General features: G+C 33.2%; 49 protein-coding genes and 1 tRNA gene (1 of these 50 running past the window's edge). 17 read left to right on the top strand and 33 right to left on the bottom strand.

What is annotated here, in order from left to right:
- Positions 1 to 212: 212 nt before the first annotated feature.
- The 3 genes from EJA19_RS08880 (at position 213) to EJA19_RS08870 (ending at position 2323) form a co-directional block, all read left to right on the top strand.
- The gene (locus EJA19_RS08880) at positions 213 to 854 is read left to right on the top strand and encodes a hypothetical protein (RefSeq protein ID WP_125468009.1); all 642 of its coding nucleotides are present in this window, start codon (positions 213 to 215) and stop codon (positions 852 to 854) included.
- 164 nt (positions 855 to 1018) lie between these two features.
- Complete coding sequence (locus EJA19_RS08875) at positions 1019 to 1510, top strand: hypothetical protein (protein ID WP_125468008.1); 492 nt, start codon at positions 1019 to 1021, stop codon at positions 1508 to 1510.
- Between the two features lie 147 nt (positions 1511 to 1657).
- Complete coding sequence (locus EJA19_RS08870) at positions 1658 to 2323, top strand: hypothetical protein (RefSeq protein ID WP_125468007.1); 666 nt, start codon at positions 1658 to 1660, stop codon at positions 2321 to 2323.
- A 39-nt stretch (positions 2324 to 2362) separates the two neighbouring features.
- Here EJA19_RS08870 and EJA19_RS08865 read toward each other — a convergent pair whose 3' ends face one another.
- The 5 genes from EJA19_RS08865 to EJA19_RS08845 form a co-directional block, all read right to left on the bottom strand.
- The gene (locus EJA19_RS08865; protein ID WP_125468006.1) at positions 2363 to 3328 is read right to left on the bottom strand and encodes an IS110 family RNA-guided transposase; all 966 of its coding nucleotides are present in this window, start codon (positions 3326 to 3328) and stop codon (positions 2363 to 2365) included.
- Positions 3329 to 4234: 906 nt separating this feature from the next.
- On the bottom strand, positions 4235 to 5092 hold the full coding sequence (locus tag EJA19_RS08860; protein WP_125468005.1) for a nucleotidyl transferase AbiEii/AbiGii toxin family protein: 858 nt from the start codon (positions 5090 to 5092) through the stop codon (positions 4235 to 4237).
- Entirely contained in the window at positions 5089 to 5727 is a 639-nt protein-coding gene (locus EJA19_RS08855) for a type IV toxin-antitoxin system AbiEi family antitoxin domain-containing protein (RefSeq protein ID WP_125468004.1), read from the bottom strand. Before EJA19_RS08855 ends, EJA19_RS08860 begins: the two co-directional genes overlap by 4 nt.
- Positions 5728 to 6095: 368 nt before the next feature.
- Entirely contained in the window at positions 6096 to 6287 is a 192-nt protein-coding gene (locus EJA19_RS12805) for a T9SS type A sorting domain-containing protein (protein WP_125468003.1), read from the bottom strand.
- A 207-nt stretch (positions 6288 to 6494) separates the two neighbouring features.
- A complete protein-coding gene (locus EJA19_RS08845; RefSeq protein WP_125468002.1) occupies positions 6495 to 7889 on the bottom strand; it encodes an RtcB family protein in 1395 nt (464 codons plus the stop codon).
- A gap of 170 nt (positions 7890 to 8059) precedes the next feature.
- On the opposite strand from EJA19_RS08845, the gene EJA19_RS08840 reads away from it, so the two are divergent.
- Positions 8060 to 9076, top strand: coding sequence for a helix-turn-helix transcriptional regulator (locus EJA19_RS08840; RefSeq protein WP_125468001.1), 1017 nt, complete (start codon positions 8060 to 8062; stop codon positions 9074 to 9076).
- A 145-nt stretch (positions 9077 to 9221) separates the two neighbouring features.
- Here the strand turns inward: EJA19_RS08840 and EJA19_RS08835 are convergent, their stop codons facing one another.
- From EJA19_RS08835 to EJA19_RS08795, 9 genes are all read right to left on the bottom strand, one after another.
- Positions 9222 to 10028, bottom strand: a complete 807-nt coding sequence (locus EJA19_RS08835) for a hypothetical protein (protein ID WP_125468000.1) — start codon at positions 10026 to 10028, stop codon at positions 9222 to 9224.
- Between the two features lie 64 nt (positions 10029 to 10092).
- Positions 10093 to 10257, bottom strand: coding sequence for a DUF1737 domain-containing protein (locus EJA19_RS08830; RefSeq protein ID WP_125467999.1), 165 nt, complete (start codon positions 10255 to 10257; stop codon positions 10093 to 10095).
- Positions 10258 to 10400: 143 nt separating this feature from the next.
- Positions 10401 to 11645 carry an McrC family protein gene (locus EJA19_RS08825; RefSeq protein WP_125467998.1) on the bottom strand — a complete coding sequence of 415 codons (1245 nt, stop codon included), beginning with the start codon at positions 11643 to 11645 and terminating at the stop codon, positions 10401 to 10403.
- A 2-nt stretch (positions 11646 to 11647) separates the two neighbouring features.
- Positions 11648 to 14122 (bottom strand): McrB family protein, encoded by a 2475-nt coding sequence (locus EJA19_RS08820; RefSeq protein ID WP_125467997.1) that lies wholly within the window; start codon positions 14120 to 14122, stop codon positions 11648 to 11650.
- A gap of 19 nt (positions 14123 to 14141) precedes the next feature.
- Positions 14142 to 15296: a restriction endonuclease subunit S gene (locus EJA19_RS12710; RefSeq protein ID WP_158611372.1), complete on the bottom strand. Its 1155-nt coding sequence runs from the start codon at positions 15294 to 15296 to the stop codon at positions 14142 to 14144.
- Positions 15289 to 16788: a class I SAM-dependent DNA methyltransferase gene (locus EJA19_RS08810; protein WP_125467996.1), complete on the bottom strand. Its 1500-nt coding sequence runs from the start codon at positions 16786 to 16788 to the stop codon at positions 15289 to 15291. Before EJA19_RS08810 ends, EJA19_RS12710 begins: the two co-directional genes overlap by 8 nt.
- Positions 16788 to 18533: an AAA family ATPase gene (locus EJA19_RS08805; protein ID WP_125467995.1), complete on the bottom strand. Its 1746-nt coding sequence runs from the start codon at positions 18531 to 18533 to the stop codon at positions 16788 to 16790. The genes EJA19_RS08810 and EJA19_RS08805 overlap by 1 nt, the downstream gene beginning before the upstream one ends.
- A 1-nt stretch (position 18534) precedes the next feature.
- Positions 18535 to 20841 carry an EcoAI/FtnUII family type I restriction enzme subunit R gene (gene hsdR / locus EJA19_RS08800; RefSeq protein WP_125467994.1) on the bottom strand — a complete coding sequence of 769 codons (2307 nt, stop codon included), beginning with the start codon at positions 20839 to 20841 and terminating at the stop codon, positions 18535 to 18537.
- 192 nt (positions 20842 to 21033) lie between these two features.
- On the bottom strand, positions 21034 to 21660 hold the full coding sequence (locus tag EJA19_RS08795) for a thermonuclease family protein (RefSeq protein ID WP_125467993.1): 627 nt from the start codon (positions 21658 to 21660) through the stop codon (positions 21034 to 21036).
- Between the two features lie 211 nt (positions 21661 to 21871).
- Here EJA19_RS08795 and EJA19_RS08790 point away from each other — a divergent pair, with 211 nt between their 5' ends.
- The gene (locus EJA19_RS08790) at positions 21872 to 22459 is read left to right on the top strand and encodes a hypothetical protein (RefSeq protein ID WP_125467992.1); all 588 of its coding nucleotides are present in this window, start codon (positions 21872 to 21874) and stop codon (positions 22457 to 22459) included.
- A gap of 47 nt (positions 22460 to 22506) precedes the next feature.
- Here EJA19_RS08790 and EJA19_RS08785 read toward each other — a convergent pair whose 3' ends face one another.
- From EJA19_RS08785 to abc-f, 7 genes are all read right to left on the bottom strand, one after another.
- Positions 22507 to 22956 (bottom strand): hypothetical protein, encoded by a 450-nt coding sequence (locus tag EJA19_RS08785; protein ID WP_125467991.1) that lies wholly within the window; start codon positions 22954 to 22956, stop codon positions 22507 to 22509.
- A 33-nt stretch (positions 22957 to 22989) separates the two neighbouring features.
- Positions 22990 to 23736 carry a hypothetical protein gene (locus EJA19_RS08780; RefSeq protein ID WP_125467990.1) on the bottom strand — a complete coding sequence of 249 codons (747 nt, stop codon included), beginning with the start codon at positions 23734 to 23736 and terminating at the stop codon, positions 22990 to 22992.
- Positions 23737 to 25158 carry a tyrosine-type recombinase/integrase gene (locus tag EJA19_RS08775; RefSeq protein ID WP_158611370.1) on the bottom strand — a complete coding sequence of 474 codons (1422 nt, stop codon included), beginning with the start codon at positions 25156 to 25158 and terminating at the stop codon, positions 23737 to 23739. It lies immediately after the preceding gene.
- A 53-nt stretch (positions 25159 to 25211) separates the two neighbouring features.
- Positions 25212 to 25284, bottom strand: a tRNA-Met gene (locus EJA19_RS08770).
- Positions 25285 to 25412: 128 nt separating this feature from the next.
- Positions 25413 to 26240 carry a leucine-rich repeat domain-containing protein gene (locus tag EJA19_RS08765; protein WP_125467988.1) on the bottom strand — a complete coding sequence of 276 codons (828 nt, stop codon included), beginning with the start codon at positions 26238 to 26240 and terminating at the stop codon, positions 25413 to 25415.
- Positions 26241 to 26423: 183 nt separating this feature from the next.
- Positions 26424 to 27251 carry a Two component regulator three Y domain protein gene (locus EJA19_RS08760; protein WP_125467987.1) on the bottom strand — a complete coding sequence of 276 codons (828 nt, stop codon included), beginning with the start codon at positions 27249 to 27251 and terminating at the stop codon, positions 26424 to 26426.
- Positions 27252 to 27352: 101 nt separating this feature from the next.
- Positions 27353 to 29257 carry a ribosomal protection-like ABC-F family protein gene (gene abc-f, locus EJA19_RS08755; RefSeq protein ID WP_125467986.1) on the bottom strand — a complete coding sequence of 635 codons (1905 nt, stop codon included), beginning with the start codon at positions 29255 to 29257 and terminating at the stop codon, positions 27353 to 27355.
- A gap of 82 nt (positions 29258 to 29339) precedes the next feature.
- On the opposite strand from abc-f, the gene EJA19_RS08750 reads away from it, so the two are divergent.
- Positions 29340 to 29732, top strand: a complete 393-nt coding sequence (locus EJA19_RS08750; protein ID WP_125467985.1) for a DUF983 domain-containing protein — start codon at positions 29340 to 29342, stop codon at positions 29730 to 29732.
- On the opposite strand, the gene EJA19_RS08745 is transcribed toward EJA19_RS08750, so the two are convergent.
- The 7 genes from EJA19_RS08745 to topA form a co-directional block, all read right to left on the bottom strand.
- The gene (locus EJA19_RS08745) at positions 29713 to 30750 is read right to left on the bottom strand and encodes an NAD(P)/FAD-dependent oxidoreductase (protein ID WP_125467984.1); all 1038 of its coding nucleotides are present in this window, start codon (positions 30748 to 30750) and stop codon (positions 29713 to 29715) included. The two genes, EJA19_RS08750 and EJA19_RS08745, sit on opposite strands and share 20 nt — an antisense overlap.
- Positions 30751 to 30825: 75 nt before the next feature.
- Positions 30826 to 31725, bottom strand: a complete 900-nt coding sequence (gene porN / locus EJA19_RS08740; RefSeq protein ID WP_125467983.1) for a type IX secretion system ring subunit PorN/GldN — start codon at positions 31723 to 31725, stop codon at positions 30826 to 30828.
- 46 nt (positions 31726 to 31771) lie between these two features.
- Positions 31772 to 33346 (bottom strand): type IX secretion system motor protein PorM/GldM, encoded by a 1575-nt coding sequence (porM, locus tag EJA19_RS08735; RefSeq protein ID WP_125467982.1) that lies wholly within the window; start codon positions 33344 to 33346, stop codon positions 31772 to 31774.
- Positions 33347 to 33400: 54 nt separating this feature from the next.
- Positions 33401 to 34039 (bottom strand): type IX secretion system motor protein PorL/GldL, encoded by a 639-nt coding sequence (gene porL, locus EJA19_RS08730; RefSeq protein ID WP_125467981.1) that lies wholly within the window; start codon positions 34037 to 34039, stop codon positions 33401 to 33403.
- A gap of 87 nt (positions 34040 to 34126) precedes the next feature.
- A complete protein-coding gene (porK, locus tag EJA19_RS08725) occupies positions 34127 to 35494 on the bottom strand; it encodes a T9SS ring complex lipoprotein PorK/GldK (RefSeq protein WP_394342051.1) in 1368 nt (455 codons plus the stop codon).
- Positions 35495 to 35656: 162 nt separating this feature from the next.
- Positions 35657 to 36823, bottom strand: a complete 1167-nt coding sequence (locus EJA19_RS08720; protein WP_125467979.1) for a formimidoylglutamase — start codon at positions 36821 to 36823, stop codon at positions 35657 to 35659.
- Between the two features lie 6 nt (positions 36824 to 36829).
- Entirely contained in the window at positions 36830 to 39325 is a 2496-nt protein-coding gene (gene topA / locus EJA19_RS08715) for a type I DNA topoisomerase (protein WP_125467978.1), read from the bottom strand.
- Between the two features lie 204 nt (positions 39326 to 39529).
- Here topA and miaB point away from each other — a divergent pair, with 204 nt between their 5' ends.
- The 8 genes from miaB (at position 39530) to EJA19_RS08675 (ending at position 48734) form a co-directional block, all read left to right on the top strand.
- Positions 39530 to 40978, top strand: coding sequence for a tRNA (N6-isopentenyl adenosine(37)-C2)-methylthiotransferase MiaB (miaB, locus tag EJA19_RS08710; protein WP_125467977.1), 1449 nt, complete (start codon positions 39530 to 39532; stop codon positions 40976 to 40978).
- Between the two features lie 57 nt (positions 40979 to 41035).
- Entirely contained in the window at positions 41036 to 42292 is a 1257-nt protein-coding gene (locus EJA19_RS08705; RefSeq protein ID WP_125467976.1) for a sigma-54 interaction domain-containing protein, read from the top strand.
- Positions 42293 to 42802 (top strand): LptE family protein, encoded by a 510-nt coding sequence (locus EJA19_RS08700; protein WP_125467975.1) that lies wholly within the window; start codon positions 42293 to 42295, stop codon positions 42800 to 42802. It abuts the gene before it with no gap.
- Positions 42803 to 42804: 2 nt separating this feature from the next.
- Entirely contained in the window at positions 42805 to 43731 is a 927-nt protein-coding gene (locus EJA19_RS08695) for a hypothetical protein (RefSeq protein WP_125467974.1), read from the top strand.
- A gap of 6 nt (positions 43732 to 43737) precedes the next feature.
- Positions 43738 to 44100 (top strand): preprotein translocase subunit SecG, encoded by a 363-nt coding sequence (gene secG, locus EJA19_RS08690; RefSeq protein ID WP_125467973.1) that lies wholly within the window; start codon positions 43738 to 43740, stop codon positions 44098 to 44100.
- A 197-nt stretch (positions 44101 to 44297) separates the two neighbouring features.
- Complete coding sequence (groES, locus tag EJA19_RS08685) at positions 44298 to 44573, top strand: co-chaperone GroES (protein WP_125467972.1); 276 nt, start codon at positions 44298 to 44300, stop codon at positions 44571 to 44573.
- Positions 44574 to 44660: 87 nt separating this feature from the next.
- Positions 44661 to 46295, top strand: a complete 1635-nt coding sequence (gene groL, locus EJA19_RS08680; protein ID WP_125467971.1) for a chaperonin GroEL — start codon at positions 44661 to 44663, stop codon at positions 46293 to 46295.
- Positions 46296 to 46391: 96 nt separating this feature from the next.
- Positions 46392 to 48734: an RNA polymerase beta'' subunit family protein gene (locus EJA19_RS08675; protein WP_125467970.1), complete on the top strand. Its 2343-nt coding sequence runs from the start codon at positions 46392 to 46394 to the stop codon at positions 48732 to 48734.
- A gap of 46 nt (positions 48735 to 48780) precedes the next feature.
- Here the strand turns inward: EJA19_RS08675 and EJA19_RS08670 are convergent, their stop codons facing one another.
- The 5 genes from EJA19_RS08670 to xrtF form a co-directional block, all read right to left on the bottom strand.
- Positions 48781 to 49131, bottom strand: a complete 351-nt coding sequence (locus EJA19_RS08670) for a heavy-metal-associated domain-containing protein (RefSeq protein ID WP_125467969.1) — start codon at positions 49129 to 49131, stop codon at positions 48781 to 48783.
- A gap of 21 nt (positions 49132 to 49152) precedes the next feature.
- Positions 49153 to 51450, bottom strand: a complete 2298-nt coding sequence (locus EJA19_RS08665; RefSeq protein WP_125467968.1) for a TonB-dependent receptor — start codon at positions 51448 to 51450, stop codon at positions 49153 to 49155.
- 69 nt (positions 51451 to 51519) lie between these two features.
- A complete protein-coding gene (locus EJA19_RS08660) occupies positions 51520 to 51930 on the bottom strand; it encodes an HYC_CC_PP family protein (protein ID WP_125467967.1) in 411 nt (136 codons plus the stop codon).
- Positions 51931 to 51975: 45 nt separating this feature from the next.
- Complete coding sequence (locus tag EJA19_RS08655) at positions 51976 to 52422, bottom strand: exosortase F system-associated membrane protein (protein WP_125467966.1); 447 nt, start codon at positions 52420 to 52422, stop codon at positions 51976 to 51978.
- On the bottom strand, positions 52406 to 52963 hold the full coding sequence (xrtF, locus tag EJA19_RS08650; RefSeq protein ID WP_125467965.1) for an exosortase family protein XrtF: 558 nt from the start codon (positions 52961 to 52963) through the stop codon (positions 52406 to 52408). Before xrtF ends, EJA19_RS08655 begins: the two co-directional genes overlap by 17 nt.
- 85 nt (positions 52964 to 53048) lie before the next feature.
- On the opposite strand from xrtF, the gene EJA19_RS08645 reads away from it, so the two are divergent.
- The 3 genes from EJA19_RS08645 to EJA19_RS08635 form a co-directional block, all read left to right on the top strand.
- The gene (locus EJA19_RS08645) at positions 53049 to 53504 is read left to right on the top strand and encodes a GAF domain-containing protein (protein WP_125467964.1); all 456 of its coding nucleotides are present in this window, start codon (positions 53049 to 53051) and stop codon (positions 53502 to 53504) included.
- Positions 53505 to 53616: 112 nt separating this feature from the next.
- Positions 53617 to 55149 carry a bifunctional phosphoribosylaminoimidazolecarboxamide formyltransferase/IMP cyclohydrolase gene (gene purH / locus EJA19_RS08640; RefSeq protein ID WP_125467963.1) on the top strand — a complete coding sequence of 511 codons (1533 nt, stop codon included), beginning with the start codon at positions 53617 to 53619 and terminating at the stop codon, positions 55147 to 55149.
- A 55-nt stretch (positions 55150 to 55204) separates the two neighbouring features.
- A protein-coding gene (locus EJA19_RS08635) for a rod shape-determining protein (protein ID WP_125467962.1) crosses the window boundary here: on the top strand, positions 55205 to 55438 show its start. It continues 795 nt past the right edge of the window; 234 of the gene's 1029 nt are visible here — the first part of the coding sequence; its start codon is at positions 55205 to 55207; its stop codon lies off the right edge, out of view.

Raw genomic sequence — 55438 nt, 5'->3', positions numbered from 1 at the left:
AAAAAGCTAATGAGGAACGAATAAAAATGAAAATGCATTTATCTGAATAAAAAGTACGTATGCCAACACCGTGTATAGCTCATTGCGGCTGAATTCCTAATCGGAATTCATTGCAATTTGCTATCTTCGTTTTACAGCGGAAAGAATCCTGCGGATTTTTCCGCAACGAAATCATAGCCAATACCGTTGGCACACATTTGACAAAAAACCGAATGAGAGATATTTACGACTATATTCACGAGTATTTTAATAATCAAAAAAGATATTCTTTTCCATATGATAGAAAAACATTAAAAGAATTGACAGATTCAAATGGACTTTACGTCCTCTTTGAAAATGGAGAAAAGTATAATGGATTGGACAGAATTGTGAGAATTGGAAGTCACGATGGAAACGATAGGTTAATTAAACGATTAGGAAATCACTTTAACTCAAAATTGCACAGAGGTAGCGTTTTCAGAAAACATATTGGAAGATGCTTTTTAAATATCGCAGAAGATAATTATCTCGAACATTGGAATAGACCATTTAAATCAAGAGTCGAGAAAGAGATTCACGGAAAATATGTGGATTTGGAATATGAAAAAAAGTACGAGGACAAAGTTACGGAGCATATTCACAAGAATTTATCATTTGCTATAATTCCAAAAGTATATGACCGAGTAAAACGTGACCGAATTGAAGAAGGACTAATTTCATCTTTAAATCAATCCGACAAAAAAATCTGTTCTGAAAATTGGCTTGGAAATTATCATCCTGACAAAAGAATTAGAAATGCAAAAATCTGGAATATTGAATATTTAAAACACCAACCTCTAGATTTGAAAGAGTTTAAAGAATTAATTGAAAAATAAAAACGTGTGCCAACAATGTATAACCGCAATTACGGCGGATTCGACTACGTCCGAATCCACTCGGAATTGCTAACGTCAGTGCTTAACCGAAAATCATTAACTTTAATCCCGTAACTGACGGTTATACGAGACCGTTACCTGCAAGTTAAACCGACATTCTGCAAATGAAAATCATCTTTCAAGTCATATTATTTCTATTCTCATTTAGCTTCTGCTTTGCTCAAGAAATGACAAAGCGTGAATTAAAAAATATGATAAAGGAATCGAAATTGGAATATCGGAAAAATGGATATTCTTACTTTCCTAAAATACTGGCAAATAATAAAGACAGCCTGTTTTTTAAAGCTGACCGAATTGAAATTTACTCAAGTAATGCTATAACATCTGAAAAAGGAATCTGCCGAACGGTTGAATTAAAATTCTTGAAAAACAAAAAAGTGAATTTTATTGATTGCCAAACTTGTACTGAACCATCTTCGTGTTACGTGACAACTGACAAAAATGTTTACAAATACTATATTCAAGAAATTGAAAACGAATTATTTATTCTTTTCAAAAACAAATACTGCGAAATGAATTTTAAAATAATTTCTGCAAAAGAAAATGAACTGAATAACAGAAAATATCGTGAAATAAAATTAGAGCGAATTGAATAAAAACCAGCAGGTAACAATGTATAACCGCAATTACGGCGGATTCGACTACGTCCGAATCCACTCGGAATTGCTAACGTCTGTGCTTAACCGAAAATTATTAACTTTAATCCCGTAACTGACGGTTATACGAGACCGTTACCTACAATTATGAAAAACATTCCGTTACTGATTTTAACATTGATTTTAATTGCAAGTTGTAATTCAAAACAAACTTCATCGGAATTGGAAAAGCTGACTGAAAAACTGACCGAAAAAGAAAAGCAGATTTCGGATTTACAGACACAAATTGAGAATCTAGAGAGCAAACAAACTTCTGATTATTATCGTTTCGTGGAAACTTCGGACTCTGAAATAAATGTTACGGAAAAATTAAAAAGTGGAGAACGGAAATTAATTGACAAAAAGGATTTTAAAGACACTTTAGACATTTCAGACAATTTTTTCGTTTATAAGCACACATCTGAAATCACTCAAACGTCTGAATCGGAATTTGAATCAATATTGCGTGATTTTGACCAAGTTAAATCGGAATATGGAAATGACTTTTTTGTGAGAGTAATGACCTTTTACAATGGACAAAGTTTACCTCTCGAAACCGAAAATTCAAAAACAGATATTCATATTTTAATTCAACCAACTGAATTAGGTTATAAAAATAAAACATTCGTGATTTCGGACTTTTATGGTGTTGACTTAAAATCGCTCGAGAAAAATGAAAATAGTGTTGAACTGACTTTTGAACACGGAAAATTTCCGAGAAAAAAAGAATTAATAATAATAAAACCCGAATTAGTGAAGTTCGGAAAAAAATAACTGTAGGTAACAAAGAACTGAGTTAAAAAACAAGCAATTTTAAGCTAATTTAGAAACAAAGTTTTCATCATAGGGCAATCCACTTTTTACTATTGCAAATGCCTGTTTCAATAGTTTATTCGATACTGCAATCAAAGCCAGTTTTTTGCTTTTTCCCTTAGCCACGATCCTTTCATATAATTCCCTACAGGCTTTATTGTGCTTGCAGGCTGAAAAGGCACATAAAAACAATAAGTTCCTGAGCTTTTTATTACCAACCTTACTTATTCTACTTCTTCCTCTAACACTGCTACCAGATTCTCGAATTGTTGGTGTTACACCGACATAACTGCATAATTGACTAGCAGTCTCAAATTTTGAAAACCCATCGGAAACTACAATTAAGAACAAAGCTGTTTTAACACCCATACCTGGGATACTTTTCAGCAAGGTCAATTGGGATTGCTGCTCCTGTTTTACCAAAGCCAACAATCTTGATTCTAAAGACTCAACTTCTTTGTTCAAATGTCTTAAATTTCGCTTTAAAGATTGGTACACAAACCTCGATGGTATACCCAAGGCTTCCTCTCCTTTTAGCTTATTCTTGGTTGCTGTACGGTGTTTCATGTAACTATCCAATAGTCTAAACAACTGTAAACATTCAGCTTGAACCTCTGTTAGAGCATTGTACAAAGGAACCTCGTTCATCTGCCCATATTCGCTAATTGCTTTGGCATCACTCTTATCGGTCTTTACCTTAGCCAATTTCATCTGTATAAAACGCTTTACAGATAAGGGATTTACTACCGATACCAATATCCCTTGAGCGTGTAGGAACTGAGCTAAACGATAATGATAATAACCTGTTGCCTCCATAACTACCAAAGACCCTTTACTTATTTGTTTTAAAAACTTTTTAAAACCCTGATAATCATTTTTAAACTGGCTAAAGCCTGTTTCTGGGACATAAACATCAAAGACATCCTTGCTTATGTCTATTCCATAAATTTCTTTATATTTATTCATAAGAATTGAAATTTGGAAAGAACTCGCTACTAACGTTTCAACAACTTAAAATCGAGATCTAAGTCTCACAGAACTGAACGAAATCTTAGTAGAAAAAGAGAGAGGGTTATCATTGTTGTCGAAGTCAAGGCTTCACCGTGTATACTAACCTTATTTCTCTCTTTTGTTCTTTCTGATTTATACTCTAAATTTAATGGATTGTAAACTTAAGACGTGTATAGCTCATTGCGGCTGAATTCCTAATCGGAATTCATTGCAATTTGCTATCTTTGGTTTCGTTGCGGAATAATTCTAAATCAAAAAGAGTCACCTATTTCATCATAATACATTTTCTCTTTTAAGTGACTTTTGACCAGCGAGTTGTATCTACACCACCAGTGTAAATTTTAGGTTCATTGTAGTTGGGCTTCATAGTAAAATCATGTACTGAATCATGTACCTGCAATATAAAACTTAAAACTGAAGACATAAAAAAAAGGATTGTGAGAACACAATCCTTTGATTTTACTGGCCTTAGCCTTTGTAGCGGGAACTGGACTCGAACCAGTGACCTTCGGGTTATGAGTTTGAACCCTAAAAACGAAAACACGCTGATATTCAGTGTTTTACCCTCGCCGTTTTTCTAAAATCGTATGCACTTTCGTATGCAAAAATGTATGCAGTTTGGTGTTGTGGTTAAACATTAAAACTGAAAGATAAATATAGTGCTTTTTAGTTGACTTTTATGAACTTTTTAAAGACTTATTTCACCTGTTTTTTTGTTTCATCATTGCATCCAGACTAAAGCCCTTTCTTTCTCTTTAAAAGTATCAAATTAGACGCTTTGCAACTATGTTTTTGTTACTATAAACAACACCATTCTTGTGAGTGTTTTGTCTTCCTTAGCATAATAACACCGAAGGCTATTTAACTATTTTCAAACTTCATTTTGCTTATTAAATCTTTAAAATATTGTGGACTCCATATTTTTAACCCTTCGTCGTTTTTAATAAACCTAACAACATCATCTTTAATACTATCAAAAGATACAGATTCAATTTTCGCTTCTAGTAGTTCTATAACCTGTTCTTTAGAAATGTTGTCGTCTTCCCAGTCTTTTGTGTCTTTGGCTCTCGCTAAGAAATGATTAACATCTAAAGGAATACTTTTTTTAACATACCACTCTAAGTCATACCAATCTCTACCTTTTACTCTATTTTTCCATTTTCTAAACAACAGTGCATGCATCTTACCTGCAAACAAACTTGGTTTAGTAAAGCACTTTACATAAAAAGAAAATGGCCGAAGTAACAGTTTTTCTTCGGTTTCAAAATGTAATGGGGGTTGACGGTCAACCTCTATTTTAATTTTCAAAGTCTTATTGGAGCGTACTCCTGTCTCTTTTATGATGTCTTCGAGAATAATTTCTTGCCAAATTGTTTCGGCTTTTAGAAAAGCAGAATCAACAGCGGTCTGTTTTGTTTTCTTCTTTTCCTTAATACTAACAGTTAGCCCCAAAGAAGTAAACTCATCTTGTATGGCTTTAAAATACGGCTCTATTGAAAAATTAGCATCAGGATTAAGTAAAGAAAAGTCCAAGTCTTCAGAATATCTATCCAGCCCATAAAAAATTCGGAGAGCAGTACCGCCATAAAAAGCTGCTTTCTCAAAAAAATCAGTTCTTGACAAAGCTGCTAAAGTAATTTCTTGCATTATTTCTCTTAATGCAGATAATATTTCTTCTTCATTCTGAGGGTTATATTCTTCTATCCACTCTTTTATCATAATTTCATTAGTGTTTTAACAAGCATTTTTAAACTATTCTTTTTAGGTGCGTTTTCAATCCACATTTCCATAACCTTTGTATCTAATGTACTTAACAACTCACTATCTATCCTAAGATCCTCCATTAAAAACTCTTGTGTTTGCTTTATACTTCTAAGGTTAATTTTTGGTGTTAGCACAATTTTATCACACAAAGCCTTTTCTCGCGAGGCTATCAATATGGTTTGCTTAGGAGAGTATTCTATATTTTTTATACCATAGGTATAATAAGGCGTTTTTAATTGTTGATACCTGAACCGCCCTACTAAAGTTTTATATAATTTTGGCGTTTTTATGGTTACAGAGCTTATTTCATAGGCTTTCTCTGGTATCATATTCCAATAAGACAAAGCGGACTCTAAGGATACATAACTTGGCCCCCTAAGATGGTTAGCTATTAAAAATGGTTCTGGTGAGGGTAGGTTCATTTTCGGTCCAATTATATACAACCCTCTTCTAATAGAAATGAGTTCTTCACTTTTAAGCAACTCACTAATCTTATCATTCGGCCTTTTATAATTACTAAGTAATTCTAAAATTAAGTGTCTAGATATTGGAGCTTCTGCGTATTCTTTTATAATTGTTCTAAAATCCATCTTGTCATTATTACATATAATAATCGGATATAATCCGATTAACTCATTCAAAAATAACAATTATATGTAAAAAACAAGCTATATAATCGGAATAAATCCGATTATATAGTCAAATTACAACAATTTGATTAACATCAATAAGAAAATAAACTTTGATAAATTGCCCACTATTAATGAAGGTTTTAAAAACACACAAAAACTCATCGAGGGTAACTACAATTTTCACCGAGGGTGGCGACTTCATTTGTAGTCAAATCAACAACAAATTGACTACAAATGAAGTTTTCATATCTAATAACAAACATTTTTTATGTTGAACATTTATTATCACAATAACAAATAGCTAACAAGCTATATAAATATTATTGTTACATTTTTACCACCTTTTTAATTGTCGTCTTTAAACCTGTAGTTATTTGGAAAAAATATACCCCAGAACTTAACTTTACAAGCTGAGTTTTTATATGATTGTGTATTTGATACAATAAAACATATAATTCCTGATGAGTTTTTATATTTAACACAATATGATTTGTTAAAAAAAAATCTTGACGAAGCATATGAGATGCCTGATAAACTTGTAGCCTTGTTAATCAATTTTTTAGGTCAGAATAACGGCTCACTATCCAAAAGAGCTAGGCAAAAAGAATTTTCTTTACTGACAGAAAATGAAATTGAATCAATAGAAAAACTATACAAGGAAATATTTATTGATCATAATTAAACAACTCATTTTGCAGTCTTTTCAACCACAAAATGAGTTTCTGTTATTTATTCCTTCTTCTTCTTTTTTTTCTCCATGGTGCATTCACTTGCCAATCTCCTGCCATAATACATCCGTAAGGCAGAATCTCATCAACAATTTCACCTAATCCAAATTGTTCTATTTGAGAACGAACAGATGCTGCTGACTTATAAGCACTAGGTAACTCGGAAATATCAATTTCATTTGAAAAGAAACGAATATCTAAACCTTCTGTTTCTTGCTTAAAAATAATATCATCAGCTATATGCTCATTATTTCGCTTATGTTGTGACCTACTCATGTTACGACCAGCACCGTGTGGCGCAAAACCTAAATTAGTTTTTGTTGTTTCGCCTTCTACAATCAAAATAGGTTCTGCCATATTTAAAGGGATAATTCTTGGCCCTGTAATATCAGGCATATATTTGGGATCAAGTGGCGTAGCTCCTTTTGCATGGTAAAAAATATCTCCATCTTTAAAAACAAAATTATGCTCATTCCAAAATCTGTTTATGATTTTTTCACCCACTAAATCTGATGTAGACTTATGAATTATCTCATGATTCAGTTTTGTCCACTCTCTAATAAGCTGCAAAGCTTCCCAGTATAGTTTACCTTCTTCAGAATCAAAAGGAATCCAAGCATTTTGAGATAACGTATCAGGTGACAAATAATTCTTAAACTTGTTTGCTATGGTCATTCCTTTTTTATAAAGTAAAGCGCCTGGACCACGAGAACCATGATGTGTTACCATAACTGTGTGTCCTGTATTTTTTGATTTACCTACGTATAAAAAATGATTTCCATCGCCTTGGGTTCCTAAATGTTCTTGTGCCATAGACATACTCTTTTGATATCCTAAATATGGATTGTTTTCAAAAGCAGTTTTTAAGCTTTCAGGCATCTTAAACTGTTCTCCTCTTGCTCTACCACCTGGACCAAAATGCGTACTTGCATGAGCTGCGTCTAATATTGCTTTAGGTGAAACATTTCCAAAATCAGACAACATCACAGAGCAACAAATATCAGCACTATGCATTCCTGGATGAATTGCATTTTTAGTTGCAACTACACCTCCAACAGGAATTGTACCTAAAGGTCCAGCAGGACAAGCATCAGGCATTATTGCTCCATCAACAACAGTTGGTGTTCTCATAACTGCGTTCATCGTGGCAACAACTTTTTCTACATTGTCTTCTTCTAATATATGTTCTGCCTCAATATTTTTTGCAAACTTTTTAGGAACATCAAATAATGCTATTGGGTCTGGCAATTTAAATTGTTCTAAATAATTATGTAGAGCTTCTCCTTGTAGGCTATTGTCATTAATGTGCTGTAAAGCTTCTTTATACCAAGCGCCTGGAGGAAATCCCAAAGCTCTTATATCTTTTCCTGTAATTTTTGTTTCTTCATTCATAATTTAATGTTTTATTTAAGCTCCGTAATGTCCAAAACTGCATTACGGAGCACTACTTAAAAAGGCAATTCCACAACCTTTATTTAATTACGGTACAAACATCACATCAAACTACGCAATCTTTTTACGTAGTTTAAAATTAATAGTATTTTTATTGAAAATCGCTTATTATGGCTACCACTAAAAATGCCCTTATTAGATACAAAACCATTGACAAGTGCCTACAAAATCACTTTAAAAAGTGGACTTTAGATGACTTAATAGCAGCCTGCTCAAATGCGCTTTATGATTTTGAGGGCAGAAATATTAATGTGAGTAAGCGCACAATACAATTAGATATTCAGCTTATGAGAAGTGATAAGTTAGGTTATAACGCTCCTATTGAAGTATATGACAAAAAGTATTACCGATATGCTGAATCTGACTACAGTATAAAAAATACACCAATCACTAATGCTGATATGCAAGTACTTTCTGAAACCATAGAAATGCTTAAGCAGTTTCAAGATTTTTCACTGTTTAGTGAATTAAGCGGATTATTTAATAAACTAGAAGACCAAATACACACTCAAAAAAATAACAAACCAGCAATTATTCATTTAGATAAAAATGACAACCTAAAAGGCTTAAAATTTCTTGACGAACTTTACCAAGCGATTTTAAAGGAAGTTGTCTTAATTATTACATATAAATCATTTAAAGCTAGACACCCTAACATTATTGTTTTTCACCCTTACCTTTTGAAGGAGTATAATAATCGTTGGTTTGTTATTGGCAAGCCTCATGCTGAAGACAAATTGCTTACTCTGGCTTTAGACAGAATATTAGCATTAGATTACAATTTTAAACTCAACTATCAACCAAAGTTTTTAGACGCAAATTCTTATTACAAAAATACCATTGGTGTAACTGTAATGCCTGAAACACATCTAAAAACTGTGGTCTTCAAAATTGATTCAAAAAACGCTCCCTATGTCATAACCAAGCCTTTTCATAGTTCTCAAAAGTTAGTTGAGAAAAGCAAAAAAGGAAGCGTGATATTTTCTGTTGATGTACACATCAATTATGAGTTAGAGCGTCTAATTCTTGGATTTGGAGAAAGCATTGAGGTTTTAGAACCTAATAGTTTGCGCAATCGTATTAAACAAAAACTTAATAAAGCTGCTAAACAATATGCTACGAGATAAGCCTCTATCTCTTTTTATTTAGCATTATTATTCCTTTTTCAAAGGGTTTATTTAAATTAATCACAAAACAACTATTTTACCAACTTGAAACACCTCATGATATAGAGACGCTTATTGTTGATTTATTTATGAAAAAGGGGGATAATCAATAATCAAGCTCGCACTTCATTTTTTCAATTAAATCCCTAGACAAGCTATAAGGAAACTTATTTATAAAACTATAATAGGCAACCTTATTAATAGATGCCACTCCTTTTAAAGTCTCCTTATCAGAATCACATAAAACAGCAATATCTTCTTTAAAATAAGACAATGGGTGATTCAATCTATTTATATAGGTCTCTATATTCTTTTCAATATCTAATTTACCTTCTTCTTTAGCTAAAAAAAGGATTTCGAATATATGTACATATTCATTAAAAAAGACTCCTTGATTTCTAGTTATAGCTTTGGTAAACTCTTCTTTAAAAAGCCCTGTTTCATTTAACCATTTGTTAAGAGTTTTCTTGGTTGTACCAAACTCAATAGCAATATCGTCTTTGGAAATCGTAAACTGCTTAAATAAAGACATCATCAACTCATCATCTGTAAGTATCTCTCTTTTATTTGAAAATATCATTTTAATGAAAATAGACCTTAACCCTCTTTTATCATTAAAAATTTTATCAATACCTTCTTGATTGGTTATTAACTTTCTTAATTCTGGAGCTTTTTCTTTTACACTTTTAAAGCTTCTTATAATACTAGATATATTCTTGAAGTTTAGCTCTGAATACAAAGCATTGAAAAAGTCATAATTAACTTCTTTTTTAAATGCCACAAGAAACGCTTCTTCAGAATTAGTTTTATCTTTTAATTTCTGAATCTTACAAATGGCTTTTTCTTTATTACCATCTCCTAATAAATAAACAAGTGTGCTATCCAATAGCACACTTGCTCTCCTTTTAGGCAAAGAATCTATTTTATTTTTGGCCTTATTTAGCACACAGATAAATTAAACTTTAAAAATAAAAAAACTATTTAATTAATGCTTGTGTATAAGATATTTCAGCGCTACCTCCAAATTGTTTATCCCTACAAGAGCTAATTCCTCCCAAAGGCTTCCAACCATCTTGAATATGCTTATTAACAGCCTCAACTAAATTGTCTAAATAAACTTCTCTTAAAACTAAATATTCCATTTTCTAAAATTTAAATTGTTAATAGTGCAAACTTAAAACCTTTAAATATCATCAATCTAAATTCTCCCCGATGAAATGAATTTTTAATACAATTATGCCTTAAAACATATCAATGTAATCAATATTTTTCATGACAATTAAATTTAAATCTCAATAATTCTTAATATGTCTGAACCAATATCAGTGTTTAAATTTTTTCCATTACTATCAAAGACATCTACCATTCCTACTTTACAGAGGTGTTTCATATCACTAACTATGTCATTATCTTGTTTTGAATAATCATCAGTTTTATAGCCTATATAGGTGGTTCCACCACTGCCTGGGTATAGAAGCAATGCTTTTTCTGCATCCCAAAAACGACAATAGGCATACATTTGCCTTAAGTCAGAAATAGATGCAGAGTTATTTTTAGGTCGCTTCCATTTAGTATCTAATATATATGTTTTACCTTCATTTCTTAAAACCACATCTGGCTTTAAACTGTTACTGCCCCAAAATGATTTAGACTCTTGTCCTGAAACTGTAATTTCAGTATCAACACAAGCTTTTTGTAGTTGTTTTAAAATATACACCTCCCATAATTGATTCATATCAAATAATAGCGATAACATTTTCTCTTTACCACTAGAGATGTCAGGTGAATAATTAAGAATAATTAACCGTGCTATTTCCAAAGCGTCTTGATAAGCAGCTGTTTTCCTATTTAACTTTAACTTATTAAGCTGTGATGATGTAATTTTATTTTCAGTTACTTTTGGAAAATTAATAAGTATACGCTTAGTAAAATCATATAACCTAGTGCCTTTGGTAAACTGGTCGACTATATTTAAGGCACATAAAAGGACTTGATGTAAAATATGGTTAGTATCATAAACTTGATGCGTAGTATAAAAACGCTCTTTGTGCACCACATTATTTTTAATATGCCCTGCAAATTCAAGCTTTCCTTTTAATGCTTTCGTATTTTGAGTTTGCTTTCGGTATTGTTTAATTAATCCTTTTCTGATAAGGTTTTCAACTTCGGTTAAATACAGCTCAAAATACACTTCTAATAAGTTTAAATTTTGACGTTTAACGTTTGCTGCTCCAGATGACTGTGCTTTTAGTTTACCACAAGCATTAAGCATATTAAGGAGTACGCCCTTCCACTTCTTGTCGTCGTCATCCTTATCTGCTTTAGGATTAATTTCAATAATTAAACCATCTACTTGAATGACTCCCACATACTGATTGAATTTAATACCTTTAGCTATGGGTTCAAAATAATTCCCATCATGATACTCATTAAGTTTTAAAAGCGCATCAAGATGTGACTGTTTAAACCCTTTATCACCAACCTGTAAACGTTGATGTTCAAATACCTCTATGACATTTATTGGCTTCAAAATTAACTTTCATTTGTTTCCAGCAATTGCGCCACAGCACCTAAAATGGTAGATTCATCAACCGTAATCAACTTATATGTTGGCGTTATAAAATCTTCTTTCCCCTCATATTTAAACGTTGAAAATTTCAACTTTCTATTATCTTTTTCTTTCACGAAACCATTACCAAGCACAAGGCCTATTTTACCATAATCGCCATAGAAATATTCCTGTAATAGTGGGATAATTTTATTATTAAAGGCATTAGTAAGTTTTTCAGGTGTATCAACACCTACAAAATAAGAATGCCCAATGGTATGGTCTCGATCAATCAGTAATTCTATTCTTTTATTTATTACTTTTAGTACTTTGGAAAGTTTGACACCATCAACTTCCTCTTGGTCAATCACCTTGTAGTCAGGCATTTTTTCAACAAACTCAAAACGTCTTCTCAAAGCTGTATCTAATGCTTCAACAGAACGGTCTGCTGTGTTCATTGTGCCATAAATATCCATATTTGAAGGCACACTAAACTCCTTTTTTGAGTATGGTAATTTTATACTCATTTCATTTTTAGCACCGCTTCGTTTATCAGTTTCTATTAAAGTAATCAACTCACCAAAAATTGCTGACACATTACCTCTGTTTATCTCATCAATAAAAATTGCATATCTATTTTCAGGATCATTTTTGGCTCTTAAACATAATCGTTTAAAAACGCCATCTTCAATGGTATAACCTAAATCTGAAGCTTCTTCATCGTTTTCAGGAAAGATAGGCTTAATACCTTCGATAAAATCTTCGTAAGAAAACGATTGGTGAAAGGTAACAAAGTCGTAATGTTTAATAGACTTCGCTGCATTGACTTGAAAATTATCGACCTCATCTTTAATTTTATATATTTCAGGAGCCTGCTCTTTTAGCTCTACTTCTAACAACTCCCATGATTTATCTTGGGTTTTATCAAAAATAAGTGGCGCTTGACGTTGCTTATAGTTAACGCTAGTAGACTCTTCAATCGTGTGCATTTGCAAGGTTCCCCAAATAGTGGCTCTAACATTTTTAGACTCGCTAAGACTGGCTTTTGTTGCCACCCACCTATTGTCTAGAATATCACTCACTTTTGATTTGCCATTTTCTATTAACGCCAAAGTAATGACTTGCCACCAAGTTAAATTTGTAATAACTTCTTCAAAGTATTTTTCTTTTGAAATAGATTCTTCTTTTAATGTATACTTATCAAACAATTGTTCTTTTAGAAAATACGTTTTTCCTGTGCCTGGTGGACCATACAAAATTTGGTTTTGTGATGCTTTTATTACATCTTTTTCAATTGTTGAGTTATCAGACATCACAAACTCGGTATTAAAATAAGGTTTAAAGAAAATTGTATTTGCTTCTTCAAGATCGTTTGTCTTGATTTCTGCCAATGTTGTATTACCACTAGGAAAATGACTTCTTGTATCTTTTAACGCTTTAGGATTTTTTTTAACAGGTGGTTTAATGAGTTCTATTTCTCGATACAACCAACCATCATCGTCTACAATATCTTCTGGTACATAACCATATTCATTAGAGATTATTTTGGCTATCCCAATAAGCTCATTAGAGCCTAAAGTTATATACACATAGTCTCCTTTTTTAAGTTCATTCTTAAAATGTTCTGCTTGTCCCTTTCCTGTAGTTTTATAGATGCAAATCCAATTATTTCCTTTAAACGCTTCAATTATTGGTCTGTACTTTTTTGCTTTAAAAGAGCCATGAGACATCTTATATAATCTACTACCGTTTAAATGTATTTTTGTAGCGTTAGAATAATCAGGCACATCATTAATTATCATTTGCTTTTCTGTCGCAAAGTAATTTAATAAATCTTTATAGCTAAACTCATTAGCTTCAACTTGCTGTCTTGGCTTAATGTATCTTTTTTCTGAATGTTTATAAATACCATAGTTTACTTTACCCTTATGAAACTCGATAAATATTTGCAAGCTTGAAGATTGATTGTCTTGTGCTTTATTATAAATAGCCACCCAAAACCTATCACTACCTTGTTGTCTTGGTCCTTGAAAATCGTATTTTGTAACTTTAACCTCATCTGTTAAACCAAGATTTGTAATAAGTTGATCTATAAACTGTGATACAAATTCTCTTTCTGGGTTGTGACCATAAAACGTAATTGGCGGATAAAATATAGAAAACAACTTGGTGTATGCTTGAAATTGATTTTCTTTACCTTGCTTATGTTTTTCTATTAAACTATATAAGTCTTCTACTGTATATGTTTTATTATTATAAAGGTTTTGTATTAGTTCTTTTCTAAGATCTATAATAACGCCTTTTCTGTTTTTATAATAGTCTATACATTGTTTTAATTCTTCTTTTGGCACTCGGTTTAAAGCGTTTACAATAGCTTGATCATCTTCATAGTATTGCTGTACTTTTTTAGAGGTATCGCATAACAGCTTTATACCTTGGTTTATTTGTTCTGTGGTCATTATTGATTAGCTTATTTTTTTACAACTCTCCCTTAAACGCCTGATCTAACAAACTACTTTTTAAGGCTTTTAAATGATTGAGTTTTTGGGTTTGGGTTTCTACCGATTTATCAATTAAGTTTTGATATTCTGAAAATAATTGTGATAACTCTAATTGAGTTTTATAATCTGGCACAGGTATTTCAAATTTCTTTAATGCTGTTTTACTAACTTCCTTGAACGTTGTTGAATTTGATAATGCTTCAATTTTTGGTGTAAAATGCTTTAATGTTTTTGCCAAATAAACATTATTCAAACCCTCATTTGGAATAAAATTAGTGAAACCTTGATTTGTAGAAAGTTCACATTCAGTAATGGCAATTTTACCAATACTAGCTCTAGAAGAGTAAACAACAGTTCCTTTTGGTAATAATTTTGCAGAACTTTTTTGCAAACCTAATCTAGAAATTTTCTTGGTTGAATCCTTTACTGTTGATATTACTCCTATTGGTGGTAAATCTGTTGGACTTAACCAAATTATTTCATCTGCCCAATATTCTGATATTGCTGTCTTGGGTGTTCCTCCTCCTACAATTTTAGTAACATCTTGCAGTTTATACCATTCACAATCCAACCTCCCAAACTCCTCATCCAACACGCTACCCATTAAGGCTTGGGTATGTTGTAGGTTGGCTTCTAATAAACTAATTGCCTTATCTATCTTGGAAAACAAACCATCTAACTTGGCGACGATGCGTTGTTGTTCGGGTAATGGTGGTAAGAAAAACTTTCTGTTTTCAATTGCTGTCTTTGTTAAATGAAACATTCCTACACCTCTTGAATGCTCTTGCTGCATTAAATCTTTATCCCACTCCAAGAATTGGAACGCATAATTTTTATCCAATACTTTTTCATTACAAACCATTTTCCAAATGTGGTAATGATAAATTACCTTTTCCTCATTCCAAATTCTAGGACCGAAAGATGCAGACCAAGCATAAATTAAGTCACCTTTATCACAATACTTATCTTCATCTAATTCCAAATTAGAATAATACCAACTATTATTGGTAAATAAATTACCAACCCTAAGAACTCTATACTTACCTTGGTCTAATAATTCAGCTTTTTTATATGCTCTTCCATTAATAACTTGAATAACATCTTTAAGCTTTACTTCCTTCCACTTACCCATCAATCAAACTTTCAATTTGGGTTAATAACTGGGCTATTTGTGCATCGTTTTGTTTAATGCTACTTAACAGTTCTTTTGGGCTTTGGTGTACCACTTCTACAATTTTGTGTGGGTTTTTGGCGCTTAGGTCGTAGTCTTTTATGTCTGCGATGTTTATGGTCCAGTCGTTGCCGTCTTTTTCGGTTTTAACATTGGTAGCATTACGCTTTTCTGGGTTATGGAATAGGTCTACAAACTCTGCTAAATGCTCGTATGCTATAGGTTTGTTTTTGGTGAGTTTGTATGGTGGATTGACCTCATAATACCAAATATTACTGGTAGCACCTTTACGGTCAAAATACAAAATATTGGTTTTTACACCACTATAAGGTAAAAATACACCGCTTGGTAAGCTTACAATGGTATGCACATTATAATTTTCTAACAAGGTTTGTTTGACTTTAGTAAAGGCATTATTGGTTTGAAACAAGACGCCTTCTGGCACCACAATAGCGGCACGACCTTCTAGCTTTAGCATTTTCATAAAATGTTGTAAAAACAAAATCTCGGTCGCATTACTCTCTACAGGAAAGTTTTGCTGTATTTGCTTTTTTTCTTTACCGCCAAATGGTGGATTGGCTAGTATAACGTCGTGTCTGTCTTTTTCTTGATAATCGCGTATGTTTTGGGTAAGCGTATTGCCTTTAAAAACGTTTGGGCTTTCTATACCATGCAAAATCATATTCATCATACCCATCACATAACCTAAACTGGTTTTTTCTTGCCCAAAAAAGGTATCGTTTTGTAGGGTTTCCCAATCGGCAGCAGAGAGTTGTTCTTTTTTACCGTTAGCGGTTAGATATTCAAATGCTTCTACTAAAAACCCACCAGAACCTACTGCACCATCATAAATGGTATCGCCTACCTTAATATTGGTGGTTTCTACCATTGCTTTGATGACGGCACGTGGTGTGTAAAACTCGCCAGAATTACCACCATCGCTACCCATACTTTTTAGTAGGTTTTCATACACTTGAGAGAGTTCAAACAGCTCATCACTACTTTGGAAGTCTAGTGCATCTATAATATCTAACACCTCACGCAGTGTATGACCACTAGCAATACGGTTGTCTAAATACTCAAAAATGGCTCCTATTTTATAGGTTAAGGATTTTGGATCGTTAGTAGTAGCTTTAAACGCTTTTAAATATGGGAATAAGGTTTTATTGACAAAATCTATTAAATCGTCTCCTGTTAAGGCACGTTTGACGTCTAGTTTACCATCGTCGTCTTTAGGGCATGCCCATTGGTGCCAACGGAGGTCTTTGCGTAAGACGTAATTATAGTCGGTACCTTCCAAAAAGCCTTCGTCGGCTTTATTGGCCTCGTAATCGTTTAAAAATTTAAGAAACAGGATCCACGAGATTTGCTCGGTATAGTGCATAGCACCAGATATACCATCGTCACGACGAAGGATGTCTGTTATTCTATCTATGTTGTTTTGTATGCTCATTAAATATTATCTCTAAGGTAATTGTACATTAATTCTATATCATTAGAAATTTCAGAAGCTGGTATTTGCTCTATCATGTCATCTAATTTATTTTCATCAAACCCTCCATCTTTATACAATGGATGTAAGATTGTTTTGCTATCAAAATCTCTAATATCCGCAGAAGCGTCTAATGTATTATTAACAGCTAAACTTACCAAGGGAAAATGATTTTGTAGTTCTTGTAATTTATTAAAATAAGTTAGCATTGTTGGACATAATAAGTAATTTTCTATTTCTCTTCGTTTCCAACTTAATAAATGAGATCTGGTTGTTTTTCCATTTATTTTAAAACTTCTTAAACCTCTAAAACCTCTATGAATATTAACTGTTAGGTCTTCTTGAATTTGATTAAGCGGCAAATCATCTCTATCGCAAATCAAGAAAATATCTTCTGTTATTAAGTTATTTGGTGCATTATTTTTAAAATCTTCAACAAACAATAATTTTCCTTTTCCAAATTTTTCATCTGCAGTTTTAAAACTAGACGATCTTTTAATTGGAACTATCTCATCAAAAATTGGCAAAACCTCCTCACCTATTTTTTTTGTAGCTAGTTTTTTAAAGATTAACCAATCCACATGGTCATCTATTAATACAATTTTTCTAATTCTAGAAGCAACATTAATTTCATAACTATCTTTTCCTACGATATTTGATAACCGCTTTGATAACTCCTTTATAGTCATATCTGATTCGATGACTCCGTTTTCGATCAGTTTTATACTTTCAATTTCGTTCTGTAGAATGGAATCTGATATATGAGTTGTAGTAATAATTTTACCAGAAGCTGTTTTTAATACATTCCAAAGTTTTTCAATATTTTCATAGTAAAGGTGTGAATCTATTTCGTCAAATAAGAAAATCGTATTATCAGAATCAAAAAGATCTAATATTGCATATATTGAAAGCAACTGATATTCTCCATCGCTTAAGACACTAAATTCTAAATTATCTTTAAACTTCAAAGCACACTCCCAAAGCTCAGTGTTAGCTGTCCATCCATTTGTAGCCAGAGCCCAAAATGTAAAAATCCTATTAATATCTTTATGCGTAAAAACATCATAAGCTTTTTTGGAATTAAAACTCAACCAACGCTTAATTAAATTATTATTATTTAGAAAATCAAAATCAATATTAAATACAGAAATGATGCTTTCTATGGTTTCATGAAATGATGTTTTTCTTAATTGGTTTTCTTCAAATTCGTACCCTTCTTCATTTTGATCTGTCTTTTCCTCTTTTTCTATTTCTCTTTTTATTTTTTCTACATAATATTTTCTAATTCTAAATCTAAAATGAAGAGTTGATGATATATCATCATTTAAGTCATCAGTGTCTATGTAATTCTTTTCTTTTAGATATTTTCTAACTAATCCATTTGGTTTAAAAATAGTGGACCAAAAAACTAGCATACGTACCCAACTTGAATCAAAATAAAACGAATTTATTGGTGATTCTTCTTGTTCATTTAGGTAACGCCTATTTACCTTTTTATGATTCTTAAACAATGAAGAAAAAAGTTCATTTTGACCTGAAGAAAAACATATCACTTTTAAATCTTCATCTTCAATATATTTTTTAAATATGGCCTCTAAAATGGATGATTTACCGCAACCATTTTGTCCTATAAATGTTATTAAACCATTACTTAAATCTAAAGATTGGTCTTCATCACATAATTTACTTTTAAAATCAATTTGCATATTAAATAGCTCTATAAATGTTTTCTTGTAGCTTGTAATAAGCTGACAGTAGCGTTTTCATGTCGCCAAATGCTGTTTTAGCATCTTTAGGCGTGCCAAGTTTAAGTTTGACAAGGTCGCCTAATTTGTCTCGTTGCAATTCCTCTATTCCATATTGCTCATAATGTTGTAACACAAACTCTAAAAACTCTCGTGCTTCGAGATTTTTATACACTTCGAAAAATTTAGGTTCGCCTTTTACAAACTCTACACGTTGTTTTCGTGTCATTAAGTTAGACGCGAAAGAAATGTGTGATAACACATCAAAAATATCACATTCTGGCGTGGCTATCATCAATCTTAAATCGTACAATTGCTCCTTATCAAACCCTAAATCACCTAATTGATTTAATAACTCTGTACGTGTATCTGGGTTAGACCATATTTTACGTAAATGGGCTTCGTCTTTATAGATAGCAGGTAACTCTCCTATTAGTTTTTCTAAAAACTCACGTGCGGTTAATGGCTTTCCGTTTTCGTCGATATAACGTGTATCGACATCAGTCACCTTTAATTGTCTTCCGTTTGATAACTCTACAATTAGTTTTTCTTTATGCTCATAAGGTTCACCTGGTTCTGTAACTTTAGGTTTACGTGGTGGTTTTGGTATTGGGTCACCACCAGCCCCTTCTCCTTCTGGTGCTTCAGGTTCGCCATCCCATTCCGCATCATAAAACAGATTGGTGGCACCTACAAAATCAATGATGGTAAAAAAGTCTTTGCCATCAAAAACTCGCGTACCGCGACCAATGATTTGTTTAAACTCTACCATTGAACCTATTGGTGCAGTTAAAACAATATTGCGCACATTACGCGCATCTACACCTGTAGTTAGCATTTTAGACGAGGTTAATATTACAGGTATATCCTTATCATTATCCTGAAATGCTTCTAGCAATTCTCTACCATGTTTACCTTCGTCACTGGTTACCCTTACGCAATAGTTAACATCAAACACTTCTTTATGCTTATTAATAAAATCTCTTAAATCTAAAGCATGGTCTTGGTTAGCGCAAAACACTATGGTTTTATCCATTTTATTAATATGCTGTAAAATGGTTTTTGCTACCAATTCTATTCGTTGTTTTACTGTAATGCTTTTATTAAAATCCTTAAGCTCGTAACGGTCTTTTGTAACTTCTCCCTGTACAATTTTACTATCGTTAGTATGGATGTATTCGTCTATATTAGTTGTTACCCTTTTTACCTTATAAGGTGTTAAAAATCCATCTTGAATACCATCTTTTAGAGAATACTCATACACAGGTTTTCCAAAGTATTTGTAGGTATCTACATTATCTTCTCGCTTTGGCGTGGCTGTTAAACCTAAATGAACCGCTGGTTTAAAATGATCGAGAATAGCACGCCAAGAGCCTTCTTCATTGGCACTTCCACGATGGCACTCGTCTATAACAATTAAATCGAAGAAGTCACTTGGGTATTCTTTATAATACCCGCCAATATCTTCTCGTTCGGCAATCGCTTGATAAATAGCAAAGAATATATAAGCGTTTGTTGGTACTACTCCATTTCGTTTTCTTACTTCTTCACCATCAATCTTTATCACATCTTTTTCGTAAGGGTTAAATGTATTTATCGCTTGATCTGCCAACACATTACGATCTGCTAAAAATAAGACTCTAGGTCTTCTATCTTTTCCATCAAGATTCCACTTAGCTTGCAAGAGCTTATGAACAATCTGAAAAGAAATAAATGTTTTTCCTGTACCAGTTGCTAAGGTTAGTAATATGCGATCCTTACCATCAGCTATACTTTCCATAACTTTATTAACCGCAATCTCTTGGTAATATCTTGGTCCGAAATTACCTGTCAATAAAAATGGAATGTTTTGTAGTTTTTGTTTTAACGCATTCTGTTTACCGTAAACTTTATTATAAAGTTCTTGAGGTGTTGGAAAGTCACTAATATAATCTCCCTTACCTGTCCTTTTGTCAAACTCATAAATTTGCTTACCATTAGTAGCGTAAACAAAGTTTATTTTTAGTTTGTCAGCATAATCCAATGCTTGTTGTAATCCTTTGGTGGGATGATCTCTGAGCTTTTTAGCTTCTACAATAGCTAAATTGGTATTATTATATTTAAGAAGATAGTCTAAAAACAAACGTTTACCGCGTTTATTACCTAACAGCTTTCTTCCATCTGTAAAGTAATACTCTCGGACTATATGAAAAGCCTCCCATTGACTTTTTGCAAGTTTAGGATCTATGAAATTAGCTCTAGTATCAGATTCTGATATTGGTTTGGTCATATATAAGCAATAACAATTCGCATACAATCGATAAAATTGTACAAAAAAAGTCAAACAAGAATTAGTTAAAGGGCTTTAAAGTTAAAAAAAAAAAAAATGACTTATTCGCCTAGTCCATTAAAGACTAATTCTTAAAAAATAAATATAGAAGGTTTTGAAAAATTTCCCTTGTGGAAAACCGTAATAAAACTGTTAATGCTGATAACAACGACCATTAGCATTTTTGGTTTTACGTTTACATCGTTTGCCTGATTTAGTCTTACCAGTGCATTGAGTAGCTTTTGCTTTTTGAGATTTTGGAGTCTTAGAACTTGTCAAACCTGTCAACAAATTCTCTTTCGCTGTTTTCTTATTAGAACTTCTCCACTCCCACGGAGCAATTGCCTTTGTATCTATCCAAAGTCCTACTCTATTCTTCTTAGCCTCATCTTCTAATGACTGCAAAATATTATCATCAGAATATTTAACAAAATGCCAAGCTAAGCCAGCCTTGAGCAATTCTTTACTTAAATTTTTATCACCATAAAACACATAAGCAATAGACCTACTGTAACAATCTTTTTTAATAACTTTAAGTTCAACTTCTTTATCAAATATAGCATCCGATGTAAATTGTTTTGCCTTTATAGAAAATGGTTGCTTACGCTCTGGGCAATCTATATTAGCAACTCTAACCCTTATTAGGGTTGAATCTTGAATAAGTATTTTAAAGGTGTCCCCATCTGTAATTGCTACTACTTTGCCCTTAACATCATCTTGAGCATTTATTACAAAGCTTATTAGTATAATTATTGTTAATATAAACCCTTTTAATTTCATTAATATTTTCTTGATAATGATAAGACAAAACAATTATGAAAGAAAATTTATTAAGAGATAGTAAAACTATTGATGATTACTAACCTATCAAAAGAATCTAAAATCTAGTATAGTATTATAGAAATTTAATTTACATTATAACATAGAAGAATAAAATTGCAACCTATCATTAGGAAAAAACTTTTAACTTAACCAACTAAAACTTAAAAACATGAAAGCCTATTTTTTAATTACTGCATTAAGTTTAGCAATATCATTTTCAGCAAATGCCCAAACAGACAAATCTGACAAGCAAGAAAACATAGGTAACTTCACATACTATGATCCTATATTTGTTCATAAATACCCTAATAAACCAAATAAGCTATATGAGCGTTTCGAAGAAATTTCTGTGATTGCTATAGATTCGGTGATGAAAAGAAAAAAAAAGCAGTATAACGTAAAAGAAAAATACAATGCTAATCTATCAGCAACTGATAAAAACGAGTTAGTTACGTTATTTAAATCTAAAAACAAGAACTATACAGACTCTGATTTACCACATAATTTGAAGGAAATTAGTACCGCTACAGATAACCGTTACGGAATGTTTTTTTTAGTTGAAACTAGAAGTGGCTCTTCTCCTTATACAACACCAATTAGTAGATTACAACTTAAAACTATAATTTTTGATTTTAAACAAAATGCTGTAGTGTTTTATAAAAAATCTAAAAACTTATCACCTAGAGATAATGGCGGCTATGCACATACTTTAATTAAAAATTTAAATTATATAAATAGAGCTATTAGAAAACTTTAGAATGAATGCTTAACAAATGCTTTCTAAAATAAAAGTGAGTACCGCTTCTATTTAGTCCACCTATAAACAACCTCTTTTCTTTCTATATCATAATATGGTCTTTGACCGTTAGGCTTTGGTGACATGTTTGTTATTAAATGGTATCTGCCCTTTATTTTAGAAACCATTGTATTAATATCCTTTTTGGTTGCGGGTCTATTTTCTTTTTTAGTTAAAAATGTTTTTGTACTTTCTGCTAATGCTTGTCCTAAAGCAGCATTACCTACTCCTGCAAAACTCATTTTTTCTACGGCTATCTTTTCTTGTGATAGTGGTTGAGATGTTACACTACTTAGGGGTGTTGGTTTATTTTCTGTTTGCTCTTGGTGTTGCGCCTTTTTTCTATGGTGATATGCTTTGGAACGGCAAGTATCACTACAGTATTTTTGAGCGCCGCGTCTTGTCGGCACATATTCCTCATAGCAAAACCCGCAGATATAAAATTTATTTTCAGACATTATGCGTCAAATTTACGTTCGTTTGACGCAAAATTAGCATTTTTTAGCTATTTTCAAGTTAAAAACGGTCTCTAAAAGAAAGTTTTCTGCGGTGTCTTTTGTAGTCGCTTTAAGTTGTTCTAGGCGCTGTTTCTTCTCTATGCGTTTGTTTCCTTGTTTTGGTGGCGGTGTTGTACTTGACGCTGTTTGGGGTTTTGGGACTGTTGTTTGAGGTGTTTTTGGTTGATTTAAGTTAGGTACTAAACTCTTAAAGTTCTTTATTACGGCTTTAGTCTTTTCACTTGTTACATCTAAATGTTTTGCAAGGGCTGTTTGTACTTGAAACTTAGCCGCAAATTCGTCTTTATGTTTTTGGTGTGTTTGGTATTGCCATTCAAAAGCTGATTGCTGGTCTTTGGTTAGATTTTCAACCTCTTGCGCAACATGCGTGTTCATCCATTCTGTAAGGAACAAAAATGCATCTACTTGGTCGCTATACTTTTCTACAATATAGTCAAACTGTTCTTTAGTGTATTTGTCCTTTAAAGCATATAAGTTAAAAATGGCTTCGTTAAGAATCGTTCGCTTTTGCATACTAATCATAGTTGCTTTTTCATTAGGGTCTACAAAATAACCTTCACTATCTATTACATAGACCTTATTAATCATCTTTTGAACTTCTTCATTATCCGTTAACTTCAACAGGGTGATTAAACGCTCTGGCACATAAAAAATGAACGCTTTCGTCATATTTATAAACGCCCCTTTAATAATATCTTCTAGGCTATCGTTTGCTTGCATCTAATTTTTGATTAATTCTGAATAGTCCTCTGGCAATTCTGCATCGATATCGCGCAAGTATTTCTCTAAAGCGGTCATAGAACTATGTCCTGTAATTTGCATTAGTTTACTTTTTGCGGCATGCGGCGAAGAGTCTTCTACTAAAGCGCGGTACAGTTTGGTTATGTAGGTATGTCTAAAACTATACATGGTGTGATCTTTACCTAAATTGAATTTATTTTTTACTACCTTTTTAAAGCGTTTGGAAAAATAGTTGCGTTTGTTGTCTAATGCGACAGGCCATTCCCCTCCTACTCCTTTTGGTGTAAATAGATAATCCGTTTTCTTAAGTTTTGATAAGTCGGGTAAATCATTCCATAAAATCTCTGGAATAATTTTTGTTTTTAGCGGGCTATTTTTGGCTTTAAAACTTAAGGTGCGGGTTTTGGCGTCAATATCTTCTACTTTTAAGCGGCAAACTTCTATAGGCCGCAAAAAATTATAGGACACAAACTTAATAAACAACAACAAGGTAGGATCGTGTTTTTCTAAGTGATTAAAAATATCTTGTTGTTGTTTTACGGTATAGGTTTTATTTCTTGTGGCGGTGGTTTTAAGGACTTTTATTTTTTTGACCATGTTCTCTCTCACTAGTTCATGTTCTTCTAGTGTAGAAAAGAAACTACTTAAACTAGCGCGATAGTTATTTCTATTTCTCGGTGAGCTTTCGGTCATAATATGAAGTAAAAACTCTGATACGACAGACTTCTCTACTTGCTTAATATGGGTAATATTCTTTTTCTTTGTTTTTAACCATTTTTTAAAAATGCGGATATGACTTCCGTAAGACCGTAAACTACTCGCTTGTAAAGTTTGTTCTTTTATCTTGGCGTCAAAATCAAAGGCCTTTTCTAAACTTACCCCTTTCGGTGCTTCCGCCGCCGCATGTTTTTTAGTAGCGGCGGCGCCATTGGTTAAGGGTGCGTTGCCTTGTTTTATGGGGTGTTGCGCTTTAGTTTGTTGTAATGCCGCGGTAGTTTCTTCTTGCTGGTGTTTTTGCGGTTGCGGTGGTGGCGGCGTTTTTGGTTCTTGTTGCAACGGGTGTTGCTTCGCCTGTTGTTTATTATAAAGCGCTGTATTATCCTCATAAGGACTGTATCCTTGACGCAACAATTTATTTAATACTTGGCGCAAAATGGTCAAGACTGCTAATCGCTCTTCTTTAGTTTTGTATTTATTGGCTTCGCCATAAATAGGTGTTTGCCTTTTGAGCTTTCCTGTCTCGGGATGACGATAGGAAAAATACACATACCAACGCTTTGATAAATCGTTGTTTGCTGTGTAGATTTTTGGTGTGGAAAATTTCTTCTTCAATGACAAATCGTATGCATTTTCGTATGCACTTTCGTATTCAATTTCTATTAGGGCGTTAAAATTACGCATAAAAAAACGGTTTGGCAACACCAAACCGTTTGTATACATGACTTTGTCATTAGTAGCGGGAACTGGACTCGAACCAGTGACCTTCGGGTTATGAGCCCGACGAGCTACCTACTGCTCTATCCCGCGATATTGGACTGCAAATATACTAGCTTTTTTTGTTTTAGCAAGAAAATAATTTAAAATATTTATGAAATAAAAAAGGAGCTATTCTACCATAGCTCCCTTTCAAATCAACAACAAATATTTAGTGGGTATTAATCATCAATATAGTCTGTGGCTAGGCCTTCTTGTTCATTTTGTGGTATGCCTAGAATGCTTGAGTCTTCAGATTTTATAATAGAAACATAATCCTTATCTAAATTATTATCGCTTACCATCATAACAGATAGTTTTTTCAGCCCATAAATACCATATGGCAACCGTCCTGTTAATTGATTACTGGAAAGCACTAATTCTTTTAAATGATTTAAGTTACCTAGTTCATGAGGAATACGACCTTCTAATTTATTATCTATTAAACTTAGTTTTTCTAACTGTAACAGTTCACCTACTTCACTAGGTATAGTTCCTGTAAAAAAATTACTTCCCAATAATAATTCTTCAAGATTGGTCAAGTTACCTATACTATTCGGTATAGGTCCTGTTAAACTGTTACTATAAAGCTTTAATACTCTAAGCTTATTTAAAGCCATAAGTTCATTGGGGAGTTCGCCTTCTAACTGATTCATATACAGTTCTAGTACTTCTAACTTTTGCAATTGTCCTAACGAAGTGGGTATATTACCTGTTATCTTGTTAAAGCCTAGCCTTAACTCTTTAAGAGATGTTAAATGAGCTAACGATTGAGGCATAGTACCTTGGAGGTTATTCATTTCTAAATGTAATTTAACAACAACATCGTCTTTTATAGTAACACCTTTCCAAGTACTAACTGGTTGGTTTATGTCCCATTTGTCAACCCAGTTTTCGCCTGAAGTAGCGTGGTAAAAGTCTAATAGCGCTTCTTTTTCTTTAGGAGAAATCGAGGCAAAGGTTATCATGGTAACTAAAGACAATAACAAGGTAAGTTTAGCAGTTTTCATACTTATTTGGTTTTGAGGCTAAAAGCGAAACAATAATAAAAATTATATTTATGAAATGCAATTTTTTTCGATGAAATGCATAGGCGGGGATGTTTTATTTATAAAAATTAGCGTGAAATACTAATAAAAAAAGGATAGTATAAAAACTATCCTTGTATAAATATAAAATTATGTTTTCAGTTTTTAATCGTCAAAATAATCTGTTGCAAGCATGCCTTTATCTTCAGGTATGACTTGCATCGTTGGTGGTGTAGATTTTCCTGTTACGGTAACATACTCTTTATCTAAATCATTATCACTTACCATCATAATTTCTAAACCTCTTAATCTCGTTATTTCAAATGGTAAAGTTCCTGTTAATCTATTACTTGATATAACTAACTCTTTTAAGTCCTTTAAATCTCCTATCTCTTTTGGTATATCCCCTTCTAAATTATTGTCTAAAAGAATTAACTTTTCTAAACGAGATAAAGTTCCTATAGATTTTGGTATTGTTCCTGTAAGGCGATTACTTCCTAAGGATAATTCTTTTAACCCTTTTAAATTCATTAAAGATTCGGGGATTTCACCTTCAAAAGTATTACTATAAAGTTTTAAAACCTTTAGATTTTGTATGCTTCCAAGAGTTTCAGGAATTTGGCCTTCAAATCTATTCATGAACAATTCTAATATTTCAAGATTTGAAAGCTTGCCAAAGTTTTTTGGTAACTCACCCGATAATCTATTAAAACCTAAGTTTAGCTTTTTTAAAAAAGTAAGGTTTTGTAGTTCGTTAGGTAATTTACCTTCTAAATTATTCATATGTAAATTTAAACCAACCACATGATTATCTTCAATAGTAACTCCGTACCAAGTAGATACAGGAGATGTTAAGTCCCAACTATTAGTCCACTGATCTCCATTAGTAGCTTTGTATAAACTTTTTAAAGCTTGCCTTTCTGAATTTGGAACTTGGGATAAAACTAAAAGGGGAATTAATAAAACGATTAATGTTGATAGAGCATTTTTCATTTGTTTGGTAGTTGGGTTAATGCTACCAAATTAAGAAAAAATACGGATTAAAACCAATTTTTTTCGATGAAACGCATTGCGTTATAGGGTTTTATTAACTTTTAGAACTTATCCAGTTCTTCTTGAATACTTTCCCAATCCATCATTAATTGTTCTAATTTGTCCTTTTTAGCTTGGTAAGTATCAAAAAAATTAGGTTTAGACACAGTCTCATCGTAATTCACGGCTAACTCTACATCAATCGCTTTAATATCTTTTTCTAATTGCGTGATTTTAGACTCTACTTTACTTAGTTTATTTTTTAATGACTTTTGTTGCTTTTGGGCTTCGTAACTTTGATTAACGTTTTCTTTAGGAACTTCTTTTATAACATCCCGTTTTTCTACTTCGCGAAGGTTTTCAACATTACGCTGTTTTAAATAAAAATCAATATCGCCTAAATATTCTTTAATTTTTTGGTCTTTAAATTCGTAAACGGTATTGGTTAATCCTTGTAAAAAATCACGATCGTGTGATACCAATATTAATGTTCCTTCAAAACGATTTAAAGCATCTTTTAATACATTTTTAGATTTGATATCTAAATGGTTTGTAGGCTCATCCATCACCAAAACGTTAAAAGGCTGCAACATTAGTTTGGCTAATGCTAAACGGTTACGCTCTCCACCCGATAACACTCTAACATATTTATCGACTTCTTCGCCACGAAACAAAAATGCGCCTAAAATATCGCGTACTTTTGTTCTATTTGTTTCGTTTGCAGCATCAATCATGGTATCGTGAACCGTTTTATTACCATCTAAATATTCGGCTTGATTTTGGGCAAAATATCCTATTTGTACATTGTGTCCTAGATGTAACTGTCCTTGATGTTCAATTTCATTGACAATAATTTTGGCTAAGGTAGATTTTCCTTGGCCGTTCTGTCCAACAAAAGCTACTTTACTATCTCGCGCTATAGAAAGGTTAATGTTGTGTAGTACTTGAAGATCGCCATAGTTTTTAGATACCTGTTTAGCTTCCAGAACAACTTTTCCAGGTGTTATGGACACAGGAAAATTTAAGGTCATGACACTATTATCTTCCTCATCAACTTCAATACGATCTATTTTATCTAATTTCTTTATTAAAGATTGTGCCATTGAAGCTTTAGAAGCTTTAGCTCTAAATTTTTCAATCAGCTTTTCGGTTTGTTGTATTTGCTTTTCCTGATTTTTATGTGCTGCTAATTGCTGCTCTCTAATCTCTTCACGAAGCACTAAAAACTCGCTATATGGTTTGGGGTAATCGTAAATTCTGCCTAATGAAATTTCAATAGTACGGTTGGTAACATTATCTAAAAACATTTTATCGTGAGAAACAATAACAACAGCACCTTGGTAATTTTTTAAAAAATTCTCCAACCAAATTATCGATTCAATGTCCAAATGGTTTGTAGGCTCATCTAAAAGCAACACATCGTTATTCTGTAACAGAAGTTTGGCTAATTCTATACGCATACGCCATCCACCGGAAAAAGTATCGGTAAGCTTATTAAAATCTTCCCGTTTAAAACCTAAACCTTGTAAAATCTTTTCGGTATCGCCTTGATAGTTGTAACCGCCTAAAATTTCGTATTGGTGTTGGATATCATTTAAATCAATCATTAACTGATTGTAACTCTCGCTTTCGTAATCGGTACGTTCGGCTAATTGTAAATTAATGCCTTCCATTTTAGCTTCCAAATCCTTAATATCCTTGAAAGCTTCGTAGGATTCTTCTAAAACGGTTTTCCCAAACTCAAAATCGATATCTTGCTTTAAAAATCCTATACTTAAATCCTTATCGGCTGCAATTTGTCCAGAATCTGGTTCAAGCTCTTTAGAAAGAATTTTAAGCATGGTAGATTTTCCAGCGCCGTTTTTTCCTATCAATCCAACACGATCGCCAACACCCAATTTAAATGTAATTTCCTCGAAAAGGTATTCGCCTTGAAAACTTATAGAAAGGTTATGAATGTTGAGCATTTGTGACTTTTGTTACAGTTAATGATGAATAATGTTGTAATTTTGTAATTACAATATTCAGCGCAAAAGTACAGTTTTAATTATGATTAAAAAAGGCTCCAAACTATACAGCATTTTAACAGGGAGTTGTCCAAAATGCCATCAAGAATCGATGTATGAAACAAAAAACCCTTATGTTTTATCTGATGTTTTAAAAATAAACGAGGAATGTTCGCATTGCCATACCAAATATCGTATAGAACCATCTTTTTTTTATGGCTCGATGTATGTTAGCTATGCTATTGGTATTGCTTTTGGCGTTGCTGCTTTTGTTATTAGTTATTTGTTTTTAGAGAGTAGTTTAATAACTGCATTTTTTGCTATAATTGGAACTTTGGTTGTTTTTGCTCCTATAATTATGCGTTTATCCAGAAACGTATGGATTAACATTTTTATGCATTATGACGAAAATTTAGTTAAGAAGAAAACCGAGTAATATTAATATCTTCTTCTAATTTTATAGCATTTTCAATAAAGTTATAAAGCTGTTTAGCCACATAAGGGGCTATCATAACGCCTCTTGTTCCAAGACCATTTAGCACGTAAAGATTATCGTATTTAGGGTGTTGCCCAACTAATGGTCTTCTATCTTTTACGGTGGGACGAATACCTGCTTTTTGATTAACAACCTTAAAATCGCACTTAATAAAGGTTTTTAGCTTTTCTAGGAGTTCTTTTTTACCTTCCGCTGAAGGTTGATTGGTTTTATCGGTCCAATTATAGGTAGCACCAACTGTATAATAATCATTCCCTAACGGAATTAAAAACGCACTCGATTTTAATACAAAATCTATTTTTAAATCTGGAGCATGAATGGTTAATAGTTCGCCTTTGGTTCCATTTAGTGGTAAATGGTTAAAATAAGGGTTCTTTTTTAAACCAAAGCCTTCGCAAAACACGATATTTTTTGCTTGAATATCTTTATAAATTACAGCGTCTTCTTTAATTATTAAATCATCATAATTAAACGATTCATTAATATATGTACTCGCCAACTTTTTCTTAAACGTAGCCAATAAATGCTCTGTATCTATTCTTCCAGTATGTAGTACTTCACCTAAACCATAAGGAGCAGGAACAGCCATATTATTATTGTTACAAATTTTTGGCGACAAATATTTTTGCAGACCATATTTATCGGCTGCTACAAACCAATTATTTTGTTCTTCAACAGAATTGAATAACCGTTTTACAGGAAGTTTATAATCTAAAGTAGTTTCTAAATAAGACGCTAAGTCGTTATATATATGGTTTACTAATTCTAATTGTTCATCGCTTTTCCAAACTGGTGTAAAACGCTTTAAAACAACAGGATTATACAAGCCACCTGCTACAGTAGACGACTGTTGCGAATTATCATCAAACACCACAAAAGATTTGCTATGCTGTAATAATAAATAACAAAAGTTTACGCCTGCTAAGCCCTGACCAACGATAATATAATCTACTTTCATATTTACGAAGATAACATAAAAAAACGCGCACTTAAAAGTGCGCGTTTTTCTTTATTACTTTTTGACAAATAGGCTTTAATAAGCCCACATATCCAACTCAAAGTTTCTAATTTTTTCTTTGATTCTTTCAGATTCTAAAAGTTGCATTAAAGCGTTATCAGAAATGTATTCGGTTACTTTTCTATCACCATACACATTTTCTTCTTTAAAGATATATCCATTAAATCGTCTTGAATTTAAGATATGATCGAAAGAATATGGCATAGCGCTATTTTCGTTATTAAACGATTTTGCTTCGTGCAATACTTCTCTAGCATCTGGATAGAATACCCAGAATAAAGGAATTGGTTCTTTGTTTGCTTCGTCATCAGAATCTAGGAAGTTAACATCTGGTGCTGCTGGTGCAATACCAAGAAGTCTGTACTTTAATTCTCCTTGACGTTTGTCAAAATACCATAATCCTTTTACCAAATAAGCACTAATATGGAAAGAAGTGATATCGGTTTTTGTGATATATTCTGGATCTACACGACCTTCGGCATTGAATTGTTCATAACCAATATCTAAGGTATCTACTTTAGACATTGAATACTTTAAATCTTCGATGGTACGTTCTGCAGTAAAGTAAGAATCATCGTAAATTTTTTCGATTTTTCCTTCTTTAATAGATTTCCAAAGCACATCAAATAAAGAGCGTCTATTTTTCCCAATATTATTTGTATCTATTGGATAATACAATGGAAAGTTTACACGTTCGTCAAGAACAACACGTTCCCATGTCATTTTAGAGAACATAATATCTCTATCATCTACATAACCATATTCTAAAGGCTTATCATTATCAACTGCTATTTGTGCCTCTGTTTTTACACCAATCTCTTCTGGAGCTTTGGCATTTAAAATATTGGCTTGCGAATAAGCAGTTACACCAAACGATATGGTTAAAACGGTTAATAAAATACTCTTTAAATTCATCTTCTTCTTTTTAATTATTAGGGCTTATCAATTAAGATAAAAGCGCTTAGTTAGTAATTTCTACCACTACAGGAGAAACACTTTTTAACTTATAACTAGAGTTTCCTCTAATACTCGCTTTAATATCGAAAATTGCAACTTGGTCTCCTCTTCTTGCTTTACGTAAAGCGTTTTTAGCTTGTGAGTTAAGTTTTGTTCCACTAACTCTTACAGAAGGCTGACCTGGCACTTTAATTTTAAATTCAGATACTACGATTGGTAGTTCGAAATCAAAGTCTTCTAACTCTGCTCCAATTGTTGCAATCTGTACATTGTTTCTTGGTAACTTAACAATTCCTGGTTGTCCAGCAATAGTTCCTGTTGGTTTTGGTATATCCTTGATACGGAATGTTTTTCTATCTGAAACAGCAGATCCATCATCTAAAGTAGCTGTTACATTAATTGTAACTTCTCTACCTGTTCCTGGTCTCATTTCGTATTTTCCATTACCAGTTTTTCTTAATCCTGTTGCACTAGCGTTAACTTTGTTATCTGGCACTCCAGCAAATGAAATTGTCATTGGGTTTACAACACCTCTATAAACAACATTCATTTTATCAGCTGAAATAGTTGCTGAATTTGGTCTTGGTACAACAACGTATTTACCGTTAAAGTCGATTGGTAATTCTTTACCATCTTCTAAGAAAGTAAACTGTCCATCTACATCATGTTCACCAACATTACCTACTGTAAACTCGATACGAGCTGCTCCAGTAGAATCGATAGCACCTTCTCTATCTAAATCTAGAGATTCGCCACCTACACTTAATTTGGTTGGTGTAACGTTAGCATATTTACCTAATACTACTTTACCTGTAAATTTCTCACCAGCGAAAAAAGCATTTTTGTCTGGTACTACAATAGCCGTGTAGTTTTTTAATGATACCGCTTCGTCTAATGTGTTTCCTAAAAATAGGTTATACATATTTGTTTCGGTAGCTTTTACATCGTTTTGCATAGCTGTAAGCTTAGTGTACGATGCAATTGCTGGGAAACCTTGGAAATGGTAATCTAACCATTGTAATTTTTTACCGTCTTGGTTTACAACTTCTTTAGTATTGAAACGTTCTTCAAAGTTTTCAACAGCTTTTTGGTATTTAACATCGTCTCCTAAAACTGCTTCAATATCAGCTTTATATTTATTAAGACGGTCCATAAAAGCTTGTCCTTCTTTGGTTAAACGATCACCTGTAAACCAATATTCGTCTAAGAAATCACCTTTATCCATCTTTTCTGATGGTAATTCGCCATTTTCTTCTCTTTCAAATTTTCCTCTTTCAAGGATCATTGCTTTTTGTTCACCTAAATACTTGAAAAAGTCATCAGAGATTTTGCTTATTTGTTGTGCATTGTTTGATGCTACTCTAAACTCTTCTGGTTTTTCTTCTGCTTTTTGCTTTAAGCCTTCAAGCATTCCTGTGTTTGATGTAGAAGCTAGTTCGTTAGCTCTTACAAATTTATCGTTCATTAACCCGAATGCTGAAAGTACTTCCTTACTCATGGTCATCGCAATCATTGCAATAAACACTAAGTACATTAGGTTAATCATTTTCTGCCTTGCAGATAATTTTCCTCCTGCCATGTTTTAATTAGTTTTGTTTGTTAGAAATTAAAATTTACTAGTAAATAATACTAATTAAGACTTGTTCATAGCAGTTAACATACCACCATAAACACCGTTTAAAGATGATAGGTTAGATGCTAATGATTGCATTTGTTCTTTTAACTTTTGAGCATTCTCAACAGTTTCTTCGTTAATTGCCGCTTGACGGTTAACGCTTTCTAACTGTACTTTGTACATGCTATTTAAAGATTCCATTTGAGCTGCTGCTAAAGATAACTCTTCACCATACTTTTTAGTAGCTGCAATAGAGTCTACTGTTGGAGAAATTCCTTTAGCTGCTCCTTCAAAGTTTTTAATGCTATTTCCTAAGCTAGACATTAAGTCGGCATCGATTTTAGCTTCTTTTAATAAGTTATCTAATTTTTTAGATAATAATCCTTCTGCATCTTTAGGTTCTTCTTTTTTACCTTTCTTACCTCCTAATGATTGTCCTCCAGCTAATTCTGGATATACTAAAGACCAATCTAAATCGCTTTGTTGTCTTTCAAAAGCAGAATATGTAAATACTAATGCTTCAACAACCATACCTATTGTTAAGATTAGAGACCCTCCTGGCCAGTGCTGAATCTTAAATAGAGCTCCTACAATTACTACTGCTGCTCCTAATCCGTAGATCATGTTTGTTAAAGTAAGTTTTCCTTTTTGTGCCATAATTTTAGTTTTAGTTTAAGTACGTTAATACTTAAGATAGTTTAATATTTAGTTAATTGTTAATTGATTTTCTAATTTAGTTAGTTTTTAGTTTCTAGCGTTTAAGGTTACATCTGTTCCCATGTAATCTTGTACTGTTCTGAAACCGATATAACTTCTTGCTGAATCTGCATATTCGTAGTCACGAGAACTCACTTGCAAGAAATAAGCAACATCTTTCCAAGATCCTCCTCTTACTACTTTACGTTGGTTGTTTACATCGTTAACACTTGGGTTAATAGTAGAAACAAACTCGTAAGATGACTGATCGTAAGAAGCATTTACCCATTCTGAAACATTACCTGCCATATTATAAAGGTTAAAATCGTTAGGCTCATAAGACTCTGCCTCTACAGTATATAATGCTTGATCGGCTGCATAATCTCCACGTAATGGTTTAAAGTTTGCCATAAAGCACCCTCTATCGTTCTTGGTGTAATAACCACCCCAAGGATAAGTTGCTGCTTGCAGGCCACCTCTTGCTGCGTATTCCCATTCTGCTTCAGATGGTAGTCTATATTTATTTACAAAATGCTTACCTCTTTCTTTTCTGTATGCATTGTGGTGTAGTGTTCTCCACTCACAAAACGCTTTTGCTTGCTCCCAAGACACACCTACTACAGGATAATCACTATAAGCTTCGTGCCAGAAGTAATCGTTATGCATTGGTTCGTTATAAGAATAAGCAAAATCACGAATCCAGGCTGTAGTATCTGGATAAATTTCTACTTCTTCTTTAATAATAAACTCTGAACGCTTTTTCCCTTTGTTTGAGGCTTTGGCTGCTTTTTCCATATCCATATAGGTATATTGGAATTTAAACTTAGTTACATCCCAAGTTCTTTGACCATTGTATGATTCCTCCATAGGAAGGTACATCGTATCCATAACTTCGGCATAATACTCATCTGGATATTCTGCTGTATCAAAAATTAAATCTATGTCGTGATTTAGTTTTCTGCCTTCATATCCTGTTGGTCCAAGCCCTACATAGTTATCGTACATGTATTTTTCATATACGGTCATGTTTGCTGTATCGGCATCTTTAAATGCAAATTCACCAATTCCTCCATTGCCTGGAGTCTCTCCAATTTCGTCAGCTAATATTGCTAATTTGGTTCTAATAGTAGAATCTCTTACCCACTCAACAAATTGGCGGTATTCACTATTAGTAATTTCTGTTGCATCCATGTAGAATGACCTAACCGTTACGGTTTTTGTTGGGGCATCATGAATTCCAGCTAGATCATCGTCTGCTTTACCCATAATAAATGCGCCGCCAGGAATTAATTCCATTCCATACGGTTTTTCGGGATGCCATTTCTTTCCTTTAACTCCTACTAGCTGGCCTCTATCTCCTGACCCACAACTAGTTAGTATAGCTAAAACTGCGATTAATAATGTAAGTTTCTTCATATCCATAGAAAACTCGAGGTTAAATTTTATGCCTTAAAAATTTTAAGAGCGTAAACATATCTATATATTTTTTAAAAAACAACTTTTTTACTAAAAAATTACACATTTCGTCGTCAAAAAGTGCATTTCAACGATGATATTGTACGTTTTATGCTCATTTTATTATATACAATTCTTTTTGAACGCTTTATACCAACGTTCGGGTACTTTGTTATTACAGGCATCTATATAATCTTGATGCATGCAGGGTAATAACGTATGTTTTTTTAATTTATTATTAACGTTTGATAAAAAAGGGATTTCAATCCACCAGCGCCCAGTTTTATTACTTTTAAAGAAAATAAGCTCTTGCTCCTCTACCAAGGTGATGAATTTCTGGTAATTATTCTCATTTGAAAAATCATCGTCACTTACTCTAAAAGAGAATCCTTCAATAAAATACCAAATCATTTGCGCTACCAACATTGGAGTTACATCATCATCATTAGACGGTTTATATTCATATATACCAAAGGAGGACACTTTATTACTTATTCCAGCATATCTTGATATAGCACAAATTTCTTTACCATCTAATCCATTAGGCGACAATTGTTGTCTTCCTCCCAACTCTGATGCTTTTACTACGTTTAAATCAACACTTACAATATTAGCATCTCTTAGTACAGGTTCTGCTAAGGTTATATTATTTGATACTTCTCCTAATCTGTAAAACTCGAAATAGAGTTTTTCCATTAAATCTATTTCTTCTTGAGAATTAAAATAGGTTTGATAACCAATTGTAGAATAATTAAACAGGTTATAAGGTTGGTCTACTACAATTTTCCCAACAAAACTATTACTCTTTATTGGTTTTGCAGAATCTCCTAGGTTGAATTTTGAATCTACATTTACAATATTTACCATAGGAATAATATTGTCGTAAGCGCGATAATTGGCAAATGTTAAATCCTGACTCCCTCCTAATATAATAGGTATGATTTTTTTTTGAATAAGAATTTCCAGAATTGTTCTTAACGCATAGTAGGTATCTTCTACTGTTTCTCCTTTGTTAATATCGCCTAAATCGGCTACTTTAACATTCCAATTACCTGGAAACAATTGATAGAATGATTTTCTAATATTATCGAGATAGATTTCGTCACCAATATAATCAACATCGTTTCTATTCTCTAAAACGCCAATTATAGCCAATTGAACATCTTCTAAATCTGGAAAACCATTCTGACTGGAGTGAATTAACATCTTTCTCCCTAGCGCCTGCGAAGCCAGTAATGTTGAATGTGCCATTACAGAATCGGAAACAGGAGAAAGAAAATCAAAGTTCATTTAGGGTTATTTCTTTTTGGTTGTCGATTTTTTCCTTGTGGTTTTTTTCTTCTTCTTTGGAGCATTTTTCTCAAGATGCGCTTTAGCTTCTTCTAAAGTCATATCAGACACATCTACTGTTTTAGGCAGCTCTACTTTTGTTTTACCTTTTATAATATTATGTCTTCCCCAACGTGCTTTCTCTACTCTAATACCTTCTTCCTCCCAATTATGAATAAGCTTATCACGTTCTTTTTGAAGTTTATCTTCAATAAGGGTTTCAATGTCATTATCAGATAGGTTATCCCAATCGTACTTTTTGTTTACATTAATAAACATATTGTTCCATTTTATAAATGGTCCAAAACGTCCTTTTCCTTTTGTAACATCGTGGCCATTATAATTATAAATTGGCGCATCGGCTTTTTGTCTTTCCTTTATAAGTTCTATAGCATCCTTCATTTCAACATCTAAAGGATCTTTTCCTTTTGGTAAGGATATATATTTCTTTCCAAATTTAACATAAGGGCCATAACGGCCATTATTAACCTCTACAGCTTCACCTTCATAATCTCCAAGGCTTTTTGGAAGCTTGAATAAATCCATAGCCTCTTCAAACGTAATGGTATTTAATTGCTGATCTGGGCTTAAACTTGCAAACAGTGGTTTTTCTTCCTCCTCGGCAGTTCCTATTTGAACCATTGGTCCAAAGCGTCCTAAACGCACACTTACCTGACGCCCTGTTTCGGGATCGGTACCAAGAACACGCTCTCCAGATTCTCTATCGGCATTTTCTTGAACGTCTTCTACAATTGGATGAAAGTCCTTATAAAATGCTTTCATCATATTTTCCCAATCTATTTTTCCATCAGCAATATCATCAAAGTCTTCTTCTACTTTTGCTGTGAAATTATAATCTAAAATAGTATCGAAATGATTAACCAAGAAATCGGTTACAATCATACCTATATCTGTTGGCACTAACTTTCCTTTATCCGACCCCACCTTTTCGGTTAAAGTGACATCTTTAACATGACCTTCTTTTAAAGTTAGCTGAACATAATTACGCTCAACACCTTCTACAGTACCTTTCTCAATGTAGCCTCTATTTTGAATGGTTGAAATGGTTGGCGCGTAAGTAGATGGTCTACCTATTCCTAATTCTTCTAATTTCTTCACTAAAGAAGCTTCGGTAAAACGATATGGCGGACGTGTAAAACGTTGTGTTGCGGTAATAAAGTTGTTAAGTAGCGTCTCGTTAACACTTAGTTTTGGTAACATACCATCTTGTTCGCCATCTTCATCGTCTGTTCCTTCAAGATAGACTTTTAAAAACCCATCAAACTTAATCATTTCACCATTTGCAGTAAATAGCTCGTCGTGAGTGGTAGCGCTTATTTTTACATTGGTACGCTCTAATTGAGCTTCGCTCATTTGCGACGCGATAGCACGTTTCCAAATTAACTCGTATAATCTTGCTTGATCGCGATCTACATTAACGGTATGTCTAGAAAAATCGGTAGGACGAATGGCTTCGTGAGCCTCTTGTGCCCCTTTAGATTTCCCTTTATAGTTTCTTGGCTTACTATAGTTAGAACCATAAGCAGCTTCTATTTCACGTTGCGCACCACTTTTTGCTTCGTCTGATAAGTTTACACTATCGGTTCTCATATAGGTAATCAAACCGGCTTCGTATAAACGTTGCGCCATCGTCATGGTTTTGCTCACAGAAAAATATAACTTTCTTGACGCCTCCTGCTGTAATGTTGATGTTGTAAATGGTGGTGCTGGCGATTTCTTTGCAGGTTTTTTCTGTAAATCGGCAATACTAAAATCTGCAGTAGCATTGGCTTCAAGAAACTTTAAGGCATCTTCTTTAGTATCAAAATTCTTTGGAAGTTTTGCTTTAAAAGTTTGGCCGTCTTTTGTAGAGAATTCAGCATCTATTCTGTAAGATGCCACAGGTTTAAATCCTTCAATTTCTCTTTCACGTTCTACAATTAAACGCACAGACACCGATTGAACACGACCCGCTGACAACCCGCCTTTTACTTTACGCCAAAGCACAGGTGACAATTCGTAACCCACAATTCTATCCAATACACGACGTGCTTGTTGTGCATCTACTAAATCGTAATCTATACTTCTAGGATTCTCTATCGCTTTTTTAATAGCTGTTTTGGTAATCTCATGAAAAACAATACGCTTTGTTTTTTCTTTATCTAAACCAAGCGATTCGGCTAAATGCCATGCAATAGCCTCTCCTTCACGGTCTTCATCACTAGCTAACCAAACTGTCTCAGCTTTTTTAGCAAGTTCTTTTAACTTTTTTACAACCGCTTTTTTGTCCTTGGACACTTCATATTTAGGCTTAAAATCTCCTTCTACATCTACTCCTAATTCTTTTGAAGGTAAATCTGCAATATGCCCAAAACTAGACTCCACTTTAAAATCCTTTCCTAGGAATTTTTCAATGGTTTTGGCCTTTGCAGGTGACTCCACTATTACTAAATTCTTCGCCATAAATCGATTTTTAAGGTTACAAATGTAATTGAAAAAAAACTTATGTTCCTAATTTTTGATGGTCTCTGTACGTAAACCCTATCATTTTCAGCAACAAATTTTTAAATTTTATGATAAAATCTCATTCTGACACTTTGTCATAGTACATAAATAAATTGTATCTTTGCACACTTATTGACAAGCAAGTATTATTCAATATTGTATATGGAGAAGATTATAGACGAAAACAAACAAGGCGAAAGCCTCATTATAGAGAAGAAAGCAGGAAACAACCGAAAACTATTTATAGAAAGTTACGGTTGCCAGATGAATTTTAGCGATAGTGAAATTGTAGCTTCTATCTTATCTGAAAATGGCTATAACACCACTCAAGATCTCAAAGATGCCGACTTAGTTTTAGTAAACACCTGTTCTATTCGCGATAAAGCAGAACAAACGGTAAGGAAACGCCTTGAAAAATACAATGCTGTAAAACGTGAGGTAAACCCCAACATGAAAGTGGGTGTTTTAGGCTGTATGGCAGAACGTTTAAAAAGTAAATTTCTAGAAGAAGAAAAAATCGTCGATCTTGTTGTTGGTCCAGATGCTTACAAAGATTTACCCAATTTACTTTCTGAAGTAGATGATGGTCGCGATGCTATTAATGTGATCCTCTCTAAAGAAGAAACTTATGGCGATATTGCTCCTGTACGTTTAAATACTAATGGCGTTACAGCTTTTGTATCTATTACACGTGGTTGCGACAATATGTGTACGTTTTGCGTTGTACCCTTTACCAGAGGACGTGAACGTAGTCGTGATCCGCAAAGTATAGTTGAGGAAATAAACGATTTGGCCAACAAAGGCTATAAAGAAGTAACCCTTCTTGGGCAAAACGTAGACAGCTATTTATGGTATGGCGGCGGATTAAAAAAGGATTTCGACAAAGCTACCGATATGCAGAAAGCAACGGCTGTTAATTTTGCCAAGCTTCTAGAACTTTGTGCCCAAGCACAACCAAAAATGCGCTTTCGCTTCTCAACATCTAATCCACAAGACATGACTTTAGATGTGATTGAAACCATGGCCAAGTACCAGAATATTTGCAAGTACATACATTTGCCTGTGCAAAGTGGCAGTAACCGTATTTTAAAAGCCATGAATCGTCAACATACACGTGAAGAATATTTTAAAATGATCGACAACATTCGTCGTATTATTCCAGATTGCGCTATTTCTCAAGATATGATTGCTGGTTTTCCAACCGAAACAGAAGACGATCATCAAGACACTTTAAGCTTAATGGAGTACGTAAAATACGACTTTGGATTTATGTTTGCTTATTCCGAAAGACCAGGCACATTAGCCGAACGAAAACTAGAGGACGACATTCCTGAAGCAACAAAAAAACGTCGCTTACAAGACATTATTCAACTACAACAAGAACACAGTCATTATAGAACACAACAACATCTTGGCAAGGTTGAAGAAGTTTTAATTGAAAAAGAATCAAAAAAATCGGATGCGCATTGGGCGGGACGAAACAGCCAAAACACTATGGTGGTTTTCCCTAAAGAAAACTATAAACCAGGTGATTTTGTAAATGTAAAAATAACCGACTGCACAAAAGCCACCTTAATTGGTGAACCTATAGGGTATTCAGAAAATAATTAATAAAATTTTCCTTTTAAAAAAGGAATCTAAAAGACACTCACTTAAGTGAGCAATACTATGGAATCAATACAAGCCATAAAACAACGATTTGGAATTATAGGTAACGATCCTGGGTTAAATCGTGCTATTGAAAAAGCCATACAAGTGGCGCCTACAGACATTTCTGTATTGGTTACAGGAGAAAGTGGTGTTGGTAAAGAAAGTATTCCAAAAATCATACATCAACTCTCACATCGTAAACACGGCAAGTATATTGCTGTAAACTGTGGTGCCATTCCAGAAGGCACCATAGACAGTGAATTATTTGGTCATGAAAAAGGCGCTTTTACAGGTGCCACACAAACACGAAATGGTTATTTTGAAGTTGCCGATGGCGGCACCATTTTTCTTGATGAAGTTGGCGAGCTTCCTTTAACTACACAAGTACGTTTATTACGTGTTTTGGAAAATGGCGAATTTATAAAAGTGGGAAGCAGCAAAGTACAAAAAACCAACGTACGTATTGTAGCGGCGACAAACGTCAATATGTTTGAAGCCATTAAAAAAGATAAATTCCGTGAAGACTTATATTACCGTTTAAGTACTGTTGAAATTCATTTACCACCATTGCGCGAGCGTAAAGAGGATATTCACCTATTATTTAGAAAATTTGCCAGCGATTTTGCTTTAAAATACAAAATGCCCACGGTAAAACTTACCGACGATGCTGTTAATATGTTGCTAAAATACCGATGGAATGGCAATATTCGTCAGCTTCGTAACGTTGCAGAACAAATCTCTGTCTTGGAGCAAAACAGAACCATTTCACCCGATACGCTTAGAAGCTATCTTCCAGATGCAGGAAGCAATTTACCTGCGGTAGTTAATCAAACCAAATCGGAAAGCGATTTTAGTAACGAACGTGAAATCCTGTATAAGGTTTTGTTCGATATGAAAAGTGACCTCAACGATTTGAAAAAACTCACCATGGAATTGATGAAAAGTGGCAATACCTCGGAAGTCGCCAAGGACAACGAAAGCTTGATTCAAAAAATTTATGGCGAAAATGAGAATGAAACTACTGTAGAAGATTTAGAAGTGCTTTCAATCCCCGAAAAACATGAACCGCAACCTATTGAACAAGAACCACAAGAAGACAAGTATCATTTTGCCGAAGATGTTGAAGAAGAAGAAACCTTATCGCTTCAAGACAAAGAATTAGAACTCATAAAAAAATCTTTGGAACGTCATAATGGAAAACGTAAATTGGCAGCGCAAGAATTGGGCATTAGCGAACGCACACTTTATAGAAAAATAAAACAATACGACCTGTAAATGACACGATACTTTAAATTTATTATCACTTTTTGCTCTGTTATATTACTTTTTGGCTGTGGCATTTACTCGTTTACTGGCGCATCCATCCCTGCAGGCACAAAAACATTCCAGGTTAATTATTTTCAGAATAATGCCATGCTAATAGAACCTGGCTTAGACAGAGATTTTACAAATGCGTTAACCGACTTACTTCTAAATCAAACCAATTTAGACCTTGTAAAAAGTAATGGCGATTTAGTTTACGAAGGCGAAATAACCGAATATCGTATTTCTCCAACAACAGCAACTGCCGAAAATACGGCAGCTCAAAACCGTTTAACCATGAGTGTTAATGTTAGATTTTACAACAAAAACTCTGAAGACGATTTTCAAGAACAACGCTTTTCATTTTTCTATGATTACGATAGAAACGCACAACTTATTGGCCCCGCTAGAGATGAAGCTCACGAAGTTCTTTTTGAACGATTAACGCAAGATATTTTTAATGCCACATTGGCTAAATGGTAGTCATGGACAATTTTGATTTTAAACACATACTACAAAATCCCAAACATATGCTTCCTGCATATACAGAAGACTTGCAGTCTATAATCGACACATATCCTTACTTTCAATCGCCCAAGGCTATTCTTTTAAAAGCGTTAAAAAACAAAGGGAGTTTTAAATATAATAAAGCACTAAAAACAACAGCTGCTTATACTACTGACAGAAGTATTTTATTCGATTTTATAACGTCTGAAGACTTCCTACAGAATGAAATTTCTGAGTCTATTAAACAAAACTCATCCAGTTTAAAAGCAATTAATGTAACCGCTGAAGATATTTCTGTAAATAAACATGTTACTATTGATGATAATTTAAAACAGCAAATACAAGAAACCTCTAGCGTTTTAGACCCAGAATTATTCACGCCTAAAGAATCATCAAAACAAGAATTAGAATCATCTCAAGAAGCAACAGTAAATAAAGATGATGACAATCGCGAAAAAGATAGTGTTTTAAAGTCCAATGATGATACTTCTGATAACATTTTAAAAATTGGAGAACCGTTTGAATTTACTCAAAACGAAAAACACTCCTTTAACGAGTGGCTTAAGCTTACTCGCTTTTCTCCTATAGAACGAGAACAAACACAGCCCGAAACACCCGTTTCCGAACGCGACAAAAAATTTAAGTTAATAGATAAATTTATCTCTAAAAATCCCAAATTAAAACCAGAGAAAACAGCTAGTAAAAACAAAAATTTGGCTGAACAACAAATGATTCAACCAGATACATTAATGACTGAAACACTAGCCAGAATTTATGTTGAACAAAAGAACTATAAAAAGGCGATTCAATCTTATAAAATTTTAAGTTTGAAATATCCAGAAAAAAGTGGTTTCTTTGCAGACCAAATTAAAGCAATACAAAAATTACAAGAACAAAATAAATAAATCATAATGAGTACGTTTACTATATTTTTAGCATTAATTGTTGTCGTAGCCTTTTTATTGGTTGTAGTAATCATGGTACAAAACCCAAAAGGGGGTGGATTATCATCTTCGTTTGGTGGCGGTGGCACACAACAATTAGGTGGTGTAAAAAAGACGACTGATTTTCTAGACAAAAGTACTTGGACACTTGCAGCCTTAATGTTAGCCTTAATTTTATTATCGAATGTAGCCATAGAAAGAGGCCCAAGAGCAGAGTCTAAAGCTCTAGATCCTGATGCCACTACAACACAGCCTGTAACGACTCCAGATGCTGCTCCAGCAACCCAAAACGAAGCTGGAACTAACAACACTCAAAACGACGCCGAGTAAAAGTTTTAGAAAAACAACAATATTTTAAATGCCAACTATATAGTTGGCATTTTTTTTACACAAAATTTAGCTTTAAAAGCTCTAAAAAACGCTCTCTTAAATCAAAAAAATGAAAATTTGTCAGTCATCATCTATTGGCACATTTTTAGCTTGATGCATAGCATTAAAACAATAACATAATTTTAAAATATAACACAATGGCATTAAACATTAAACCTTTAGCAGACAGAGTTCTTGTAGAACCTGTTGAAGCTGAAACTAAAACTGCTGCTGGAATTATTATTCCAGATAACGCCAAAGAAAAACCACAAAAAGGCAAAGTAGTTGCTGTAGGTAACGGCACTAAAGACGAACCAATGACTGTTAGCGTTGGAGACACTGTACTTTACGGAAAATATTCTGGAACCGAACTAAAACTTGACGGCAAGGACTATTTAATTATGCGTGAAAGCGATATTTTCGCGATTGTGTAAACATTTATTTCTTTCTAAAAAAAGAAGATTTAATTTAAAAACTAAAAACGCCTAAAGCATTTCGCTTAGGGCATAAAACTAAAAATTATGGCAAAAGATATAAAATTTGATATTGAAGCACGCGACGGCCTTAAACGTGGTGTCGATGCTTTAGCAAATGCAGTAAAAGTAACTTTAGGACCTAAAGGACGTAACGTTATTATTTCAAAAAGCTTTGGTGCACCTTCTGTAACAAAAGACGGTGTATCTGTGGCTAAAGAAGTAGAATTGGAAGACGAGCTTGAAAACATGGGCGCACAAATGGTTAAAGAAGTGGCTAGTAAAACCAACGATCTTGCTGGTGATGGTACTACAACCGCTACTGTTTTGGCTCAAGCTATCGTAAAAGAAGGATTAAAAAATGTTGCTGCAGGAGCTAACCCAATGGATTTAAAACGTGGTATTGACAAAGCTGTTGAAGCTATTACAGCCGATCTTGAAAAGCAAGCTGAAAAAGTTGGAAATTCTTCTGAAAAAATAAAACAAGTTGCCGCCATTTCTGCTAACAACGACAACACTATTGGCGAACTAATCGCTAAAGCTTTTGGAAAGGTTGGAAAAGAAGGTGTTATTACTGTTGAAGAAGCCAAAGGCTTAGATACTTATGTAGATGTTGTAGAAGGAATGCAATTTGACAGAGGGTATTTATCACCTTACTTTGTAACCGATTCTGATAAAATGGTGGCCGACTTAGAAAACCCATACATTTTATTATTCGACAAAAAGATTTCAAACCTACAGGAAATTCTTCCTATTCTTGAACCAGTAGCACAATCTGGACGTCCATTATTAATTATTGCTGAAGATGTAGAAGGACAAGCTTTAGCTACATTAGTCGTAAACAAACTACGTGGTGGATTAAAAATTGCCGCTGTTAAGGCTCCTGGATTTGGCGACAGACGTAAAGCCATGCTAGAAGATATTGCCATCTTAACTGGTGGAACAGTAATCTCTGAAGAACGTGGGTTCTCTCTTGAAAATGCCGATTTATCAATGTTGGGTACTGCTGAAACTGTAACTATCGATAAAGATAACACGACTATTGTTAATGGTTCTGGTGATGCTGAAAACATTAAAGCGCGTGTTAATCAAATTAAAGCGCAAATAGAAACCACAACAAGCGATTACGACAAAGAAAAACTTCAAGAGCGTTTGGCTAAATTAGCCGGTGGCGTTGCCGTACTTTATGTTGGCGCTGCAAGTGAAGTAGAAATGAAAGAAAAGAAAGATCGCGTTGACGATGCTTTACACGCTACAAGAGCTGCCGTTGAAGAAGGTATTGTTGCTGGTGGTGGTGTTGCTTTAGTACGCGCTAAAAAAATGCTTGAAAAGTTAACAACCGAAAACCTTGACGAAACAACAGGTGTTCAAATTGTAAACAAAGCTATTGAGTCGCCTATTAGAACAATTGTTGAAAACGCAGGAGGCGAAGGGTCTGTGGTTATCAACAAAGTATTAGAAGGTAAAAAAGACTTTGGTTACGATGCTAAAAACGAGCAATATGTAGATATGCTTGAAGCTGGTATTATCGATCCTAAGAAAGTAACACGTGTCGCTTTAGAAAATGCGGCTTCTGTTGCTGGTATGATTTTAACCACCGAATGTGCCTTAGTAGATATTAAAGAAGATGAACCTGCAATGCCTCCAATGGGTGGTGGTGGCGCAATGCCAGGGATGATGTAATAATTATTTTACATCTCTATCTTAAAAAGCTGTTTTCTAAATTGGAAAACAGCTTTTTTTATTTTTATATTAGTCAAAATTATTCACAACAACCTTATGCACAAAAAAGTAAGCTATTTTATCCTATTTCTTACACTTATTACAACCTCTTACTCTCAAAATATTAACATTGAAGATTTTGACAAAAAAATAAAAGCATATTACGCTTTAGATTACGAAACCATTTTTACTCATTTAAATAAAACTCTCTATCTAAAAAATGAAGAATTATGGTTTAAAACATACATATATGACATTAAAAGGCAATCTCCTTATATAAGTTCCACTAACATTCACTCAAATATTTATAATGATAGAGGAGAACTCATAAAGAGTAAAATTTATGTAGCAAAAAATGGTTTCACTAATGGTAATTTCAAAATAGACTCTACATTTTCTGAAGGAACTTATTATATTAAAACAACAACCAACTGGATGAAAAACTTCCATCAAAATCTATATGATTTACAGAAATTTAAGGTTGTTGGTAAAAAAAGTACTATTCCTGAAGAAACTGAACTAGAAACATTTGACTTTCAGCTCTTACCTGAAGGTGGACATCTAATTGAAAACACCCTTAATACTGTTGGTTTTAAATTAATAAACAACAACGGAAAGTCCATAAAAATAACCTCAGGAAGTATTAATAACTCAAACAATAAACCAGTTGCTACATTTAAAAGTAATCTTTTTGGGTTAGGAAAATTTTCTTTCACACCAAAGGAAGGAGAAAGCTATATTGCAAGTATAGAATTAGAAAACGGTAAAACACTTACAAGACCTGTTACGAATATAAAAAAATATGGTATAGGGTTATCTGTTGAAAATTCGAGAAAAGACAACCTATACATACGCTTAAGCTTAAATCAAAAAACATTAAAATCTGTTAACAATAAGCGTTTTTTTATTGCTATTCACAGAGATGGATTTTTAAATAAAATTGATGTAAACTTCTCTGATGATAAATTAACTTATCAATATAGAATTGGCCGTCAATTCTTAAACAAAGGGGTTAATATTATAACATTATTTAATGATGAATTTAAGCCCATTGCTGAGCGTATTATTTACAATTACACAAACAGTTCAGTGAAAAACATTGAAGTATCTAATATTTTAAAGAAAAAAGATTCTACAATAATCACATTCTCTAAAAAATCACACCCTAAAGATATTAGTTTAAGTGTTTCTGTACTACCAAGCTCTACTATAGCAAATAAAACAAATAAAAACATTATTTCTAAGTTTTTACTACTCCCTTATATTAAAGGAAACATTGAAAATCCTTGGTATTATTTTAATGAGATAGATGCAAAAAAACGTTTTGATCTTGATTTATTATTATTAACCCAAGGATGGAGTTCATATTCATGGAAAAATATATTTAACACTCCACCTAAATTGCTACACAATTTTGAAACTGGCTTCTTAATAAAAGGGAAACTAAACAATTACGATTATAAAAATGGAGATGTTTTAATTTTACAATCTAAATCAAACGGAATTCAACTAGAATATAATTTAAAAGACAGCCCTTATTTTAAATTTGACAAGCTCTATATTAAAGATAAATCTAATTTAAGCTTTACCTTAAAAAATAAAAAAGGGAAATTATCAACACCAAATATCTATTATAACATATACCCTTCTTATAAAAAAGACTTTATAAATGTTAAACAACATCATAAGATACTAAAAACCAAACAACTTAATGACAACAAATCTTTTGTTTTAAGTGAAGGCATCAATGTTCTAGATAGTGTTATTATTAAACCTATTAAAATTTCCAAACCTAAAAACACTCCTTACGGAATGTCTCAGGCTAAACATATAAATTTTACAGACGCTCCTAACCAATATTCATTGATAACACAACAAATACGCAATTATGGTTTTGATGTAACGAATGACGGGGTAAATGTGAAAATTATTAATAGAAGAGTTCTTACTTTTAAAGGGGCTTTATCTCCTATTGTCTTCCTTGACAATGTTAACATTACGAATAGTTTAGAAATGATAAGTAACTTAATAGTTGCTGATGTTGAAGAAATGTTTGTTTCAAAAATATCTAACATCAACGCTTCACCTGGTGGAGTAATTCATATTTTCACTAAAAGAGGGTTTAGTAGAAAGAAAAAATCAACGTATAATAACTCAACTATAGATTTTGGGTTTTCAACACCAAAAAAATACTACAGTCCAATGTATAATACCTATAAGAGAGATAGCTTTAAAAGCTATGGTGTTCTTAATTGGATTCCAAATGTAGAAAAAAATACTGCAGACAAACTTGAAATTAAAGTACCTAATTACTTTTATGATTCTATTAATTTATACATAGAGGGCATGGGAGAAGACGGTAGTTTATTTTCTCAAATTGAAACTATTAACGTAAACTAAACAACTATAAAACTACCTTTTTAGATAGTTTTATAGTACTGTATTTTTATTTATGATCCCCCTTTACTTCTTCATCGCGGTATTTACAACACGGGTGAACAGAATTGTAGGCTTCATCAGATGCTTTTATATCCTTTAAGTCGTGACCTACAGCTAATATGTTTTTCTTAACATCGTCTAAACTGGTTTTACCCTCATTATAGATTAAACGCAACTCGTGAGTTTGCACATTCCAATTGGCACTTTTTACGCCTTTTGTTTTAATACATGCTTTTTCAATACGATCTTTACACATCATACACACACCATCAACCTCAAAAGAGGCTTTGGCATTTTTATTTTGAGCAAATGATACTGTTGCAATTAAAAAGGTTGCTATTACTAGTATTTTTTTCATTGTTATTTGATTTATAAGTTTTTATTTCATTCTAAATCGTAATCCTGCGTAATACATATTACCAAAAATTGGCCCATACACATAAGTAGTATCAAAATTTGCTCCAAACGGATCTTCTGCTCCCATAATTGGGTTATCTTGGCGTACATTAGTAATGTTTTCACCTCCTAAATATACTTCAAATTTAGAAGAAAACACTTTAGTTATCTGTGCATTTAAGGTTCCTACTGTTGGTGTTTTTTCTGGTAATTGATATTGCACTGGATTATTAATTGTTGATGAAAACCGCTGTTCTCCTAACCAATTATAAGTTGCGTCAAATTTCCATTGCGCACCATTTTCCTTTCTATGAGTTTCGTAACCTGCATTGGCAAAAAACCGATGTTTTGGTGTTAATGGTCTTGTTTTTTTCCCGGTTAAATACCTAGTCTTTACGTCGTAATATTTATACGCCAAACGTACATCAAAACGTTTAAACATGTTATAGTTAAATTCGGCTTGTAAACTATTGGCATAACTATCGTTTTCTAAATTATAGAAACTTATCTCTTGCGGATTTTCCCAATCGGCAACGACTTGGTTTTGAAAATCGGTCCGGTAAAAATCAACACTAACATCAGCTTTTCTTCCAAAGAGATTAAAGCCTTGCAAATAAGACACGCCATAGTTCCACGCAATTTCAGGATCCAACCCATAAATATCGCCACCGTTTGAACCTATGATATTAATATTTCTTGAGGTTGCAAATAGACTTTGATTTTCAGTAAAAATATTAGCCGAACGCTTACCACGACCAAACGATGCTCTAAAAGCCGATTTTTCCCAAGGTGTATAGCGTGCGTGAACGCGAGGTGTAACAAAAAAGCCTAGTTTATTGTGGTTATCCACACGTATGCCAGCAGTTAGGTTTAGTTTATCTAGATTATCAAAATTGTACTCAAAAAAAGCACCAACCGAATTATCGGTACGTTCAAAAGTATTTAGCTCAACAAGCTCATCATAATGATCGAAAGTAAAGCTAACCCCTGTTTTTATTTTATGTCGTGAATCACTGATTATTGAGTTATACATTACGTTAGAATATATACTATTATGCTCAATATTATACTCGCGCACCCCAAAATATGAGTCTTGTTGATGATTGCTTACTGCAAACTGCACACCAATACTTCGCCAAGGCAATTCTGGATTAACATATCCTAACTTTCCAGAAAAATCAAAACGTTGTGTATCTATTTCGCTTCCCCAAGCGTTGGTGGTTAGTTTATCGGTCTCTGGATTGAAATCCAATTCGCCTGTTTGCTTTTCATCGGTTAAATATCTAAAGTTGAAAAAGCCCACAAAACCGTTTTCGGTATCGGTGTATTGCCAACGATTCATCACGTTTATTTGATGATAAAGCGGCATATCTAAAAAATTATCATGATTGACATCGTGTTCCTTTTGATGCATATTTCCATGTAAATACAAACCCGTACTCCATTTATCACTTAGCTTAGTATTAAAATGTGTGTTTAACTCCAAACGTTCATTGCTTGCCCCATAAAGGTTTACAAACAACTTGTCATCTTTTGTTGGTTTTTGAAGTTCGGCATTAATTTGCCCTGCAATACTTTCGTAACCATTAACCACACTTCCGGCACCTTTGGTAATTTGAATACTTTCTACCCAAGTTCCAGGTGTAAACGTTAATCCATAGGCTTGCGAAGCACCACGAACCGAAGGAATATTCTCAGTTGCAATTAAAATATACGGACTAGTAAGCCCTAACATTTTTATTTGTCTGGTACCTGAAACGGCATCGGCGAAATTAACATCGATTGAGGGGTTGGTTTCAAAGCTTTCAGATAAATTACAACACGCTGCTTTTAAGAGTTCGTCACTGCTTACATTCATCACATTTTGGGCTTGTAAATAAGATTTTGAAGTAGCTTTCTTACGAGAGACTATTTCAACTTCATCTAACGCACTTGTAGCTTTTAAGATGTGTTTTATAGGTTTATTAGGATTATTTACCGAAATGGTATCGGTTTTATAGCCAACAAAACTAATCACCAAATCTTTATATTCAGTTTCATATTTGATAGAGAAATTACCCTTAAAATCGGCTACAGCACCAACGCTTGTATTTAACCAATACACATTAGCTCCTGGAAGTGGCATTTCGTTTCCTTGGCTATCTATTTCCATAATCTTCCCTTTTATTTTCTCTTGGGAAAAAGATAATATAGGTAATAATAGTAATATATAAATAAGTTTTTTTACTGTTGCTTGACAGCTATTACAGGTTATTCCTGTAATATGATGTATTTGTATCATTTTTTTTGATTTCTTATTTGATTGAACAATAAATTATGTTATCCGTTTTCACGGAAGTTGTTTATTGAATCAAATTAAGAAAACTTGGTTGCGCACTTGTATATTGGCAACCAAATGAGGTTGGGAGTAATATTTGTAAGGAATAATGTATTGCGACAAATCCTCAAAAACAGTAAGGAGAGAATATGCAAATGTTGTAAAGAATGATTGTTGATCAAGATTTAAGTCTTCAAACTTTTTTATAATTAATTGGTCTTGACCTTTTACCAAATCTATTGTGTCTTTACAACACGATTGTTTTTGGAATTCAGATTTTTTATTAACAGCACCTTCGGGACAACAAGATTCAACTGTAGAGAAAAAAGAAACATCTATTAATGTATTGTCGCAAAAATGTTTTTCAACCGTAAAGGATACTGTTGAAAACAACACTAAAAGCGATAATACTAAGGAAAACGTTTTATGTAAAATAGTTTTCATCACGATGCAAAATTACAAAAAATAAAAAGCTAACTCAAAAAGGGTTTAATTTCGAATTTTAATTCGCTTCTTCCTTTTATGATAATAAAACGCTGGCACCAAAAGTAATAATAGTATAGGTTGTATTAAAAATCGTCTAATATTAAAAAACAGATAATAATCCTCTTGTCTATGGTTGGTTATAAAATACAAGAAAAGTAAGATTAAAATAACGTAAGAAATCGTATAAATTAATAGTGAAAATTCCACCATACTTTTATCGACAAAAATCACATATAAAATACCTAGTGATATTATTGTATTAAGTGTATACCTTAAAGTTATAGAAACAACTAACTTAAACATATCTAGTTTGGGTGCATCCGCATATAAGTAATCATTTTTAAAAAACAGTAAGTAAGGATCGTAGAACAATTGATTCTCGAAAGCACGTATTAAAATTAAAAAACTAACTAATACAATAAAGACTAAAAATCTATACTTTTTTTGCATGCGCACTTACTTTTGAAAATCTGTTTACCCAAACAATCCATAGTAAGAAAACCATACCATAAATTATAGCAGGAAAAACAACACCATGTAATATATTTTCGTACTCGGGATAATGGTAAAACCCAATGGCTAAAACAGCAATTCTAAAAAGGTTGACAACATAAATTAGTACACCTCCAACTAACCCAAAAATAATGGTTGTTTTTAATTTCCCTGAAAAAGCAATTATAAAGGATAGAAAAAGAATGATTACACTTATGGCATTACAACCTTCTATCACTCTAGCTACATATTTCTCGTTAAGAAATAACTTTACCGAAGCCTCATTAGGATGTGGAAAAACTGCGGCTTTATAACCAAAATCGTTTAGTAAAATAGCACTCTGGTCTGCAACAAGCTTAGTAACATAATCTGGGTAATACACTTGGCCTGTAGACATTTGTAAATACAACCTATAGCCAAATATTAAAACAACATAAACCATTAAAAAAGTCAATATAAACTTTATTACCGAGTTATATGTTTTTAAAAGCTGCTTCAAATTATTTTTTTAACGATGTTAAAGTTATATAAAATCAATTTTCAAACCATCTCTTTTAAATACTTTTGCTAAAAATTTCTTAGCAATGCCATTTAACAAGTTAAAATCTCAAGTTTCTCAAATAATTTCTAATAATAAAAAATCCACCAACGAGAGGTTATTAGAAATTTGTCAACTATTAGAACTTAACATCAACCACTACAATTGGGTTGGATTTTACTTTAAAAACGGTAATAAAAACGAACTAAAACTAGGCCCATATGTTGGCGCCCCAACAGATCACACTATTATTCCATTTGGCAAAGGTATTTGTGGGCAAGTAGCCGTTAGTAACGAAAACTTTGTAGTTCCAGATGTCTCAGCCCAAGACAACTATATAGCCTGTAGCATTACTGTTAAAGCTGAAATAGTGATTCCCATTTTTGTTAACGGCGAAAATATTGGCCAAATAGATATAGACTCAAATACACCAGACCCTTTCACTAAAGACGACGAAGAATTCTTAGAGTTTGTATGTAAGGAAGTTGCCAGTATTTTATAATTATCAACAACAATATTTTCTCGTTAAAAAAACACCTACTTTTCAATAAGATCAGGGCTTATTTTCGGTTTGAAATAGTTACTTTTGCAACTTATTTCACAACATAACTAAAATGAGTACCACAAAAAGCATTAAATCGGCATTAATCTCCGTATTTTCAAAAGACGGATTAGAACCTATTGTAAAAAAACTTAACGAACAAGGCGTTACTATTTACTCCACAGGAGGAACAGAAAAATTTATTAAAGATTTAGGTATCGATGTTGTTCCTGTTGAAGATGTCACCTCTTACCCATCTATCCTTGGGGGACGTGTTAAAACATTACACCCAAAAGTATTTGGCGGTATTTTAAACAGGCAAGATAACGATAATGATGTCGCTGAATTGGCAGATTTTGAAATCCCACAAATAGATTTAGTTATTGTGGATTTGTATCCTTTTGAGAAAACAGTTGCCTCTGGTGCATCTCATCAAGATATTATTGAAAAAATTGATATTGGCGGTATTTCTTTAATTAGAGCCGCAGCTAAAAACTACGCCGATGTGGTTTGTGTATCATCGGTAGAAGATTACACTGAGTTTTTAGAGTTATTAAACACTAAAAATGGTGAAACTTCTCAAGAAGACAGAAAACGTTTTGCCACAAAGGCCTTTAACGTATCATCGCATTACGATTCTGCTATTTTTAATTTCTTCAATACAGATCAAAACATCGAATCGTTTAAGATAAGTGAAACCAAAGGGCAAACTTTACGCTATGGTGAAAACCCACATCAAAAAGGGTTCTTCTATGGCGATTTTGACGCTATGTTTACTAAGTTACATGGTAAAGAACTTAGCTACAACAACCTTTTAGATGTTGATGCAGCCGTAACATTAATGAACGAGTTTAAAGGTGAAGCACCAACATTTGCCATTTTAAAACACAACAACGCTTGTGGTTTAGCACAACGCGACACCATACATCAAGCCTATGTAGATGCTTTAGCAGGAGATCCTGTTTCAGCGTTTGGTGGTATTTTAATAAGTAACACAGAAATTGATAAAGCAACAGCCGAAGAAATACACAGCCTATTCTGTGAAGTTGTTATTGCTCCAAGCTTTTCAAACGATGCTCTAGATATTTTAAAAGGTAAAAAGAACCGTATTTTACTTATTCTTAAAGACATTGAGCTGCCAAAAACGACGGTAAGAAGTTGTTTAAACGGTGTTTTAGTTCAAGACAGAGACAACAAAACCGATGCGCTTGAAGATTTAACCGATGTAACCAATAATAAACCAACAAAAAACGAGTTAGAAGATTTAATTTTTGCTTCAAAAATTTGCAAGCATACCAAATCTAATACTATAGTCCTAGCAAAAAACAAACAACTTTGTGCTAGCGGAACAGGACAAACAAGTCGTGTAGATGCCTTAAACCAAGCCATTCACAAAGCAGGATCCTTTAAATTTGACCTTAATGGTGCTGTTATGGCAAGCGATGCGTTCTTCCCATTTCCAGACTGTGTGGAAATTGCTAACAACGCAGGTATTACAGCTGTAATTCAGCCAGGAGGATCAATTAAAGATCAACTTAGTATAGATTATTGTAACACGAATAATGTTGCTATGGTATTTACAGGAACGCGTCATTTTAAGCATTAATTTTATTACATTTACAAGATTTGATTTTTAAACCTCAAAAACTACGTTAAAACGAATGGGATTTTTTGACTTCCTAACTGAAGAAATTGCTATAGATCTTGGTACAGCCAACACACTTATTATTCATAACGATAAAGTAGTTGTTGATAGTCCTTCTATAGTAGCTCGTGATCGTGTTACTGGAAAAATTATTGCTGCAGGTAAAGAAGCCAGCATGATGCAAGGTAAAACACACGAAAACATCAAAACCATAAGACCTCTTAAAGACGGGGTAATTGCCGATTTTGAC

This window comes from Mangrovimonas spongiae (genome assembly GCF_003944795.1).
Lineage (GTDB): Bacteria > Bacteroidota > Bacteroidia > Flavobacteriales > Flavobacteriaceae > Mangrovimonas > Mangrovimonas spongiae.
Note: the sequence above shows the minus strand (reverse complement) of the source record. Positions and strands in the feature narration are given on the sequence as shown.

Excerpts from the sequence above, each read along its gene's own strand:
- EJA19_RS08880 (WP_125468009.1), top strand. The coding sequence starts at position 213 with ATGAGAGATATTTACGACTATATTCACGAGTATTTTAATAATCAAAAA.
- EJA19_RS08875 (WP_125468008.1), top strand. The coding sequence starts at position 1,019 with ATGAAAATCATCTTTCAAGTCATATTATTTCTATTCTCATTTAGCTTC.
- EJA19_RS08870 (WP_125468007.1), top strand. The coding sequence starts at position 1,658 with ATGAAAAACATTCCGTTACTGATTTTAACATTGATTTTAATTGCAAGT.
- EJA19_RS08865 (WP_125468006.1), bottom strand. The coding sequence starts at position 3,328 with ATGAATAAATATAAAGAAATTTATGGAATAGACATAAGCAAGGATGTC.
- EJA19_RS08860 (WP_125468005.1), bottom strand. The coding sequence starts at position 5,092 with ATGATAAAAGAGTGGATAGAAGAATATAACCCTCAGAATGAAGAAGAA.
- EJA19_RS08855 (WP_125468004.1), bottom strand. The coding sequence starts at position 5,727 with ATGGATTTTAGAACAATTATAAAAGAATACGCAGAAGCTCCAATATCT.
- EJA19_RS12805 (WP_125468003.1), bottom strand. The coding sequence starts at position 6,287 with ATGCTTCGTCAAGATTTTTTTTTAACAAATCATATTGTGTTAAATATA.
- EJA19_RS08845 (WP_125468002.1), bottom strand. The coding sequence starts at position 7,889 with ATGAATGAAGAAACAAAAATTACAGGAAAAGATATAAGAGCTTTGGGA.
- EJA19_RS08840 (WP_125468001.1), top strand. The coding sequence starts at position 8,060 with ATGGCTACCACTAAAAATGCCCTTATTAGATACAAAACCATTGACAAG.
- EJA19_RS08830 (WP_125467999.1), bottom strand. The coding sequence starts at position 10,257 with ATGGAATATTTAGTTTTAAGAGAAGTTTATTTAGACAATTTAGTTGAG.
- EJA19_RS08820 (WP_125467997.1), bottom strand. The coding sequence starts at position 14,122 with ATGACCACAGAACAAATAAACCAAGGTATAAAGCTGTTATGCGATACC.
- EJA19_RS12710 (WP_158611372.1), bottom strand. The coding sequence starts at position 15,296 with ATGGGTAAGTGGAAGGAAGTAAAGCTTAAAGATGTTATTCAAGTTATT.
- EJA19_RS08810 (WP_125467996.1), bottom strand. The coding sequence starts at position 16,788 with ATGAGCATACAAAACAACATAGATAGAATAACAGACATCCTTCGTCGT.
- EJA19_RS08805 (WP_125467995.1), bottom strand. The coding sequence starts at position 18,533 with ATGCAAATTGATTTTAAAAGTAAATTATGTGATGAAGACCAATCTTTA.
- hsdR (WP_125467994.1), bottom strand. The coding sequence starts at position 20,841 with ATGACCAAACCAATATCAGAATCTGATACTAGAGCTAATTTCATAGAT.
- EJA19_RS08795 (WP_125467993.1), bottom strand. The coding sequence starts at position 21,660 with ATGAAATTAAAAGGGTTTATATTAACAATAATTATACTAATAAGCTTT.
- EJA19_RS08790 (WP_125467992.1), top strand. The coding sequence starts at position 21,872 with ATGAAAGCCTATTTTTTAATTACTGCATTAAGTTTAGCAATATCATTT.
- EJA19_RS08785 (WP_125467991.1), bottom strand. The coding sequence starts at position 22,956 with ATGTCTGAAAATAAATTTTATATCTGCGGGTTTTGCTATGAGGAATAT.
- EJA19_RS08780 (WP_125467990.1), bottom strand. The coding sequence starts at position 23,736 with ATGCAAGCAAACGATAGCCTAGAAGATATTATTAAAGGGGCGTTTATA.
- EJA19_RS08775 (WP_158611370.1), bottom strand. The coding sequence starts at position 25,158 with ATGCGTAATTTTAACGCCCTAATAGAAATTGAATACGAAAGTGCATAC.
- EJA19_RS08765 (WP_125467988.1), bottom strand. The coding sequence starts at position 26,240 with ATGAAAACTGCTAAACTTACCTTGTTATTGTCTTTAGTTACCATGATA.
- EJA19_RS08760 (WP_125467987.1), bottom strand. The coding sequence starts at position 27,251 with ATGAAAAATGCTCTATCAACATTAATCGTTTTATTAATTCCCCTTTTA.
- abc-f (WP_125467986.1), bottom strand. The coding sequence starts at position 29,257 with ATGCTCAACATTCATAACCTTTCTATAAGTTTTCAAGGCGAATACCTT.
- EJA19_RS08750 (WP_125467985.1), top strand. The coding sequence starts at position 29,340 with ATGATTAAAAAAGGCTCCAAACTATACAGCATTTTAACAGGGAGTTGT.
- EJA19_RS08745 (WP_125467984.1), bottom strand. The coding sequence starts at position 30,750 with ATGAAAGTAGATTATATTATCGTTGGTCAGGGCTTAGCAGGCGTAAAC.
- porN (WP_125467983.1), bottom strand. The coding sequence starts at position 31,725 with ATGAATTTAAAGAGTATTTTATTAACCGTTTTAACCATATCGTTTGGT.
- porM (WP_125467982.1), bottom strand. The coding sequence starts at position 33,346 with ATGGCAGGAGGAAAATTATCTGCAAGGCAGAAAATGATTAACCTAATG.
- porL (WP_125467981.1), bottom strand. The coding sequence starts at position 34,039 with ATGGCACAAAAAGGAAAACTTACTTTAACAAACATGATCTACGGATTA.
- porK (WP_394342051.1), bottom strand. The coding sequence starts at position 35,494 with ATGAAGAAACTTACATTATTAATCGCAGTTTTAGCTATACTAACTAGT.
- EJA19_RS08720 (WP_125467979.1), bottom strand. The coding sequence starts at position 36,823 with ATGAACTTTGATTTTCTTTCTCCTGTTTCCGATTCTGTAATGGCACAT.
- topA (WP_125467978.1), bottom strand. The coding sequence starts at position 39,325 with ATGGCGAAGAATTTAGTAATAGTGGAGTCACCTGCAAAGGCCAAAACC.
- miaB (WP_125467977.1), top strand. The coding sequence starts at position 39,530 with ATGGAGAAGATTATAGACGAAAACAAACAAGGCGAAAGCCTCATTATA.
- EJA19_RS08705 (WP_125467976.1), top strand. The coding sequence starts at position 41,036 with ATGGAATCAATACAAGCCATAAAACAACGATTTGGAATTATAGGTAAC.
- EJA19_RS08700 (WP_125467975.1), top strand. The coding sequence starts at position 42,293 with ATGACACGATACTTTAAATTTATTATCACTTTTTGCTCTGTTATATTA.
- EJA19_RS08695 (WP_125467974.1), top strand. The coding sequence starts at position 42,805 with ATGGACAATTTTGATTTTAAACACATACTACAAAATCCCAAACATATG.
- secG (WP_125467973.1), top strand. The coding sequence starts at position 43,738 with ATGAGTACGTTTACTATATTTTTAGCATTAATTGTTGTCGTAGCCTTT.
- groES (WP_125467972.1), top strand. The coding sequence starts at position 44,298 with ATGGCATTAAACATTAAACCTTTAGCAGACAGAGTTCTTGTAGAACCT.
- groL (WP_125467971.1), top strand. The coding sequence starts at position 44,661 with ATGGCAAAAGATATAAAATTTGATATTGAAGCACGCGACGGCCTTAAA.
- EJA19_RS08675 (WP_125467970.1), top strand. The coding sequence starts at position 46,392 with ATGCACAAAAAAGTAAGCTATTTTATCCTATTTCTTACACTTATTACA.
- EJA19_RS08670 (WP_125467969.1), bottom strand. The coding sequence starts at position 49,131 with ATGAAAAAAATACTAGTAATAGCAACCTTTTTAATTGCAACAGTATCA.
- EJA19_RS08665 (WP_125467968.1), bottom strand. The coding sequence starts at position 51,450 with ATGATACAAATACATCATATTACAGGAATAACCTGTAATAGCTGTCAA.
- EJA19_RS08660 (WP_125467967.1), bottom strand. The coding sequence starts at position 51,930 with ATGAAAACTATTTTACATAAAACGTTTTCCTTAGTATTATCGCTTTTA.
- EJA19_RS08655 (WP_125467966.1), bottom strand. The coding sequence starts at position 52,422 with ATGCAAAAAAAGTATAGATTTTTAGTCTTTATTGTATTAGTTAGTTTT.
- EJA19_RS08645 (WP_125467964.1), top strand. The coding sequence starts at position 53,049 with ATGCCATTTAACAAGTTAAAATCTCAAGTTTCTCAAATAATTTCTAAT.
- purH (WP_125467963.1), top strand. The coding sequence starts at position 53,617 with ATGAGTACCACAAAAAGCATTAAATCGGCATTAATCTCCGTATTTTCA.